Consider the following 53,620-nt stretch of genomic DNA (forward strand, 5'->3'; position numbering starts at 1 on the left):
GTCCTTCCTTTTTGTGTTTTTTTGGTTTTGCGATTAAAAAGTTCGCAAAAATAGGACTGAGTTTCTTTGATTCGCCTATCATTTTGAAAAGCTATTTAGAAGCACAAAAACGGATCTGGCGTACATTCCGGTACAGTTTGGCATTAGACCCCTTAGTACTACAGTCGTAGCCGGCATTGTGTCATGATAGCTATCTTCTTTCTTCCTCATCCTAAGGGAGGTGCCCTATGGCCTCACCTGTCAATTTCTGGGAACAGGCGCTTCTGCTGGCTCATTCCCGTCTAATCCCACTATTTTGCTCTGCAAGTTCTCAGCAACGTTGTCTGGCGTATCTTCGTGGGTTACTCAGCGATGTTGAACGTAAAAACGGCTGGCAACTGGCTGAATGGCTGGGTGAACGCTCACCGGATGGCATTCAATATTTTCTGGAACGGGCCCATTGGGATGCTGAAGCCGCCCGCGATATCTTACGTGATTATGTCACCGCACATTTGGGGGATGAGCAAGGTATCCTCATTATCGATGAAACCGGTTTTATCAAAAAAGGGACGCATTCTGCCGGCGTGCAGCGTCAGTATAGTGGAACGGCGGGACGGATTGAAAATAGTCAGATAGGGGTTTTCCTGTGTTACGTCGGCAACGGTGGTCATGCCTTCATTGACCGGGCTTTATATCTGCCTAAACAGTGGACAGAGGATCGCCTCCGCTGTGACGCCGCCGGCATGCCTGACTCGGTCAGTTTTGCCACGAACCCCCAGCTCGCCCAGAACATGCTGGCGCGGGCATTCAAGGCCAATATCCCCTGTCGCTGGGTCACCGCTGATGCGGTCTATGGACAGGATCGTCGCTTGCGATGCTGGCTGGAATCTCAGCACCAACCGTTTGTCTTAGCGATCCCCAAAAATGAGCGCCTCTGGTGGCAAACACCGCACTACACCCGAGCAGACACCATTGCAACCAGTCTGACCACTGATGACTGGGAAAAACAGTCAGCCGGGCTGGGAACAAAAGGCGAACGTTGGTATGACTGGGCACGGATCCCGCTCTGGCGCTTGCAATTGAGTGAAGAGGAACGGCGTTATGGCCATTATCTGCTGATCCGGCGTAACCGGGATGAGAAGCAAGAACAGGCCTACTATGTTGTCTATGCTCTTAAAGAACAGGCCGATCTCAAGACGTTGATTCAGGTGGCCGGCCATCGCTGGGAAATCGAAAGCGGTTTTGAGGAAACAAAAGGCGAGTGCGGTCTGGATCATTACGAAGTGCGGCAGTGGCACAGCTGGTATCGGCATATTACGTTGTCATTATTGGCGCATGCGGTTCTGGCGGTTTTGCGGATACAGGAGAAAAAAACGCCGGCAGGACTGATAGCCCTGAGTGTAGCGGAACTGCGTAAGCTGCTGTCAAAACTGATGGAAAAGGCAGGAGAAACGAGAGAACAGATTTTATTTTGGTCAGACTGGCGGCGACGACATCAGTATCGCGCTCAACAATGCCATTATCACCGCCGAGAGGAATATCTGATCATGGAACAGTTACGACTGTAGTATTAGAGAGCTTTCCACCTACACACGTATCAACATTTGGACGATACGATTACCTTCTAGATGACATACCTTATATGGTGCCGAAACTGTTCCGCATGGTATGGTGACTAGATCCACCACACCCTGTGACCATCAACATAATTCAATTAATGCGATACATGCCTGGTACGGCGCCATGGTGTTATACTCTCATTTTGATGTAATACCTCATCAAGCATAAAACACCATTTATGTTGCTTTATTCAACATTTGAATTTTACGGCAAAAAAAAGCTAAGCTATCAACGCCAGTATCCTTACTGGCGTTGATAGCTTTTATTACCAATTACTACCTTACGAGTGGCGTTGGCATGACCCCTTCGTTTTAAAAATAATCAATATGCTACCTCATTATCCCCCGCCTGCTATCAAGATCCTAGGCATGGTTATAGGTGCTAAGGATGCTGTTCTTGCTCACATGCGTCAACTGGAGATCAATCTAGGTAATCTTAAAGTCTTTCTCATGCAGGGTAGTACTCAACGTAGGATATAAATCGTGGCTGCTCATCGCCCAAGCCTAGCAAAATCAAACGGACTCACCTCCTTATCCCTGTTCGCATCCAGAAAATCAGCCCACCACTGCAACATCAGTCTACGTTCATCAAGATGCTCGGCCTTATGAATATAAGCCGCACTCACAGAGTTACGTTCCATATGGCTCATCTGCCGTTCCACTGCATCCCTAGACCAGAGCCCTGACTCAATCAGCGAACTACATGCCATAGTTCTGAAACCATGCCCACAGACTTCCGTTTTCGTGTCATAGCCCATTACTCGCAGAGCCTTGTTCACCGTGTTTTCACTCATCGGCTTACGCAGATCGTGATCGCCCACAAAAATCAGCTCACGATTCCCATTCATGCTTTTGAACTTTTCGAAGATAGAGAGAGCTTGTCGCGACAGGGGAACAAGATGCGGCGTCTTCATCTTTGAGCCACGCTGAGAATGTTTAACACCTTCCAGCGGTTCACGCTCACCTGGAATCGTCCACATGGCCGTTTCAAAATCAACTTCAGACCAGCGAGCAAAACGCAGTTCACTTGAACGAATGAAAACCAACAAAGTGAGTTCAACCGCCAATCGAGTTAACTGCCTGCCGGAGTAATGATCGATACGGTGAAGCAATTCAGGAATTCGCTTAAGTTCTAGAGCAGCACGATGCTGTCTTTTCGCAGTTGCAACCGCACCGGCAATCTCTTGCGCGGGGTTGTAGTCGATTAAACCGCTCTGCACAGCAAAACGCATAATCGCAGTAGTACGTTGCTGTAATCGAGCGGCGACTTCGAGTCGCCCGGATGATTCCACCGCTTTAATGGGTACAAGAAGATCCCGGGTCTTCAGTTCCGCAATGTTCCGCTTACCGATAGCAGCAAAGAGATTATCTTCGAGGCTTTTCAATACACGAGAACTATGTGATGCAGACCACTTCTGATTGCTGGCGTGCCAGTCTCTGGCAACCACTTCAAACGTTATCGCCTCTTGCTCCTGCTCTTCCTTAACGACTTTCTTGTTCTCACTGGGATCGACGCCATTAGCTAACAGCTTACGGGCCCCATCCCTGCGTGCCCTGGCATCCGCCAGCGAGACTTCGGGGTATTTCCCCAGCGCTAGCATCTTCTCTTTGCCACCATAGCGGTAACGTAGCCTCCAGTATTTTGAACCGTTAGGGTGAACCAGCAACACCATGCCTTCGCCGTCAGTCAGCTTATAGGCTTTTATTTTAGGCTTGGCAGCACGAACCTTCACATCACTCAGAGCCATGATGAGTATCCTTTCAAGTGTTCTGTGTGGGTACAAACATTATCGAACCGGGATATACCCGCAGTTGTACCCGCATCAGTAAGTTGATGTAGATTGAATCAGGTTGACTTAGGTTGAATGAAAAAGCGAGAAAAGCCTTGCGGATACTGGATTTCAGGCACAAAAAAAGACGTCCGTTGACGTCTATTGATGTTCCTATGGTGCGAAGGCCGGACTCGCAAATAGATATAATTAATTGAAATTAAATAAATTACTAAAAAGACGTTTTCAAAATGCCCCATTTTGTGCCCCATATTTATTTTACTCCTTTTACTTGTCCATGTATTTGATTTTAATATACTTTATGAACTGCTTGATATATTGGTATAAGAGTAAAGTTAAAAAGCCATGAGGTTTAAATTAGTTTGTCATCTCACTCTCAGGGCTTTGTATAAAAATTTATCATTTTCACAAAGTAGATCACACGTTGAAGGGGTTATTCCTGTGGTTTGTCTCGAACCTTACGTTCAATCAATCGACCCTGCTTATCAAAATAACGGCTAGGCCAGATTTCTGAAGGATGGATGCCAAGATAGTTAGCAATTATCCACTCTCCTTTAGGCCATTGCCTACTGAGTGCATTTGCTAATGTTGATGAACTAAGTCCTGCTTCACGAGAAACAGCCGCTAAGGTTGTACCACGTTTACGTAATGCAGCAATAATATCGGCCTGGTGCCAGTCAGTTCTAATGTTGTTATTCATTCCTGCTACCCCTTCCATTAATTAATATTGATGGTGGCGATTCAGACAGGGTTAGCAGACTGGCACTCATACCAGCGAGACTTACGTCTCCCCCGCCTGAACCACCATTGAAAAGGCGATAACAGGCACACTGGCAAAATTTCTGCCAGTGTCTATGAGTGACAAGGCTGCTAAACCTTGACCATTGGATTGAGCCAATGGCGGGAATACTTTAACTGATTGTATTATTCGACTCAATAACCGAACGACTAAGTTTAACGGCTATAAACTTGCTCCACATAAAGATCAGTTTTATGAACGCGGTAATTCTTTAATCAATCAGCTCATCGATTTCCTTATTTATACCTGACAACATACGATCTCTGGCGCGCGACAGTTCGGACAAAACAGAACATGCCTGCTTTGCCCTTGACGGATATCTGTGCGCCAGAGTGAACGCAAGTTGAGGTATTGCGGGGTATCGGTTGAGTACACAGTACTGCCGCCTGTATTAACAGGTCATCCCCACCGGCTAAAAGCCAGCCTCGATATCGTCAAGTTCTCCTTTTGATACTTTTTCAATCAATAAAATACAGTGTCAGATTCACTGTGTGGTTAATTAGGCCAAAGCCTGTCAGGGTTGTGTTGCTCTTTTGCTGCGGCGTCACTTTCAGCGGTAAACCTGCGAAAAGTGACGCCTTGAGTTCCGTAAACAGTCAGTAAAAGCTGTGCGAGCGTTGGAATGCTCGCGGGCACAGCAAAACACCGCAAGGTTAAGTGTCAAATGGTAGTAATGAGTTAAATGTTTAGGTGTAAAAAATTTATCTGATGAATAATTCAAACAGAGATAGTGAGAAGTATGAATCGGATGTACGAAATCCATCCTGTTATTTATTGAAGATAAAGGAAAATATGCTTTGTGTTGATATGAAAGATAAGTGCATGATCTAATGTTCACTACACTTGATTGGCAATATAAAAACACCTTTTGGGTGTATTTTTTCGTTTAAGAAACCTTCATCGCCAGACGGTGGTTTAGGTGTCTGACAATATCTGCTTCCAAAGGTGTGCAGATGTACCACAATTCTTGCTCTCCCTTTCAGGCTACGGGAGTTTTTGTTGCCATTACAGCTATATGGCCATCTATGATGGCGAGTAAACCAATTCAGACTAGACGTTTTTTTCAGTTATGGCAACAAGAAACGGGTAGTTTGAACAATAAAAACTATATCTATTCTTCACACCAAACCATGCGATAAATAAAGAGTCATCCCCCTAATATTGGGAACTATTAGTACTTTCTTAACTGATTCGCAAAAAACACCGCATTTAGTAGGCAAAGATCGGTAAGGGTGATGAAGCATACAACATTTAGATGCTAGCTGTTCAAACTAAAATCAAAAATACTAGCAAACTCAAAGGTGGTACAAAAATATTTAAATCTGGGCTAATAATGCATGGATTTATGTTTTTTCTAACTAATTACATCGTTATTGGTGTATCATTACCAAAAAATTGGTTTAATTTTATCATGAGGTGGTAGAGTGATTAACTTAACTAATGATATATTCATTGACGTCGTCAGTGATGCTCTGTCTGGCAAACGAGACAGTCTTGTCATGCGACTACGCATGGTGACAAAAAAGCTCAAAAAAGAGTCACCAGAATTAGCAACAAAATTAGAAAGCCTACTTATGCAAACTAGTGGAGCATATGCTGTAGAAAGAGCTCAACCGATTACCCCTAGAGCAACCCCCGTAGATGCAGATACAAGGCAAAAATTGTTAGTTGAAACATATCCTGTAATTCTAGATGTTGAACCTGTTTGGCCAACAAGCACATCGTTAGCTCTAAATCGTTTTGTAATCGAATGGGAAATGAAAGAGCTCTTGCACAAAGAGGGCCTACATCCGTCCCGCTCCCTTTTAATGGGCGGGCCTCCTGGAGTAGGTAAAACTTTGGCTGCAAAATGGTTAGCCAGCAAACTAAATATGCCCTTATTGACTCTTGATCTTGCTAGTGTGATGAGCAGCTATCTTGGTAAGACAGGAAATAACATAAGATCCGTACTTAACTACGCCTCATCTTTTCCATGTATATTACTACTTGACGAGTTCGATGCCATTGCCAAAAAAAGAGATGACGCTACAGATGTCGGTGAACTTAAAAGACTTGTTACCGTTCTTTTACAATCTATCGATGAATGGCCCAACACATCTATTCTCATAGCAGCAACTAATCATTCTGAACTTTTGGATACTGCTGCATGGAGAAGATTTGATAGAGTTATAAACTTTGAATATCCTACTAATGATTTAATTCAACGTTATCTTATATCGAAAGAAATTGCAGAAAGTTTAGCGCACTATATTTCATCAAGATTAGGTGAAATATCTTATGCTGTGATTGAAAAATCCATCAATCAAGCGAAGCGGAATTCTATTATAGAGCAGATACCTTTAAGCTCAGCTCTAATTGATGAATTACTGAACAACACAGCATTGGAAAATGTCATAAAAACGATGCTTGATGAGGGTGTTTCCCAAAGAAAAATATCGTCAGACTTAGGAATACCAAGATCGCAAATTAGAAAAATCATTAAAATAGAGGATGAAGGTAATGAATGATAAGAATATGCTTTTGGGTTACGGAGAAACACTGACGGGTAATGTAAAAATAAAAAAAGGTGGTGGAGGGAAAAATAAACCCTATAGCTATAATGAAAATAAGCTAGTAATAATGAATGAATTAGCATCACTAATCAGTGAAATTGAAAACGTACCAGCCTCCGCACTACCAGATGGTAAAGCAGTAGCAAAATTCGTGCTTCATCCAGCTTTTCTAGCTAAAAGTTATTTTCCGGTAGGATTATTTAACAAATTCTCTCTTACAAGTGTAGGTAGTAAATCTGTCAGAATTAAGCCTCGTAAAGACATAAAGAAAAAAGGTAGAAAAGATGAGTATACAACGGCTTGTATCTACGTTTCAGGGAAAACTGAAAATTTTCAATCGTTTTTGCGTGCATTAAACGATGATACTTTAAATAAAAGCCAAAAAGATGATTTCATCACACTTGAAAGTGTTTCAATGTTTAACCCCTCCGATAAAATTAAGTCTTTAAAAGGTGATGATGAAAGAAGTATTGAAGTAGCCTTACATACCCCAGATGAAAATTCAGCTATAGTTGACTCTTTTATTATATTTGCTTTACAACAAGGTGCCTCCGTTGATAAAGAAAGATGCATAAAAGTCAAAGGATTGACCTTTATGCCTATTAAAGCCAATAAAAAAACGGCTTATGAAATAGCAAAATTTTCTTTTTTAAGGACGCTTAGAGATCTTCCAGAGTTAAGAGTTAGTGAGCCAGTAATTAGACGTTCTGTGAATTCCCCTTCTAGTTTTAAATTACCATCAGAAGGAGCAATCAATCCAAATTTAAAGGTAGCAATATTTGACGGAGGAATAAGTATTGATGATTTTAGTCAGTGGGTAACTGAGTACACCTTTAACAAAGATGGAAAAACAAGTGCCCAACTTCTCTCACATGGACAAGATGTGACCTCTACGCTTCTCTTTGGCGTTATGGATTCAGGTGCTGTAAAACTAAATGTTCCTTACTGTAATATTGATCATTACAGAGTCTTAGATTCGAACATAAATAATGCCGACATTGACCTTTTTGATGTGCTAATCAGAATAAAGAGTGTGCTTGGCACACAACACTACGATTATATTAATTTAAGCTTGGGGCCGAGGCTACCTGTTGATGATGATGATGTTCATGTCTGGACTTCAACACTTGAGGAAGCCCTCTCAGCAGGGAATACTTTATGCACAGTTGCTGTTGGAAATGATGGCCATTTGCCAGCAGGTCTTAATAGGATTCAACCACCTGCCGATTTGGTCAATGGTTTATCTGTAGGTGCAGCAACATCTCTTTCAGAAAACTGGGAAAGGTGCCATTATAGCTGTATTGGCCCCGGTAGAAGTCCTGGATTCGTGAAACCAGATGGTGTTGCTTTTGGCGGAAATTCAGAAGAACCTTTCAAGGTATTCAGCCCCATGAATAATGGATTGGCAAGTACCGCAGGCACTAGCTTTGCTGCTCCACTAGCATTAAGACAAGCAATCGCTTTAAGTTCATCTTTACAATATAATATTACACCTCTAACTGCTAAAGCTCTTTTAATTCATCATGCTGAAAACAGCACTCATGAACGTTCAGAAGTTGGCTGGGGTAGATTTCCGCATAATATTTCAGATGTTATTTATTGTGACGATAATGAAGTAAAAGTCATTTATCAAGGTGTGCTCAAACCTTCTCAACATATGCGAGCATTCATTCCTTATCCAGATGAACCAACTACAGGTTGTGTCAATCTTCGAGCAACATTTTGCTTTTCTAGCCCAGTGGACGCAGAACACCCATTAAATTACACTCGAAGTGGTTTAGAAATTACTATGAGGAAGGGGATATCTGATACGACAAAAGGCTTAACATTCCCGCTTTTTAACTTAAAAAATATTTATGCAGACGAAAATGAACAAAGAAATGACGGTCATAAGTGGGAAACAACATTAAGAAGTGAGCACACATTCAAACAAGATGAACTTACTACACCATGCTTTGATATTATTTATCATGGTCGCGACTGTGGGATGCCAATCGATGTTTCTGAACTTGACGACTTACCTTATGTTTTAATTGTTACTTTATCTGCTGGGGAAATGCCAGATTTATATAATAATATACGACAAAAATATCAGACATTACAGCCTATACAGGTACAGCAGCAAGTCATTCTACATGCTTAATAAAAGATATATGGATAACTCTTTGGTTATCCATATATTCAGTAGAAATAAAAGCAATAATTATGATCAGTATTCCATCAATGAGTGAAATTAGGTTTATTATAATAATTTCATCGATATATTTTTATTAAAAATCACCATGCTCGCCATAAAAGAAAATACAAAAAATTAAAACCACACTGACGCGCTACGCTTGTCTTCTCCGAGTTACCGGGCTAATACATTAACCCGCTAACTCAGAGATCCGAAAAAAATACCTGCCAGAGAAAAAATTTTTGTCTACCCCCTTATTAAAGAATTAGTAATAAAACTGTTCACACTATTCACCTTTAAATATTTTTATTTAAATTCATACTATTAAGTGGTGATGACTTGAAATCAAACTCATCACCACTCTTCACCCAACCGTTCACCTTGAACCAGAAAATAAGGTGAACAGTGATGAATAGTTGTGAACAGTTTTAGAATAACTATTCACCCTGTAATATTTTGATATATATGGTTTAAATTATAGTGTGAATAGTGGTGAACACTTTTTTATATTCCTTTGAAAAATGATTGTACTCAGAAGAAATTATTCTTCTGGCAGGCTATCCCTTGTCAGTTTCGGCATCCATTCGATAGCCGTATCAAGATTCAAGCTCAGATTGCTGCGAATACCCTGTTTGCTTTTCTTGCGTAAATATTGCTGGCTGTACTCTGCCAGTGCGCCGGGCATATCCATGCCGAAACGAGTCACGGAAACAGGTTTATTCAGGTTATTGCCTTTCATATAAGCAAGGTAGGCGTGATAAAGATATTTACGGGGATTGAACGGCATAATTTCTGCATTGCCGATTAACAAACCGTCAGTTTCATGGGAAGCTATAAGATAACCGCAGAAATCAACCAGTGGATCGGTACCACGCTTAATATCCAATGCTTCCGCTGATTTCTGTTGTTCTGCTAGTAAACGCCTAGCTAATTGTGGATCAGCGAACTGATGCAGCAAATGCCGGATAATCACGGGCAATTCTGCCGCAATTTTATCCCGCAGGAGTGGATCACGCTCGTTTTCTGGCACGACTTCGGAAAAGTTGAAAATCACCCGGCGGCGCGATACTCCACCACTGCGATCACTGAAACTCATGGCATTATTGTTTACTGCCAGTACCACCGCTGGAATACGAATTGAATAGGGTTGTTTGTGCTTCGGATCGATAGCGACTTCATCGCCTCCAGTAATTGCCTTGATGCCGGAACCATCGCCCACATAGCGAGTTTGATCTGGCAGGATAATCAACGAATAGCCGACAATCAGCGCCCGTTCCCGTGGGTTTTCCAGTGCCGCCATACTTGCAGAAACAGTATTGCTTGGGCCTGACAACATTGAACAGATTTCAGCAAAGATGCTTTTACCACTGCCTCCGGCACCGGTGACTTCCAGAAAAAGCTGCCAGTCATAACGGTTCGCCAACACCATAAACAGCGCTGCCAGCACTCTGTCTGCTTTATTTTCACAGTTGGCAGTTGCTTGATTGAGCCAGCGCCAGAACTGTGGCGCGTGATTTTGCAGGGTTTCCCCCGAAACAGGGGAATTGAATTCAACGTCATTGGCAAGCAGCAACCAGTCATTTTTACTATGTGGTCGGAACTGGCTAGTTTTCAGGTCAAATACGCCGTTACTGAATCCGATTAAGTGGCGTTTTGGTGGTTGCATCATGGGAAGCTGTAATTTCAGGGCATCCACGGCAGAGCTGATACCATGTGGTGAGTACGGTAGTTCCTCTTCCATAAAAGCAGTGACCATTTCCCGTTTTAAATCGCGGTCACTGACTGGACGCCAGATAATACCATCATAGTGATAAACGGCTTCCGAAGCGCCATCCAGTGCCAAATCTCCATCATAGCGCGTCAGTAATACTTCTCCGCGTTGGCTGGCTCCCATCTGACATAATGTCAACTTTGAAGGTTCGGTATCATTATTAAGTTGAACGGCTGCTTTTTTCTTGATTAGTGTTGGTTGATAAAGCTCCTGAGTAAAGGCTTGCCGTGCTATTCCCACTCCGTGTTGCTGGCGGTAATCGTCCCAATCGGCTTTGTACTCAGTTGGTGGTAATGTGACCCATCCATTGATCGTTTTGGCGGTTTTTTCTGCCGCAATTTTTCCAATATTCTTTTTCGGCTTACCGTTCTTATCTAACTCATCGGGAAGGTACCAATCATTATCTGCGGCAATAATGATTTTCGTATCAGGCCAGTGTTCCCGGACTGATTGAGCGACAGAGAGCAAATTACCTGCATCTATTGCAGCCAGAACGGTGCCTTGATGTAATTGGCTAACGGTCAATGCCGTGGCGTAACCTTCGGTAATGATCACTGTGCCTGGATGTTCTCCCAACTTTGATAATGCAATAAAAGCACTTTTCTTTTGGCTACCAGACAGTAATTTCTTTGTTCCATCCAGTTTGATGATCTGCGCACCTGTAACTTTTTTATCCAGTGTTACCAATGGCAATAATAACGAACCATCTTTCAGTAATCGCTGGTTAGAACAATGCAATCCTTTTGCAGTCAAATAGGGCGATTCTCCGGCGACAGTTAGCGTCATTAGTGCCGCTACTTTTTCGGCAATTGGCTGTGTTGTTTGAATGGTTTCTTTGGCTGGTTTGGATTCTGGCAAAGGCAGCGCCAGCACATTAGCCACAACTTTAGCAGCTTCCGTAATCGAGATCCTGTTGGTTTTTGCCACTAAATCCAGTCCATCGCCATAGTTTGGAGCGTCACACTGGCGGCAATGCCAGTTGCCGTTATGGTGATCATCAATAAAGTGAAAACGGTCAGTTCCGCCGCAAATAGGACAGGTGCCATGTTTGCCTTTTGCGGGAATATCAACACCACAGGCAGGTAGAAGATTTTCCCAATGATACATAGCAGATTTTTTCACGGATTGGATTAGGTCGAGCGGTTTTTGTCCGCCTGTTTTATCTGAATGTGTAAATTTAGGGTGAGTTTGGGTATGCTGTATATCAGCCATCATCGTTACTCCTAATAACGGTCATTGGTTAGACGCCTCAGATGTGTATCAGCACACTGGGGCGTTGTTTTTTTATGTCATTCTTTTATGCAATATGTAATTGGTTATCCCATAAGTAAAATTTTTCGTTGGTCAAGCTACTGGTTTTTTCTATCACGAAGCGGTTTGGCAAAATCATAAGGAGTTACAAATTTCTCCTTGTTAGCATCCAGATAATCCGCCCACCATTGCACCATCAGCCGCCGTTCATCCAAATGTTTGGATGTGTGAATATACGCCGCCCGGACATTATTTCTTTCTATATGGCTTAGCTGGCGCTCGATTGCGTCATCACTCCACAGGCCAGACTCTCCCATTGCACCACGTGCCATTGTGCGGAATCCGTGTCCGCAAACTTCTGTTTTGGTGTCATAACCCATTGTACGTAACGCATTATTGACGGTGTTTTCACTCATTACTTTCTTTGGATCATGATCGCCGGGAAACATTACCCCACTTTCTCCGCTCAGGTTGTGCAAAGTTTCGATAAGCGAAATAGCCTGATGGCTCAACGGTACAATGTGTTCTGTTTTCATTTTCATACCACGTTGAGAATGCTTAACACCATCAATGGGTTTTCGTGTCGCTGGTATATGCCAGACAGCCCTTTTAAGATCGATTTCTTCCCAACGGGCGAATCTTATTTCACTGGAACGAACAAATGTTAATAAAGTCAGTTCTACTGCAATTTTGGTCAGTAAGCGCCCGCTATAACAGGAAAGACGAGTTAAAAATTCAGGTAGGCGTTCATGAGGCAGTGCAGGGTGATGTTTGGGTTTTACTATGGTGAGAGTGCCAGCCATATCATTGGCAGGGCTATATTCAAGGATGTCATTTTGAACCGCATAACGCATGATGGCAGCTACACGCTGTTGTAATCTCTGGGCTATATCGTGTTTGCCATCAGTATCAACGGCTTGGATCGGTGCTAACAGTTGGCTGGTTCGCAAAGTGCGAATATCGAGAGTACCAATGTAGGGGAAAATGTATTGCTCGAAACCTCGCATAATTCGGTCTCGATGGTCTTCACTCCACCGTTTATTGCTGGCGTGCCATTCACGGGCGATCCGTTCAAAGGTATATGCACCCTTTGATTCGGCTTGTACGTCTTTTTTCTCTGCTTTGGGATCAATCCCTTGAGCAAGCAATTTTTTAGCTTCATCCCGTTTAGCGCGAGCATCAGCTAATGAAACGGCAGGATAAACACCAAAGGCCAGCCGATCTTCTTTTTTGTCGGTGGGGCGGTGATACTTCATGCGCCAGTATTTAGAACCGCGCGGCGTGATTTCGAGATATAAGCCAGCGCCATCCGCTAATTTATAGGATTTCTCTTTAGGTTTCGCAGTCTCGATTTGTCGGGCGTTTAGTTTCATTTTTGGGGCACATTTAAAATCGAAGTGTAGGTGCCCCAGATTATGCCCCTTGCTGCATGTTGATTGCAACAGACTGGAGTAGACGTCAAAATAACGAAATATCTTGATTTAGCGGGGTTTTTAGGGAGTTTGTAGACTTGGGTAGACGTTAGAAAACTAACGAATGGTGCCGAAGGCCGGACTCGAACCGGCACACCCGAAGGCGGTTGATTTTGAATCAACTGCGTCTACCGATTTCGCCACTTCGGCACTGAAAGGGGTCGGAAAACGAGAGTCATTATACTTGCCCGAAGACCATTCGCAACACTTATCCTTCCAATTTTGTTCAAGTGCTGAAAAAAAAAGCAAACACAATAACTTTCACATAAATTTGCTTAAATTTAAGCCCACATTGTTCTATGTAACATAAATCGACCTTTTATAACTTCTTATCATCGATAGACAACCCATAATCTCCTTATATAATTCAAAATAAAATACTATAAAACACTGCTGTTGAGGTAAATCAGTATGACGCTTATCAATTGGATATTCGCAGGTATTCTGCTGGGTTTTGTTATCGGTGCCGTTATTGCGATATTTAAGAAGAATAAATAACGGTTGAGTTTCGCCATGCATTACGCTCCCTGATTGGTTAATCCGAAAATGAACAAACGGCTCTATAAATTTTGTGTTGTTTCAGCTCTCTCATTAGCGATTTCAGCCTGCTCTGCTTCTGGCAATTCGCACCAAAACAAAACGCCGCACTCAGGTAAACAGCCTACAAAATGGGAAGTGTTTGACGGCGATGTTTCAAACCGGAAAATGGCTTCAGCGCTGGTTGAAGAGTATGCACAGTCAATTTTTAATGAAGGTAATCCGCTAGGTATGGCAATGGTGGTGATTGATAATAATCAGGTCATACACCATAGTTTTGGAGAAACTTATCCAGGGAGCGGTATCAAACCCAGCCAGAATTCTCTAATCCGCATCGCTTCAATCACCAAACTGATGACCAGTGAAGTCATGATCAAGCTGGCAGAGCAAAAGCGTATTAAAATCACCGATCCATTACAAAAATATACTTATCATGGTGTGCATGTACCCGATTTTGGTATCGACCAGCCTATTCGGTTATATCATCTGGCAAGCCACACCAGTGGGTTACCACGGGAGCAACCCGGAGGAAAGTGGGGGCGTCCGGTATTTATCTGGCCGACTCAGTCTAATCGATGGAACTGGCTGAAAAATGCGGATCTAGAAACGGCCCCCGGCACAACGGCTTCTTATTCTAATCTAGCCTATGATTTATTAGCTGATGCCCTTTCCAAAGCAACCGGAGAACCTTATAGCCGCCTTCTACATGAAGAAATCACTCTTCCCTATAAAATGAAGGATACAACCCTGACACCAACTCCTGCTCAGTGTGCCCGGTTGATGGAGGGGATCAAATCCAGCCCTTGCCTCAATACTATCGCCGCAGCAGGCAGTGGCGGCATTTATTCTACTCCCGCCGATATGCAACGCTGGATGCAGCAGTTTTTATCCTCCCACAATCATTTGAGAAAACAGACTGCCAGCCGTGAACAGGGCATTTATTTTAAACGCGCTGAGCTGGCTTCAATCAGAGGAATGGATGTGGCCGGAAAAGCCGATGGTATCGGGCTTGGCTGGGTTTATATGAACGGTAAGAAAGATGTTCCGGGTATCTATCAGAAAACAGGCGGTGGTGGCGGGTTTAACACTTATATGGCGATGATCCCTGAGCAGAATATTGGTGTCTTTATTGTCATGACCCGAAAAGAGCACAGTAAGTTTCATCAGGTTACTAAGGGTGTGAATGAGCTGGTCACTGCACTGGCACAGAATCATAACCAGATTCCAGAGCAACCGGTAATGGAATTGGTAAAAAAATAAGCCTATAAAAAATAACAGCCTGAGTTTATATCATCAAAACTCAGGCTATATCAGTCTAATAGAAGCAGGATATCAATTTGTGGCTGCTATTTTCTTTTCAAAAGTAAGTAAACACTCACTGTAAAGAACAGCAGGCTCGGCAGCAATGCACCTAACATCGGTGGCATGCTATAAACCAAACTGAGTGGGCCGAATATCTCATTGAGGACATAGAAAACAAAGCCTGAGCTGATCCCAACCACAACCCTGAATCCCATAGGAACACTGCGCAACGGCCCGAAAATAAAGGAAAGTGCCATCAACATCATGACCGCCACGGATAACGGCGCAAAAACCTTTTTCCACATATTGAGTTCGTAGCGCCCGGCATCCTGCTGGCTCTGTTTCAGATAAGTGATGTATTGATGCAAACCACGAATAGAAAGCGCGGTAGGCTCAAGGGAAACAACTCCTAGTTTTTCTGGTGTCAGTCGGCTTTTCCAGTCAGCAGAGATATACTGTGAACCGGTGATCCGGCCAAAATGATTTAAATCAGACTCTTCTACCTGAGATAACTTCCATTGCGCATTTTCCGTATCATACACAGCGGATGCAGCATATTTCACTGACAATAGTTTTTTGTCGTTATCAACATGATAGATACTGACACCGTTCAGAGCACTATCCTTCCCTACACTCTGAATGTAGACGAAATCATTACCATCTTTTGCCCAAAGCCCTTTCGAGGTGGACATCAAAGAACCGCCATACATTTTATGTGAACGGAAATTACGGGCGATTTGCTCCCCTTGCGGAGCAACCCACTCACCTATCACCATGGTCAGTAAAACCAGCGGAATAGCTGTTTTCATTACCGCACCGGCAACCTGAAGACGGGTAAAACCAGAAGCCTGCATAACCACCAGCTCACTGCGGGTTGCCAGCGCTCCTAAACCCAAAAGCGCGCCCAACAAAGCCGCCATCGGGAAGAAAATCTGGATATCTTTGGGAACACTCAGCAAGGTATAAATACCGGCAGAAAGGGCGGTATACTCGCCCTGCCCGACTTTACGCAGCTGATCGACGAACTTAATAATGCCGGATAGCGACACCAGCGTGAACAGTGTCATCAGAATGGTTTGCAGGATTGTCCGCCCGATATATCTATCTAATACACCAAACATCAGGCCGCTCCTTGAGTCTTAAAGCGTGAACGCAGTTTACGCATCGGGGTGGTATCCCATACGTTGAGCGCCAGTGCCAGAGCAAAATACACACCGTTAACCAGCCACATCCAGATCATAGGATCAAGTTTCCCTTTACCACCAGCCGAACGCAGTGAACTTTGCAACAGGAAGAAAATCAGGTAGAGCAACATGGCTGGCAGCATACTGAGTACGCGCCCCTGCCGTGGGTTGACTGCACTGAGGGGAACAACCATCAATGCCATAATCAGGACAGAGGCAATCAAAGTCAGACGCCAGTGAAGTTCAGAACGGGCATCTTTATCATTGCTGCTATGCCATAGTTCAGTCATTGATTTTTGTTCAACTTTACCGCTGTCTACATCCGGGTTTTGATGTCCGATAACGGCGCGATAGTCGTTAAAATCGGTAATGCGGAAATCACGTAACAAGGCCGTTCCCTCGTAGCGCGTTCCTGTATGAAGTACCGCAACCTGATTGCCGTTGGGTAACGCTTCCATATGCCCGCCATCAGCAATGACGATTGAAGGCCGCTGATTATGCGTCGGGCGAAGCTGGGCAAGGAAAACATTCTCAAAATTATTCCCTTTGACGTTACCGATATACAGCACCATATTGCCATCATTAGAAGGCTTGAACTGCCCTTCCATTATTGCGGCAAGGCTTGGGTTTGCTTTCGCATCTGCCAGCACTTGTTCTTGATATTTAGATGACCACGGAGTGAACCAGATAACGTTGGCCGCAGCCAGCATCGCAGTGAGCAGAGCCAGAATGAGGGCGGATTTCACCAGCACGCTTTTACCTAAACCGCAGGCATGCATGACGGTAATTTCGCTTTCCGTATAGAGTTTACTGAATGTCATTAATACCCCGAGAAACAAGCTCAGGGGTAAAATTAGCTGCGCCATCTCCGGCACACCTAATCCTAACAAAGATAAAACTAAATTTGCGGGAATATTACCTTCCACCGCCGCGCCCAATACCTCAACTAATTTCTGACTGAAAAAGATCAGCAATAAGATGAAAAGTATTGCGATTTGACTTTTCAGGGTTTCCCGTACCAGATATCTAATGATGATCACGCTTATTACGCCTGTGAAAACTTGTCTTTTTGCAGGAAAGTCGCTAACTTCGTCGTATATCTACCATTTATATGAATCAGTTTGGCTTCCCCGTAGCTAAAATGATACCAAAGCATTCCATATATTTGTTCTCAATTAGAGCATACTTATCGTTAGCTAAGTATCTAAAATTAATATACTCAGCTTAACATAGCAGAGAACTTTATTTGGGATGATTTAATGCGGAACATGGTATTTTAGCGATTGTATCTGTCTTTGTCTTTAAGATTCAGGAGAACGCATGGAGTTTAGTGTAAAAAGCGGTAGCCCGGAGAAACAACGCAGTGCGTGTATTATTGTCGGCGTATTTGAACCGCGCCGTCTTTCCCCTATCGCAGAACAACTTGACAAAATAAGTAACGGTTATATCAGTGCCTTACTGCGCCGCGGTGAACTTGAAGGCAAAGTGGGGCAAACCCTGCTACTGCATCATGTTCCTAATGTGCTGTCTGAGCGCATTCTGCTGGTTGGTTGCGGAAAAGAGCGTGAACTGGATGAGCGCCAGTATAAGCAGATTATTCAGAAAACCATCAGCACCCTCAATGAAACCGGTTCAATGGAAGCTGTCTGTTTCCTGACTGAATTACACGTCAAGGGACGCAACAACTATTGGAAAGTACGTCAGGCGGTTGAAACAGCAAAAGAGTCACTGTATGTCTTCGACCAGCTTAAGAGCAGCAAAACCGAACTGCGTCGGCCTTTGCGCAAGATGGTCTTCAATGTGCCGACCCGCCGCGAGCTGACCAGTGGTGAGCGTGCCATTCAGCACGGTCTTGCCATTGCCGCCGGTATTAAGGCGACAAGAGATCTGGTTAACATGCCGCCTAATATCTGTAATGCTGCGTACCTTGCCTCACAGGCACGCCAGCTTGCTGACAGCGCTGAAAATCTGGTTACCAAAGTGATTGGTGAAGAGCAGATGAAAGAGCTGGGCATGAATGCCTATCTGGCAGTAGGTCAGGGTTCTCAGAACGAATCTCTGATGTCGGTAATCGAATATAAAGGCAGTAAAGACCCGAATGCGAAACCTATCGTACTGGTGGGTAAAGGCCTGACTTTCGATTCCGGTGGTATCTCCCTCAAGCCAGCCGATGGCATGGAAGATATGAAGTTCGATATGGGCGGTGCAGCTTCTGTTTATGGTGCGATGAGAATTGTGGCTGAGCTGCAATTACCCATCAATGTCATCGGTGTTCTGGCTGGATGCGAGAATATGCCCGGTGGTCGTGCCTATCGCCCCGGAGATATTTTAACCACAATGTCCGGCCAGACCGTTGAAGTGACGAATACTGATGCGGAAGGTCGTCTGGTGCTGTGTGATGCGCTGACTTATGTTGAGCGTTTCGAACCAGAGCTGGTTATTGATGTCGCCACGCTGACAGGTGCATGTATGGTTGCACTGGGTAGCCATTACACTGGTTTGATGTCCAACCATAATCCACTGGCCCATGAACTGCTGAATGCGTCAGAACAGGCCGGGGATCGGGCATGGCGTCTGCCATTGGGCGATGAGTTTTCCGAGCAGTTGGAATCCAATTTCGCGGATATGGTGAACTCCTGTGGGCGTCTTGGCGGCGCGATTACTGCTGGTGCTTTCCTGTCGCGTTATACAGCTAAATACAATTGGGCACATCTGGATATCGCCGGTACAGCATGGCGTGCAGGTAAGCAGAAAGGAGCAACAGGTCGTCCGGTTGCACTGTTGGCACAATTCCTGTTAAATCGTGCAGGTCTTAATGCTGATGATTAATACCCCTCCGCCATTTTTCGCATAAGAATATGGCGTATACCCAACAGATTTCGGGTTACAACCTGAAAAATGATGGCGATAAAAAGGTATTAAAGAAAAGGGTATTGCTGCTGCAATACCCTTTTTCCGTCACCTTACCTGTCGTTTAACCATTTTTCTGTAACCTATTTTCGATAATCATGAGACTATGAAAAACGCCACTTTCTATTTATTGGAAAAGATGTCACCGGAACAATCATCGTCTTTAGATGATTTACAGCCACATGAATGGCTGGCATGTCAGCTTGCCGCTGACCAATGGCGTGCAGGGAAGCGGGTTCTGATTGCTTGTGAAAGCCAGCAGCAGGCCGAAAAGCTGGATGAAGTCCTATGGCAGCGAGAGCCGGGCCAGTTTGTGCCACACAATCTTGCAGGAGAAGGCCCCCGTTATGGCGCACCTGTAGAATTATGCTGGCCGCAGAAAAGGGGCAATGCTCCCCGTGATATTCTGATTACACTGCTTCCTCATTTTGCAGACTTTGCCACAGCTTTCCATGAAGTGGTAGACTTCGTCCCTATTGATGAAAATCTGAAACAGTTAGCTCGCGAACGATATAAATCCTATCGTAGCGTCGGCTTTAATTTGACCATGGCAACCCCGCCAACCTATTAAATATCAAGATAAAATGGAAAAGACACCCGCTACTAAAACGCAATCTGAGCCATCTCTCGATAAAACGTATAACCCGACAGAGATAGAGCAACCTCTTTACGATCACTGGGAAAAGAGTGGTTATTTCAAGCCAAATGGCGACACCAGCCGTGAAAGCTTCTGCATCGTCATTCCACCGCCAAATGTGACTGGCAGCCTGCACATGGGGCACGCCTTCCAGCAGACTATCATGGATACAATGGTGCGTTACCAGCGTATGCAGGGCAAAAATACGCTGTGGCAGGTCGGTACTGACCACGCAGGTATCGCAACGCAAATGGTTGTTGAGCGCAAAATCGCAGCTGAAGAAAACAAAACTCGCTACGATTATGGCCGCGATGCTTTTATTGACAAGATTTGGCAGTGGAAAGCGGAATCCGGTGGCACAATCACTAACCAGATGCGCCGTCTGGGTAACTCTGTGGATTGGGAGCGTGAGCGCTTCACCATGGATGAAGGGTTGTCAAAAGCCGTTAAAGAAGCCTTCGTACGCATGTATCAGGACGACCTGATTTATCGTGGTAAGCGTCTGGTTAACTGGGATCCAAAACTGCGCACAGCAATTTCTGATATCGAAGTTGAAAACCGCGAAGTCAAAGGTTCAATGTGGCATCTGCGTTATCCATTAGCAGATGGTGCGAAAACAGCCGAAGGCAAAGATTACCTGGTTGTTGCGACAACCCGCCCGGAAACGGTGCTGGGAGATACCGGTGTTGCAGTTAACCCGGAAGATCCACGTTATAAAGATCTGATTGGCAAAGAGATCATTCTGCCACTGGTAAACCGTCGTATTCCTATCGTGGGCGATGAGCACGCTGATATGGAAAAAGGCACCGGTTGTGTGAAAATCACTCCGGCCCACGATTTCAATGACTATGAAGTGGGTAAACGTCACAGCCTGCCGATGATCAATATCCTGACGCTCGACGGTGATATCCGCGAAGCAGCAGAAGTGTTCAATAGCAATGGCGAAGCTTCTGACGCTTATTCAACCGAAATCCCGGCTGAATATCGTGGCATGGAGCGTTTTGCCGCCCGTAAAGCTATCGTTGCCGAATTCGAAAAGCAGGGGCTGCTGGTAGAAATCAAGCCTCACGATCTGACCATTCCTTATGGTGATCGTGGTGGTGTAGTCATCGAGCCAATGCTGACAGACCAGTGGTATGTCCGCACCGCACCGCTGGCAAAAGTGGCGATTGAAGCTGTTGAGAATGGCGACATCCAGTTCGTACCAAAACAGTACGAGAACATGTACTACTCTTGGATGCGTGATATTCAGGACTGGTGTATTTCCCGTCAGTTGTGGTGGGGCCACCGTATCCCGGCATGGTATGACGCAGAAGGCAACGTCTATGTGGGTCGCGATGAAGAAGAAGTTCGCCGCGAAAACAATCTGGGTGCAGATATTATTCTGACTCAGGACGATGATGTGCTGGATACCTGGTTCTCTTCCGGTCTGTGGACATTCTCTACTCTCGGCTGGCCTGAACAGACTGAAGCACTGAAAACGTTCCATCCGACCGATGTACTGGTCAGTGGCTTCGATATCATCTTCTTCTGGATTGCCCGCATGATCATGATGACCATGCACTTCATCAAAGACGAAAATGGTAAGCCTCAGGTGCCATTCAAGACAGTCTATATGACAGGTCTGATCCGCGATGAAGAAGGCCAGAAGATGTCTAAATCCAAAGGGAACGTTATCGACCCGCTGGATATGATTGACGGCATTCCGCTGGAAAATCTGCTGGAAAAACGCACCGGAAATATGATGCAGCCACAAATGGCAGAGAAAATCCGCAAGCGTACTGAAAAGCAGTTCCCGGAAGGCATTGAAGCCCACGGTACTGACGCCCTGCGTTTCACTCTGGCGGCACTGGCTTCCACGGGTCGTGATATCAACTGGGATATGAAGCGCCTGCAAGGTTATCGCAACTTCTGTAACAAACTGTGGAATGCCAGCCGTTTCGTGCTGATGAATACCGAAGGACAGGACTGTGGCCAGAATGGTGGCGAAATGTCACTGTCACTGGCAGACCGCTGGATCCTGGCAGAGTTCAACCAGACAGTGAAAGCTTATCGCGAAGCGCTGGATACTTACCGTTTCGATATCGCGGCTAATATTCTTTACGAATTCACATGGAACCAATTCTGTGACTGGTATCTGGAACTTTCCAAACCGGCTATCAATAAAGGTTCTGAAGCTGAAGTCCGCGCAGCGCGCCATACTCTGATCGAAGTGCTGGAAGGTCTGCTGCGTCTGGCTCATCCAATCATTCCATTCATCACTGAAACCATCTGGCAGCGTGTGAAAGCGGTTAAGGGCATTGATGCAGATACCATCATGCTGCAATCTTTCCCTGAATTCGATCAGGCGAAAGTTGATGAATTAGCGCTGAACGATCTGGAGTGGATTAAAGAGGCGATCATTGCAGTACGTAACATCCGTGCAGAAATGAACATTGCGCCAAGCAAGCCACTGGAAGTTCTGCTGCGTGATGCAAATGCCGATGCACAACGCCGCGTTGCTGAAAACCTGAACTTCCTTCAGGCAATGGGCCGTCTCTCCTCTGTTACCGTTCTGGCAGCAGGAGAAGAAGCACCTGTTTCTGTGACCAAGCTGATCAACGGTGCAGAAGTGCTGATCCCAATGGCTGGCTTAGTAGATAAAGATGCAGAACTGGCACGTCTGGATAAAGAAATCGAGAAGCTGGATAAAGAAATCAGTGGCATCGAAGGCAAACTGTCCAACGAAGGATTTGTCAGCCGCGCACCAGAAGCCGTTGTTGCCAAAGAGCGTGAGCGTCTGGCAACAAACAATGCAGCTAAAGAAAAATTACTGGCACAGAAAGTGACTATCGCTGCTCTGTAATATTTTCTGAATTAAATTAAGCCACTGTATATTTGCAGTGGCTTTTTTTTGATTGCTAGCTATTAGGATAGAATACATCAACATGAATATAATCTTCATTCAGTTGATAACTCTCTTTTAATAGCTCAGACATATCACTGATCATATTAGGAGAACCACACATATAAACTTCTATCTGATTATTCTGGCCAATCTCTTTTTTAAAGACATCCTGCACATACCCGTAATGGGCTTCAGGATGGTCTTCTTCATCTGACCGTGATAAAGCCATATGGAAATGGAAATTTCCTAATGTGTTTTTCCAGTTATCGACAATCTCAGAGAAATAGTGATCGACTTTTCGTCTTCCTCCCCAAAAAAGATGAATATTTCGTTCATTGAATACGCCAGATTCTATTATGGATTTTATCGGTGCAAATCCTGTTCCTGTCGCAACAAAAACAATATCTCTTACCTCATCATGATAATCTGAAATAAAATCACCATAAGGCCCGTATATCCACAATACATCATTAACTTTCAGCTTTTCACAAATCACATCTGAAAACACGCCATTTTTATTCTTAGCTACATGAATTTCAACATACCCATCATCCTTCGGGATATTAGCTACAGAATAATACCGGCATTTTCCATTAGGGACTTCTATACCAATATATTGTCCCGGAATAAAATCCATCTTAGATCTTTTCGATAGCTTAAATCTTATAACCGTGATTCCGGGTGTTCTTGTTATATCACATATAACAGCACCTTCTTTGGTATCTGAAAGCGTCTTATTATCACCATCTGTTTCACAAACAATATTGCTCTTGGCAATCGCGCAGCATGGTAAAAAGTAATTATCGTCCAGTTCTTTCTTTGTTAATCCAATTTTATTCCCGACCGTATACTCTATATCACCGGATAATAACTTTAACTTACAAACCCGACAGGCTCCCAACCGGCAACCATTTTTTAAAGAATGCCCGTTACTTTCGGCTTGTTCCAATATAGTTATGTTTTCATCAGAAAAAAATTCGATTTCAGTTTTATTAATACTAACAAAATGTTTCATTTTACAATTAGGATCATTCCATGCCATTCAAACATTCAACATACTTCTTCCCGGCGATAATAAATTCTTCCGGTGAAAAACCGCCGCCTGATTCTTCAATAATAAAATTACCCTGATAACCTTCACTCACCATATAGGATAATACTTTGTGATAGTCGAAGTTGCCTTCATCCAACGGTAAATGAACGTGTTCGCCATTCAGTACATCATTGAAATGCGCATTCCTAATATAAGGCAGAATTCTTTTTAATCCTTCCTTATATTCTCTGGTACTGTTTTTGTGCATAAATGATTCAAAATGCACAATGTCCAGAGTCAGGAAGACACCGTACTGATGGCATAAGATCTCATGCTGTTCATCACTTAGTACGATATACTTTTCTCTATCACTTCCGGTATTTTCCAGCAGGATAGTCATGCCATTTTCTTTTGCAACTTCTGATAATTTCTCGATAGATTTAGACAGTTGCTGAAAATCAAAATCAGAGATTCCATTATCATCAAATTCAAGATAGCCGGGATGAATAGTAATGTATTCAGCACCAATCTTCTTCGCTTCATAAATGAATGACTCAAGATAATCAACAGCAATAATTCTGTCCAATTCTTCACTATTAGCAATATCGGTTTTTATACCGATATAAGGCGCGTGGACAGAATAGTAAAGATCATTATCTTCTTTTAACTTATTCAATACAGCAACTTTCTCATTCCATTTCTCAGGATGATAATCAATTAAATCTCTTAGCTCTTTTTCAAATTCAATTTCAATGCGCTTAAAATCTTTACTTAACTGTTCAACCAAAACGTCTATATCTGCCGGGTTTTCAAAAATGTTTGTTGAGAAGCCAATTTTCTGAGAAAAATTCATAACCATTCCTATTAAATATCTTGCTGAGAAAGTTTACTGCTTGATAATCTGTTAAAATAAAACTTTCGTTCTAAACCCAATGTATCAGGGTTGATGAATTCGTAAGTTTCAGGGAATTTTTTAATTCCGTTTTGGTGAATACCTGCGCAAGTTGAAAACGCATATTTACCTAATAAAGGTTTATTAGGATGAGGCAATTTATTGATAATGTCATAATAAAAATTGCATAGGTTAATCAGATCCTTCATATCAATATCTGCTTTAAACCTATTTTTATATTCACTTCTATATGACAAAATTGCCATTATTTCTTCAAACGACGCATTACCACAACGCTCACCGACTCCACCCAGTGTCACCTGTACTTCATCTGCTCCGGCATCAATTGCACTGATTGAATTAGCAACCGCCAGTCCCAAATCATTGTGACAATGAACAGAGAACCGTATACCCGGAAACTTATTTTTAAAATAACTAATCAGATTACTGATATATAGCGGTGTAGCACAACCTGTTGTATCGGCAAAGCAGATATCATTAACATGGTAAGCTGTCAGTAACTCAATTTTCTCTTCTAAAAGATCAAAGCTCCCTCTTGATGAATCTTCTAAAATAGCTGAAACTTTACCTGTATAATCACTATTAGCTATATATTCCAAAGAATCTTTCAGCATCAATAATATGCTGTCTTTGGTAGAATCAAACTTTTTTCTGATATGTATTTCTGAGCCAACACACAGCAAGTTTAATTTGGGCTTTTTAAATCTGCTTAAAGCTAAAATTGTTCTTTCAATATCATCAGGTCTTAATCGGCATAAAGAGGCAATATAGGTGTCTTTAAAATCTATATTAGATGATGCGGCCTCATAAAAAAACTTTTCGCTATCTTCACCTGTTACCATACCAATCTCAATAGAATCAACCCCTAAATCAATTAAACGCGGTAACAATTTCAACTTTTTTTCATTCGAGAGTAAACACCCAATCCCCTGCTCACCATCTCTCAATGTTGTATCAAAAAAACATATTTTTTTCATTAACCCACCATGATATTAATGTAAATAAAACAGATGATATAATTAAGCTCTTTAATATAGAGCCAGTGCGCTTACTGATAAAATAAGCAGTTATAACCGTAATAATTGCAAGAGCATACTTAATTTCAAAATGATAAATTAATTCGCTGATTTTTATATTACCAAGAGAAATATTTACAATAATACTGCCAAGGATAAAACATACTGAATAATCTAAAGAGGTAATAAGAAAACCATCTTTCTTAATTTTCTTGTTACCCATTAAAAATGGTATAACCCGAAGAAGGTAACTGATTGCTCCCATCAATAAGACCATAATCATGTTCAGGCTCCCTTTTTAATTTTTAATTCATAAAATGCAATACACATTCCAACCATAATGGGTATTGCTATATCCATAAGCTGAATATTTAATTCATTGATGAATGGTGCACACAACCCACCTACCAGCGTAGCAAAAACAGACAAATCTTTTCCGGCACGCTTAGCGGTAAGAGATGAAAAATGAATCGGAATTAACATCACAAGAAAAAGAGAGATTGAATCGTAATTCAGATAATCTGAAGATACATATCCCAATAAGGTTGCAAGAACAGCGATAACAAAACTGGGGATAGATACACCCAGATAATAATTAAACTGTGCTTTTCCTTCAGGGATCTTCTCCGAAACTAAATGAGCATGAGTTACAGTGTATGTGCTGGCACTGAATGCCAACATTGACAATACAACCTTGCTTTTTGAGATGCCATGAAAATACTGTGACATAACCATCGACATCAGAAAGAAGCGAAAGTTAATGATCAGGGTTAGTATTATCACTGATAAAAATGCGCCATTAGCAAGATAATTAACAACCGCAACCTGCAATGGTGCAGCAAAAGTGAATACAGAACCCACCATTGTCTCTATTAATGAAAGCCCTTTATTTTGATACAAAGCACCAACGGATGCAAAAATGAGGAAAAAAGAAATGCAAACAGGTAATGAATCTAACATTCCTTTTCTAAATAATGAACTTTGCATTGAACACCAACTTTTAATATCAATAAATTCACACAAAAAATCATAATATGGAAAAACATTACATTAAAAAAAATGATGCTTCAATGTTTTTGACGCTATGTTATTGAGAACAATTATTATTAATGCAGCTTTCACATTTAATTACTTTTATTCCATATTAATAAAACCATTAAATAACAAAAATAAAACCAATTAAAATCAAATAGATAATAAAAACAAAAAAACAAATATGTTTTTTAAAAAATGTTTCTCTATTATTAAAAAATGGAAGTAATCAACATTGTTTACAAGAACAGGTATGAACTATTAGTTTTCTCACAATATTTTCATATGAGAATTAAAATACATTATATAATTTCCTATTATATATAAATCATTGGGACTAAAAAGCCAGTCATGTATTATATTTGATAATAACTCTCATTATCAGGAAGTTAAAATGAAAATTATCCATAAAATATTATTAGCAGGAATGATTCAACTGGGCTTTACACATTTAACTTATGCAGAATCCACTCTGAGTAAAATCCAGTCCTCTGGCATATTCAGGATCGGAACGGAGGGTGCGTATGCTCCATTCAGTTATCATGATGCCTCGGGAAAATTAACTGGGTTTGATGTAGAAATCGGCCGTGAAATTGCCAAACGAATGAAAGTAAAACCTGAATTTATTGAAGGGAAATGGGATGGGCTGATTGCTGGTCTGGATGCTAGGCGATCAGATGCAGTTATGAACCAGATTGCGATTACCCCCGAACGCCAGAAAAAATATATTTTCTCCTTGCCTTATGTCATTTCAGAAGCTGTTTTGATTACCAGAACCGATAACAATAAGATTAAAACGTTTAGTGATTTAAAAGACAAAAAGTCCGCTCATACCTTAACCAATAACTTCGCCCAGATTGCGCGTCAGCACGGAGCAGAAATTATCGCTACAAATGGCTTTAATCAGGAAGTTGAGCTTGTCAGTACGGGCCGTGCAGATGCCACCATCAACGATAAACTGTCCTACCTCGATTATAAAAAACATCGCCCAGAAGCACCGGTACAAATTGTGGCAACCGATACCCATGCAGCACAGACTGCTGTACTCCTGCGCAAAAACGATACCGAGTTAAAGGCCGCAGTCGATGAAGCCATTACTGAAATCAACGCTGACGGAACTTACCAACGCATCTGGGACAAGTATTTTAGTCACTGATCCGCCAGTTCTAAGCTATAACTTTATTTTATATAAGGATGCTCTCTTATTGCCATATCATCACTAAAACAATCTTATAAAAAATAAATACTTTTTGATGTTAATATAGGAACGATATATGACTCCATCCTGGCTCAGCTTAGCACTGGATTCTCTTTGGCCAATGATTTACGCAGGCCTGACATTCACTATTCCCCTCACCCTGATCACATTTGCCCTCGGGCTTACGCTGGGGTTTATCGTTGCCCTGATCAGGCTTTACGGGCCTAAGCCATTGGTTGTAGTTGTACGTTTTTATGTCTGGCTGATCCGCGGAACACCGTTATTAGTGCAACTGTTTCTGATATTTTATGCACTGCCCAGCATCGGCATTACACTGGAAGCATTCACCTCTGCCGTGATTGGCTTTACGCTGAACGTCGGTGCTTACACATCAGAAGTTATCCGGGCTGCGCTGAATTCAGTGCCTAAAGGCCAATGGGAGGCTTCCCACTCTATCGGCATGAGTTGGTGGCAATCCCTGCGTCGTATTGTTCTGCCACAAGCTGCAAGAGTTTCTATTCCGCCACTGTCAAATACCTTTATTTCTTTGGTAAAAGATACCTCACTGGCGTCTGTTATTACCGTGCCGGAAATGTTTCTGGCCGCACAGCGCATTGCCGCTGTGACATACCAGCCACTGATCCTGTACACCGAAGCAGCCATTCTTTATCTGCTCCTGAGTTCGCTGTTATCAGCACTGCAAACCCGTATGGAAAACAAGTTCTCTCAGCAATACGCTAAAAATAGCAATAATAAGGAAACCAATAATGATTCAGCTCTCTAACATTGAAAAAAGTTTCGACGGACAAAAGGTGCTGAAAAATATTAACCTGACGATTAAGGAAGGCAGCCTGACCGCCCTTATTGGCCCTTCTGGCAGTGGGAAAAGCACCCTGTTACGCTGCATTAATCTGCTGGAAATTCCACAGGCCGGTCAACTTATGCTGGGGAAAGAAAAAATCACGTTTACCGGCAAAGAGCGGCTTTCCCACAAGGAAATCCAGCGCTTTAGTCTGCAAACCGGCATGGTATTCCAGAATTTCCAACTTTTTCCACACCTCACTGTGATTGAAAACATCATGGAGGGGCTGATTTGGGTACAGAAATGGCCTCGTGAACGTGCCAGAGAACGGGCGATGGAGCTACTGGAAAAAGTTGAAATGTCGCATAAAGCGGATGTGTGGCCAACCACATTATCCGGTGGTCAGCAGCAGCGTGTTGCAATCGCCAGAGCGATGGCACCATCGCCAAAGGTATTATTATGTGATGAACCAACTTCAGCCCTTGACCCTGAACTATCAAAAGAAGTCGTTTCTGTACTGAAACAGTTAGCAGATGAAGGGACAACAATGTTAATGGCAACGCACGATCTGCGTCTGGCTGCTAACCTTGCTCATGATGTTATCTTTCTGGAATTTGGGGAAATTATCGAATCGGGAAGCGCCAAACACATGTTTACCCGCCCGGATCACCAGCGCACCATCGAGTTTGTTTCAACTCTGACTGAAACTTTACCGGACTGGCAAATATAGAGAGCCACTACATTTTTATAAAAATTCATTTGGAGAACATCATGAAAGTATTCTTAAAATTGCTGCTTGCAGGTGCCGTTACTCTTGCTATCGCTGCTCCCAGCTATGCCGGTAAAGATTTAGATGCCATAAAAGCCTCTGGCGTATTTAAAATTGGTACAGAAGGGACTTACCCTCCATTTACCTACCACGATGCCAGCAATAAATTAACCGGCTTTGATGTCGATATTGCCAGAGAGATTGCACGTCGTATGGATGTTAAACCTGAGTTTACGGAAGTAAAGTGGGATGGTTTAATTGCAGGGCTGGATGCTAAACGCTTTGATGCGGTTGTTAATCAGGTTGGTGTGACTCCTGCACGGGAAGCCAAATTCAGCTTTTCAATCCCTTACACAACATCTCAGGTTGTTCTGATCACCCGTGATAACAATAACAGCATCAAATCCTTTGATGACCTCAAAGGAAAACGATCCGCGCAATCTTTAACCAGCAACTACGGGCAATTAGCAACATCTTATGGTGCCACACTGGTCAGCACGGATGGTTTTAACCAGTCCGTTGATTTAGTTGCCACCGGTCGGGCTGATGCCACTCTGAATGATCGTTTGTCATTTCTTGACTTCAAAAACCAACGCCCGAATGCACCGGTTAAAATTGTCGCTCAGCAGACTGATGCCAGTAAATCGGCCGTTTTAATGCGCAAAGGTGATCCTGAATTAGTCGAAGCGATTAATAAAGCACTGCAAGGCATGAAAGATGACGGAACTTACGCCCGTATTTCCGAGAAATACTTTGGCACTGATATTTCTAAGTAATTAGTTAACCAACTGATCAGATTATATTCTTCAATTGCATTATCTTCTGCAAAGCGTCGGATATAATCTGATCAAGCTACTCTAAATCTACATTAATGCGACAGAGCCGTAATAATTGGTACTATCCTTTTTGCCAGAGGATAAACGGTACTATGATTACAATACTTACTTTTTGTAAGCGAAAGTGAACGAGAAGATATGTCGAAATTCTCCCGATGTGGACGACAATCAAAAGAAAGCTGACTTAATATCACATTTATTTCCTGTTCAGATACAGCAATATTATCCAGCGTTAAATCTTGTCCAAGTCTTTGCCGTAGAGTGAGTAAAAAATCGGTTAAATGTTGAAGCATTATTGGAGTATCATGGCTATCGGGCAACCAATATACATCGTACGAATTCGTTCTATAAATGCGTGGGTGTATATCTGTAACGAAACTTGGCCCATTAACAATCTCATCAGGGTGAGCTAATCCTAGAGCGTGTCCCATCTCATGAAGTATCAGTGCATATGTATTATGCTCTGCATACTCTCTAAAAGATCTACCTCTCCCCATAGCGTCTTCCCAGTTGGTGAAAACATCATCTGTTATAGGAATACTTGGCCGGAAAAATATCCCTGCTGATGTGATGCCGTAGTCTGTCACATCCTCTTCATATTCTCTCGAATGAGGGAAGACAGTGTATGCATCCAAATTCCCAAGATAAAGGCCTGCATTACTACTATCTAGCATAACAGGTAGCATCGTTTGCAAAATGAAATTTGCAGATTCTCCTTCTCTCCTTTCCCTAACAGTGAAATGTGGTGCTGTCACACGACTCCAATATACTGCAGCGCGTTGCATAAGTGGTGCAATCGGAATATTTTCAACATCATCATGGTGTGTATACTGTATTGATAAATTTGGATCAGACAGTGTATATCGTAGTACACTGCCATACCCTACTAGAGGATTGTAGGTATCACCATTTTCATCAAAAAATAAACCGACAACAAAGTTTTTGGGATCACTATCAGATAGCGTTTTATTATCTGCTATGGCAGAAAATGGCGGAAACGACGATACCATGAATATTAAAATAAATATTTTCTTTATTAGATTCATTATAGTTTCTCCTACATTACCAAATATCCCATCCAGCCCATAATAGTACTATCAGTTCATTCTCCTGATCATCCGAGTTTGGAATACATTCCACATAAACTTTCAGCTTTGGAGAAAATTTAAATAACCATCATTAAACCATCAATTTTATTGTGCAAAATGACTCCCGCCATGCGGAAAAAAATTAAAAATATATAAAAACAATAAATAAAATTAAATTTTCCATGTTAATTAATCATTCCGAAAAATTTGATATGATATTAAAATGAATTGCGTCTCATTATTTTTAAAGTAATTGCATCACATGAAAGATGCACACAGGGAACAAAAATAAATTTTATGACAATTAAATAAAAATAATAATTAAGCTAAAATAAAAACCAGAAAGAACCAGTAAAGTTCTATATTTTTGTGACCATAATACTTTATTATAGTGTCTAATTTTTAATTCTGCTATTTTGCCATAAAAAATTTTAAATAGGTTGAGAAAATAAAATTAAATACTTTTATATACAGTTGATTTCAGGATATATTCAATTCATGCTATTACCCAAAGCGCTTAGTCAAGCGCTGTCATCCAGTACCAAAAAAATCAAAATACATAACGAGGGAACAATGGTCAAAAATACAACACCCGACTACATCATCCGCCCTATTACCCAACAAGATAACCCAGATATTGCCGCCATTATTCGTGAAGTATCCGCCGAGCACGGTTTAACAGCTGATAAAGGCTTCGCCGTCGCTGACCCAATTCTGGATACTCTGTACGAAGTTTACAGCCAGCCACGTAGTGCATACTGGGTGGTTGAAATGGCGGGGAAAGTCGTTGGAGGTGGCGGGGTTGCTCCACTGTCAGGAGGCGATAGTAATACCTGTGAACTGCAAAAAATGTATCTTTCTTCAGCATTACGGGGCAAGGGTGTTGCCAGACAAATCGTAAAACAATCGCTGGAGTTCGGTGTGGAACAGGGCTTTACGCGCTGTTATTTAGAAACGACAGAAAACCTGAAAGCAGCCATCGCTCTGTATGAAAAACTGGGCTTCAGTTACCTTGATGCGCCCCTAGGCAATACTGGGCACAGTGATTGTGAGGTTAGAATGGTTAAGATGCTGTAAAAACATAATAATATGCCCCGCGCGAACCGTGGGGCAAATGCGATAGAAAACTCAGTGTAATCTGGGTTCATCTTCTTCCGGGAAAAGATCACCTACATCATCGTCATCATCTGAAGCATTAGGGTCTTCAAAATAAGTTCCCCAGCCATCGTAATTCACACCCATTTTTTCAGCCAGATCCATCAATTGCTCAACCTGTGCGATGATCAGATCAGCCTCCAGACGGCTCTCACTGATTACATCACAACACATCAAAATAACGCGATCTTCTGTTTCCAGCTCTTCCGCATCTGTAACTTCATAACCAAGTTTAAATGCTTCAACTGCTGCTTTCTCCAGACGGTCAAAATCGTCTGCTGAAAAGTGGTGTTCAATGATATAAAGCGCTTCAGGATCACTGCCATCTTCCAATAACTCTTCGATGATCAAGCGAGTTTCTTCGCGCTGTTCTTCCAGTGCATGTGGGTCTGCCATGCCAATCCCCTCTGTCAGTTGGCTATCCTGTTCCGCATTCTCCCATCTTTTCTTTGCAAAGGATATAGCTATCCCGTGCTGTTAAACCAAAAGTACAGGCCTTAAGCGCCGGGCCACTATTCTCTTGGCTATCCTTAAATCTTCAATACACACTATACACTTCGTCTTTCCAGTTGCCTCTTTGTTGGCTGCGCTCGTTCACCCCAGTCACATAGTTTCTATGCTCTTGGGGGTTCTCTCTCTTGCCGCCGCGACGCATCTTGAAATCCATTGTGTATATAGCGCTTGTAATAAGATTTTTTATTGATATATAGTGCATATTAATTCAATTTTTCCCTATGGAGAAAATGCCACATGAATCCATTTTTTCACCGTCATCTCCTGAGATTACTTGATTACAAGCCTAAAGAAATTGAGCTTTTTTTATCTCTGTCAATGAAATTGAAATCGAATAAAAAATCAGGTAAAGAAATTCCCTTGCTGGCAGGAAAGAATATCGCCCTGATTTTTGAGAAAGACTCCACCCGCACACGCTGTGCATTTGAAGTTGCAGCACATGACCAAGGAGCTAATGTCACCTATTTAGGTCCCAGCGGCAGCCAGATTGGGCATAAGGAGTCGATCAGGGATACAGCAAGGGTACTTGGGCGTTGGTATGATGGCATTCAGTACCGTGGCTATGGGCAGACAATAGTCGATACGCTGGCAGAATATGCTGGTGTTCCCGTCTGGAATGGACTAACGGATGAGTTCCACCCGACTCAGCTACTGGCAGATTTGCTGACGATGCAGGAACACAGTAGAAAACCCTTAACTGAAATAAAACTGGCCTATCTGGGCGATGCCCGTAATAACATGGGTAACAGCTTGCTGGAAGCGGCTGCACTAACGGGATTAGATTTGCATCTGGTTGCACCAAAAACCTGCTGGCCGGATGCTCAATTAGTGAGTGAATGCCAAAAACAGGCAACGAAAACAGGTGGAAAAATCACACTGACGGAAGATATCGTGGCTGGCGTACAGGCTGCTGATTTCCTTTATACCGATGTCTGGGTCTCAATGGGTGAGCCTAAAAATGTCTGGCAGGAGCGCATTGAATTATTAGCGCCTTATCAGGTTAATATGGATCTCGTGAAACTAACGGGAAATCCAGATGTGAAATTCCTGCATTGCCTGCCGGCTTTTCATAATGAAGAAACCATTCTTGGTAAACAGCTTGCGGAAGAATTCAACTTGTCTGGTGGTCTGGAAGTGACTAATGATGTGTTTGAATCAGAATACAGCATTGTTTTTGATCAGGCAGAAAACCGTATGCATACGATTAAGGCTGTCATGGTGGCTACATTGGTTAAAGAATTAGACTTTGATATTTAACACGCTATTTGAGAACTAACTCTATATACAATGGATTTCAAAATGCGTCGCGGCGGCAAGGGAGAAACAAATTCGTCAGGTACGAATTTGCCCGGCCAAAGGCTGAGCTCCGGTGAAAGACTGGAGCCTCTTAGTAATCTCCAGAAGCATAGATAATCGTATGTTTATAAATACGGTAACTAGGGTAAGTGAGTGCAGCCAATATAAAGATAGAAACAACTTGAAAGACGAAATGTCTATAAGTGGAAATTAAAATAGACGCCAGTATCTTAGCAACCGGCGTCTCAATAGATATCGGCTTAGTCAACAAAATGTAATGAACTAAAGTCATTGGTTGTTTCCACTAGAAAAGTATGGCGGCATCCAAAATTATCCACTATCTCGGCCATACAGCCCGCATTTATTTTTCTTTCGTGATGAACGCGATTATCACAAAATCCAAGAGTTGCTCTGAACTCATTATTTTTAATGGGAAAATGTAAAATAGTATCTCCACCCGGTACATTTTCCGTTCTTATTAAACTCTTAACTGGAATATCTAAAATATCCCTTTTTAACATGACACTCATTCGTGCAGGATCTTCACCAGGCAAATTACGACCTATAATTCCACCTTCAGGAATAGCCTCGTATTTAAAACAAAGAACTTTATATTCTTTAATGTATAATGAATCTGGTAATCCCCAAGAGTAAAAACTAATACTTATATAATTTTTGGTTTCAAATTCATTTAAATAAGCTATTTTTTGTTCTAACTTAAGTTCACGATGATCTACTTTATACGGTGCACGGGGTAATATTGTTACTACTTTATCATCTTGTGTGCTGGAAGAGTATATTTTTCCATTAATGGTCACTGTCGCTACAAGCTCCATTTTATCACTTGCTTCCGCCCGAAAATAGCGATAAATAGTCTCTGGATTTATATCTCCCTGCTTATTTTTATTCTCATTGATTGTATTACTATTTATTACTTCCCCCCTAATTCCTTCATCATACTGATTCTTTACTTTATCACAGAACCAGGGAGATCTGAGAGGAGTTTCGGGATGCTTTTTACTCGCTAGCGTCACACTCTCCTTTTCGTCTTCAGTTAATGGCGTATCAACACCATCCACTTGTTTTATAATATTAATAACCAATGTGACTTGCTGTCTACCATTATAATAAAATTTATCCGTCCTTCTGGGATCTCCAGAAGATATTTTAATATCAAATGTGCGAAAAGTAACATTCATTTAATTATCTCCTCATTTATTATATTTATACCATTCCTATAACTGTGATAATGAGAAATATAATAATCAATTAATTTAAATATAGAATAACCCCATCAAATGGTCAGAAAAACACAAGGTTTGTTTAAAATGGAAAGTCACTTTAATAAGCTACGTCCATTGTCTTTCAGATTGTAAACTGAAAAGACAATGGATAATATGTCGAACATAAATATATTGTAGAATACAAATATCAACCTAAGCTCAACGAAGTTTCAACGCCGGCTAAATGCTAATTTAAACGCAAAAAACAGAAATAATCCTCCTGTCGCCCGATTCATCCATTTGATGACATTACCACGCTTTAACACATGGGAAAGCGGACGTGTGGCAAAAATCAGAATCAGTGACCATATCGTACCCAGTGCGGCATGAATAGCAACTAAGCCAAATGTCCAGATCATGGGTGAATGCCCTTGAGGAATAAACTGAGGCAAGAAAGAGACATAAAACACACCTACTTTTGGGTTCAGTACATTTCCCAGCATGCCCCTGATAAACCAGTTCGACGCTTTAACCGAAGAAGTATTCACACCACCAAGATCGGTATTAGGGCGAAAGATCATCTGAAGACCTAACCAGCATAAATACAGCGCTCCACACCATTTCAGAATATTGAATGCCAGTTCAGATACAGCGATCAATGCACCCAAGCCAAATGCCACCATCGCTCCCCATATAAAACATCCGGCATCAATTCCAAGAGCGGCCTGAAAGGCTTTTTTCCCACCTTCCGCCGCAGCGGTTCTTAAAACCAAAGCTGTATCCAGACCGGGGGTTAATGTCAATAACGTAGCAGCAATCATGAATGCCAATAGAGAATCCAAAACTGTCATTTTTATCTCCAGAGTTAGGTGTGCATAAACATGTTTAATTATGATGTTACTTCATACTGATATATTCGACAGGAACCGCCTTTGTCAACCAGACACCGTTCTCGGCCTGATGGAATTTAATTCCCTGTTCATACATTAACTGGACATCAATTTTTAGAATAGCAACTTTACCATGTCGTTGACCCACCTTAATCGCGGTCATTTCATCTGCCGATAAGTGCACATAATGACGATTTCCCGCCACCAGCCCTTGTTTAAATATTGAATCCAGAAAACGGGTTGCTGTACCGTGATACAAAACGGCCGGAGGTATCTTTTCCTGATAACAGATATTTACCCGTTTGGCTGAGTGCCCCTGTACTGCCCTGATACGTTTCCGATCCTCCGAAATCGCAAAGCGTTTTTTATCATTAGTCGCGACAATTTTCTCAATCATAGGGTAATTCAGCCGCTTTCCTTGCTTCACTGCACATTTAATCAACGTACTGATATCCGCCCAGCCTTCACTATCCAGTGTTAGACCAATGGATTCAGGCTGATGACGCAATACGTAACTTAAAAATTTGCTGATTTTAGTATCGATATGATCCATGTTTTCCCTCAGTAATCGGCGTTTTTATCTATTTTTCATTACCCAACGCTTCAGATAACTATCAAGTAAATCCTGATTGCGTTCACGATTATCCTTCAGCTCACAACGCACTACTGTCTCATTCAGTTCTGATTCAATAAATGCATGGACTCCCGGCTTGCGCAAACCATATTCTGCTTCATTGGCAGCTCGTTTAATTCGCAGTAAATCTGCAATTTCTGCTTTCAATTGAGGATCATAAACTGTACCCGCCACCAGCGTTTCAAAATCTATGGGAGGAGTACCTTTACCCATCTCAATCCAACGCACAGCCAGTAACGGACGTAATACGTAAAAGTATTTTTTTAGCCGAACCTGCTCGCCCTGCAAATAACCCCTGAAGTTTTTCTTCGCCATTGAAAGATAGTGATAACGCGCTTTAATATCCGAAAAAAAATGCGGCACCATCGCTTTCAGCCCATTAGTTGCAGCCGCATCTGCATGATAGATGACGGGAGAATCCAGCCATTCCACCAAAGTCGGGTTAGCCTGCTTCAATAGTTTTAAAGCCTTGCGCAACTCCCAGCCACTGATATCCAGCTCATCATTTATCGGCTGTTCAATCACATCCCGCCCAGGTTCCACTTTGAGATACCAGTCCACGGGGTGAACATAAATGAATCGCACATCATAATCACTGTCCGGTGATGCAAAGCCCCACCCTCGACTGCCAGACTCACAGGCGTACAGTATCCTCACGCCATATTTTTTCTCTATTTTATACAGTTCTCTTTTAATACGAGCCCGCATTGCCGGGCTGACTGTTTCTGCTTCCCTTTCCATTTTCTTTTTCCTGCTGCGATCTTTCTAACCTTTTACACAAACTACCTGACGTAAAGTATGCACGATTTCCACCAATGAAGACTGAGCAGCCATTACTGCATCAATATCTTTATATGCCATCGGGATCTCGTCGATGACATCACTATCTTTTCGGCATTCCACATGCGCAGTGGCTTGTTTCTGATCGTTCACTGTAAAACGTTTTTTCGCTTCAGTACGGCTCATTACACGCCCAGAGCCGTGGCTACATGAGCAAAAACTTTCTTCATTTCCAAGCCCTCGGACAATATAACTTTTTGCCCCCATGGAACCCGGAATGATCCCCATCTGGCCTTTACGGGCTGATACCGCTCCTTTACGGGTTACCAAAATCTCTTCACCGTAGTGTTGCTCACGCTGTACATAGTTATGGTGACAATTCACCGCTTCTTGTTGTGTTGTGAACGGTTTTGGTATCTCGCGTGATAACGCCTCAAGTACCCGATGCATCATCACTTCCCTATTCTGGCGCGCATAGTCCTGTGCCCAGTCCACCGCTTCCATATAATCATCGAAATAGCGATTTCCTTCCTCAAAATACGCCAAATCACGATCAGGCAGGTTAGCGATATGTTGCTGCATATCTTTCTGCGCCAGTGTAATAAACAGATTACCAATGGCATTTCCTACTCCACGGGAACCGCTATGCAGCATTATCCAAACGCGATCTGCCTCATCAAGGCACAGCTCAATAAAATGGTTCCCTGTTCCCAGCGTTCCCAAATGCTGACGGTTATTGGTGTTCAGCAGTTTCGGGTATTTATCGGTGATATGTTTGAAGCGACCTGCTAACGTTGCCCAATGTTGATCCACCACTTCCGGCACCTTATTCCAGGAACCTTTATCCCGCCCGCCGCGGTTCACAGTACGACCATGCGGTACAGCAGCTTCAATAGCATGGCGGATATTCAGCAAATTATCCGGTAAATCTGACGCCACCAATGAAGTGCGCACAGCAATCATTCCGCAGCCAATATCCACCCCAACTGCTGCCGGAATAATAGCGCCGCGAGTCGGGATCACACTCCCGATGGTAGAACCTTTACCGACATGCACATCCGGCATCACTGCCAGATGCTTAAATACAAAAGGCATCTTGGCTGTATTTTGTAATTGAGTAATCGCTTTTGGATCAACCGGCACCCCATTCGTCCACATTTTTACCGGAGCACCGCTCTCCTGAGTCAATAAGTTATAAGCGTTGGTTTTCATTTCAGCTATCGTCATTTTTGTTCTCCTTTAATTCTTTGATATTTATTATTGCTAATCCAGTGCCAACTTTGAAAATAGGCAAAAATATTTCTTATCATAATGAAAATTAAAGTTTTTTATTTTTCCCTATTTTCAGCGATTGTTTTTGCCATTTGATTTTCTTATCTTTTTATATCGTTTTTTATAAATTTAGATAATCAATAACAGAGGCAAGGATGAAACGCAGAGTTGCTATTGGGGTTTTAGGAACAACATTAGATAGACGTGGGAAAAAAGCGAATCGCTGGACAAAATGGCGTCCTACTATTGGGCTATGCCAGCAGCCTGAGCTGCCAATTGACAGGCTGGAATTACTCTATCAGGCAGATAGCTACAGTCTGGCGCAAAGAGTTAAAGAAGATATTGAAGAAACCTCCCCACAGACCCGGGTTGTTCTGCAAGAAGTTCAGATTGATGATCCGTGGGATTTTGAGGAAGTTTATACTGCCCTGCTTGATTTTGCGGTGCGCTATCCTTTCGATATTGAGAATGAAGAGTATCTGGTACATATCACTACAGGCACGCACGTTGCCCAGATTTGCTGGTTTTTGCTGACTGAAGCGCGTTATCTGCCAGCCCAGCTGATCCAGACATCACCCAGAAATGGCGATCGCGATAGCCATCCTGAAGGAGTCTACACTGTTATCGATTTGGATCTCAGCCGTTATACCACGCTAACCAGCCGCTTTCTGCGTGAACAGCAGGAGCAAGTGGCGTTCCTGAAATCCGGCATCGCTACGCGCAATGCCAGTTTCAACCACCTGATAGACCAGATTGAGCGTGTTGCGCTGCGCTCATCAGCACCGATCCTGCTGACCGGGCCAACCGGGGCAGGTAAATCCTTTCTGGCTCGCCGGATCTATCAACTCCGCCAATCACGCCATCTGCTTAAAGGGCGTTTTGTCGAAGTAAACTGTGCAACATTGCGCGGTGATAATGCCATGTCTACACTGTTTGGACACGTCAAAGGGGCATTTACAGGGGCAATCCAGCCGCGAACCGGCCTATTACGCGAGGCCGATGGTGGTATTTTATTTCTGGATGAAGTGGCCGAGTTAGGCCTTGATGAACAAGCAATGTTATTGAAGGCGATTGAAGAAAAAAACTTCCTGCCGTACGGCTCTGATCGGGAAGTTTACAGTGACTTTCAGTTAATTGCCGGCACTCACCGGGATCTGCGGGATAGAGTTGTTCAGGGAAAATTCCGGGAAGATTTATATGCCCGTATCAATATGTGGACTTATCAGTTACCCGGACTGGCTCAGCGCCGTGAAGATATTGAACCAAACATCGACTATGAACTAGCCCGCTATGCACAAATGCAGCAGACGCAGGTTCGTTTTGATAAAGAAGCCCGACAGATTTACCTGCGTTTTGCCTGCTCAGAACAGGCCAAGTGGCGGGGAAATTTCCGTGAATTAAGTGCATCAGTCGCCCGTATGGCAACGTTTGCTGAAAATGGCCGCATCAATCAGCACTTGGCAGAAGAAGAAATCATCCGCCTCAGACAACACTGGCGAGGAGAAAATAGTTCCTCCCTACTGCCGGATCATTTAGCAGAAATTGATCTGTTTGATCGCCAGCAATTAGAAACCGTTATCAGCGTTTGCCGGGGATCTGCCAGTTTATCCGAGGCCGGTCGCAAGCTCTTCGCTGTTTCCCGCCAACAAAAGAAACAACCCAATGATGCCGATAGATTACGTAAGTATCTCGCCCGATTCGGCTTAGACTGGGAAAGTATTCAGCAAGATTAGGAGAAGACGATATGGAATTAAAATTTCTGGGTACCAGCGCAGGTATCCCGACTAAAGAACGCAATGTCACCAGCCTTATTCTCGATTTACAGGAGATCCGCAGTTCACTGTGGATGTTTGACTGCGGTGAAGGAACACAGCATCAAATCCTTCACTCTCCGATTAAAATCTCCAAACTGGAGAAGATCTTTATCACTCATTTGCATGGAGATCATATCTTTGGTCTGCCCGGCTTACTATGCAGCCGATCAATGGGCGGCTCTACTGATCCATTAACGCTATACGGGCCAAAAGGGATCCGCCAGTTTGTGGAAACTTCATTGCAATTAAGCAGCTCCTTTCTGACCTATCCACTGGAAATTATTGAAGTACAGCCCGGATTACTGTTTGATGATGGCACAATGAAAGTCACCGCTTATGCCCTGAATCACCGTGTGGAATGTTATGGCTACCGAATTGAAGAGCATGATAAACCCGGTACGCTGGATGCCAAAAAGTTGGCTCAGGATGGAATTCCCCGTGGCCCGTGGATGCAAACCCTAAAACAAGGGGATACGGTCACATTGGAAGATGGCCGGACAATTTCCGGTAAAGATTATCTTGGAGCGCCAATTCGTGGCAAATCATTAGCGATTTTCGGGGATACCGAGCCCACACCAGAAGCCCTGAAGCTGGCGGCTGATGTTGATGTCATGGTACATGAAATCACTCTGGAACATGCGTTTGCCGAAAAAGCCAATGAACGTGGTCATTCCACCACCAAACAAGCGGCAACGCTGGCTCGTGATGCCAAGGTAAAACATTTTATCGCCACACATATCAGCGGACGTTATGGTAAAGAAGATTGCCCACGTTTACTGGCTGAATGTCGGGAAATATTTTCGAATACTGATTTAGCCGAGGATTTTTCGGTATTTATAGTTAAATAGTTTCATGATAAGAATAGATTAACTGAAAAACTCACCTGAATAATTTTTCGATTATATTTCACATTAAAAAGCAGAGTTAAAAAATGAACAATCCCGCCGTAAGCGGCGGGAAATTATCCCTGACGGATTAAACTAACTGATATTAAATAATTTAGAAAATTCTTCAGATATATCACGATTAAGTATGTTCCGCTGATGATACTCTCCCCATAGAGCTTCATTTGAAATCCAAGGAGGAAAAACAGGCTTTTTATCCACCCAGAATTGAATCTTACTCGCGACTTTTTTATTATTTCTGTTCCTATAAACCCATCTTAATTCTTTTGCAGTTATAGATTTTCTTGTGTTATTTAAACCTTCTGATTTATTTACAACTTTTGCCATATTTATCTCATCGAGTATAAAATGTATATGCATATCCTCAGTCAGCTGACAATCACTCATAGTGACCCATGATATTCCTCCTTTGCATTTTCTTCCTATAGTGACATGGTCATTAGTTATACCTTCTTCAAGAACAGTATGATACTTATCATGTTTTTCAAGATAAGAATATAAACTTTCTTTATACTCTTCATATTCATGAAAACCAACAACATTAAGATAGCCTTTGTATTTATTAGCTTTCTCACTTAACCATGCATTAGGTGCTCTTCGATTATTTCTTAGTGAATTCTGAAAGCTATCTAAAAAACTCTTCATTTCTCTTTCTTCAACTGGAATCAAATAATAATTCATCATCGTCGGTTTAAAAAACTCTTGTCCAGAAGTTGATTTAGGGAGTCTATTTTTAACAATTTTAAAATTATCTAAATTACTGATATAACGCTCTCTTTCATTAGTTAAACCATATATAAGATCACCCTCAAAAAACTCATTTCTAAAAGGTGGTGAAAACGGCATATATTACCCTCTTTATTTAATGAAAAAATAAAAGACAACGTATTATAGCCTGTATTATTAAACAGAAAGTTATTTTTTAAACGGTTATAAAAGCGACTGAAAAAAAATAGTTTTATCTCATTATGAAGAGGATAATAGTCTGCAACACCTTCGTTTACGAGTCACTGCTTGAAACAAAAAATTCTCTCAACAAATCTTGCAGTGAATACAATCGCGAGTATAATGCGCGACGATTTGCCGGGAGAAAACATGAAATACAGCCTTACAAAACGCCAATCTAACGAAGCACTGCCAACTGGCAGCTTGGGCGTATTGTTTTCCCCATTGCTAACCGAACATTTAAAAAGCCCCTCAATTGAGGGGCTTTTTTTCGTCTGCCCAGTCCAAAGCTAAAAGTCATAAAAGAGGAATGTAAACATGGCTAACCCGTTATATCGCAAGCATATCATTTCAATTAATGATTTGAGCCGCACAGATCTTGAATTGGTATTGCAGACGGCAGCAGCCCTGAAAGCCAATCCACAGACTGATTTACTGAAACACAAAGTTATCGCCAGCTGCTTTTTCGAAGCCTCTACGCGCACCCGTCTCTCTTTTGAAACAGCTATCCAGCGGCTTGGTGCCTCTGTGGTTGGCTTTGCTGACAGCAGCAACACCTCATTGGGCAAAAAAGGTGAAACACTGGCCGATACTATTTCTATTATCAGCCAGTATGCTGACGCGATTGTCATGCGTCACCCACAGGAAGGCGCTGCCCGCCTTGCTTCTGAGTTTTCCGGTCATATCCCGATCATTAACGCCGGTGATGGTGCAAACCAACATCCCACCCAGACGCTGCTAGACCTGTTTACCATTCAGGAAACTCAGTGCAAGCTGGATAACCTGAAAATCGCGATGGTTGGTGACTTGAAATATGGTCGTACTGTCCATTCATTGACGCAGGCACTGGCGAAATTTGAGGGCAACCATTTCTGCTTTATCGCGCCAGACGCACTTTCTATGCCCAACTATATTCTGCACATGCTGGATGAAAAACAGGTGAGCTACAGCATTCACAACAATTTTGAAGATGTGCTGCCTGAGCTGGATATTCTGTATATGACCCGCGTTCAGAAAGAACGTCTTGACCCTTCTGAATACGCCAATATCAAAGCCCAGTTTGTGCTGCGTGCGGCAGATTTGGTGAGTGTCAAAGAGAATCTGAAAGTACTCCATCCTCTGCCACGTATTGATGAAATTACTGTTGATGTGGATAAAACGCCTTACGCGTATTATTTCCAGCAGGCAGGTAATGGAATTTATGCTCGTCAGGCGTTGTTATCACTGGTATTGAATGAAAATGTTGTTATCAAGTAATAATCATCTAACATAAATAAGCAGTGACAAATCTTATGGCTAAGGGAATTAGACCTTAGTCATAAGATGATTATCCCAAAAAAATTCTTTAACATCATTTCATCAAGAAATCCCATTTACAAAAAATAAACTTACTTATAATTGATTTAATATTACTTATCACTAATTAATTACCATCCTAAAAGTATAACAATACGTTATAATTAAATTTGTTAAATTAAAATAAGCACTAATTTAAAATCATTTTTCTTGTTTTAGCCTTCCATAGAATTAAGCTATTATCGTCCATTTAAACAAATTAATTTTGTAACGTTATTTTCTAAATAATTTATCCTAAATAAAAAGTTGACGATATTACATCATGCACAGGCAAGAGAATGACTACCAACGATATGAAAATATCTGGGTTGCAGAGTTTTCATATGGCTATCATGGTTCAGAACAACAGAAACAACGACGCTATCGCGCTCAGGCATTAATTTATGCCAACAGCCAACATCAGGCTTTGATTCAATTATCAAACCATATGTTGAATTCATTAAAAGCAACAGAGGGCGAGTATGAGAAAATATTGCCTTTTCTCCAATATCTGAACAACAGTGCTCAGCTTGAAAAACGCCTGATCCTGAATCTAGATAAAATAAATATAGAACAATCAATTCTGGTATTGGAATCACTGGATATTAGTGAACGATTGCCGATTGATACCGGAGAGCTGTCAATCACCCAATATCGCTGTGTTCCTTTTATCGGTGATAACTCTTTTAATCGGCACTGGATCAGTGACGACCTATATACGCTGCTTTACCGACAGCAACAGAACAAAATCCAATATTCCCATAGTTAAAACAGCTGAACTATTCTGGCATTATATTCCATTTGAAGATGCCGCTGTTCCATTACGTTATTTAGCACATAAAACAGAAAAATCAGATATCAGTAAAAAACCTATTTTAGGATTTAAAGGTATGGAGTTCCGATAAATGAACGATTCAAAAAAAATATCTACGACCCTTCATGATGCCACACCTACCCTACTCATTGACCAGCAAGAAATCTTGCTGAAAATACCAATGGAGAAAAAAAGCTACGAAGCATTACAAAGTTATCCTCCTCTTAACAGCATTGATGATAAACAATGCACTCTGCGGAATACACAGCGATTTGCGAGAACAATCATATTTTTCCCCATTCTTATTGGCGTATTATTAACTTTTTATTATTGCATTGAAAGCCTTATAGAATTAAAAAAAAGAAGTGAAATTAATATATTACGTACTGTCAATAGTGTTCGCGAAGAATATGGTGAAGATTTTTATCTTCGAAAAGATCTTCCTGAAAATTTAGAAAATGCCCGTTTTATCGGCAATGATAAAACTATTTCTTTCTGGAAGTATCTTTATTACCGCTATAACTATTTTCACGCTAGCACCAAGTTTTTAATTACAGATTTTTTACGTTTCAGTTTATTACTTGTTTTTTCCTTCTACCTAATACACAGATGCTTTTTCTGGAAACTGCAAGCACCCATATTTATTGATCGAGAACGGCAATTGTTTTTCAGTTGGTATAAAGGCAAAGTCTATGCTGCCCGCTATTCTCAGGTAGGTGTATCCAATCAAACCGATCCCATGAAAATTATCCATCTGATGGGGTTAGCCATGTATACACTGGATGAAAACAATACACTAGCTCGTCGTGCTTTCCAGATGTGTCTCTCTTATGATTCTATATTAGGATTCAATACAAAACTACGGCAAGATGAAGCACACGCCTTTATTATTAAATACCTTATACAAGGCAAAGATGCTGTTGCAGCTACTGATTATAAACGTTTTCCTGCTTTGTTCTTATTCAAGGATAAAAAGCCCGCAGATTTTAATGAACAGCTTGAGCATATTTTGGCGGAACTAGACAAACAAGATATCAGAGATAACAGTCAGGAAAATACATAAATAGTCAGATAAATTATGTTACTGCATGTATGACACCTCTACTTTATATCAACCAGAATGTATCCATCTGGTTGATATTAATTAATTAAAAATTAGAAAATAAAAACAGTTAAAAATGGATCGGAAAATCATGAATGATGTAAAGTGGTACAACATACCAGCCAAAGCTCTGAGTAAAATAACGCCAACACCCTTTATTGAGCACCAAAAAGAGTTACTTGCTACTCCATTACTAAGTAACAAACTAGGAAAAATTCCCCTATCTATATGTGTCGAAAGCATTGATGGCGATTTATGTGCGATGAAAACGACGGATAGAGATTTCCATTCCTCATTATCATTATTTGGGCCAATATTATTATTCCTATTTTGGACTATTGCTGTAGTATTATTTACAGAGCAAAGAAAAGAACATCTCCCTGAAATATGGGAGCAAGTTAATTTAGCTCGCCAAAAATATGGAGAAAAAGATTTTTATCTCCAACCACACTATTCCAAAAAAATGGAAATTGTCAGATATGTTAATTATTCGAAAGAAATAACCTTCGATAGATATATATATTATCGTTATAACGGTTCAGATAATAACATTTCCCTTATCCTGTTGGATTTTCTCATATTTGGAACATTAATATCATTGACTATCTTTTTACCCATTTATATTCGTCGTTTTTATAAAAATCCCCCACCATTATTTATTGATAGGAAACGCCAATTATTTTTTAGTTGGCGTAAAGGAAAAGTTTATGCTGCCCATTATTCACAGGTTGGATTTTCTCAATTACGAGTACAGTTACACTCATCAGAAACTGGGGGGTTGATACTATACACTTTGGATAGAAATAACTCACTCACCAATCGTATATTTTCAATCCATATGTATCGTGAAAGAAATTCCTCTTCAGAACAACAAAAGAGGTTTATATTACCTTATGTTTTTATTGTCAATTATCTTCTATATGGTAAATCCCCTGTTTTTGAAGGCGATATCCTACGTACTCCAGCTCCCCGCAAATGCCATGAAGATGAAAAACCTGCCGACTTTGATGAGCAGATAACTCGTATTCTAGCCGCATTAGAAACTCTTTCAGCGACAAGAAAAAATATTCATGCTCCAGAAGCATGGCGTCCAGCCCCCTCCTTACTCATTGAACAAGAAGAGGACTTACTAAAATTACCAGCAAAACCAAAGAGTAAACGAGAATCAAAAGCTTTTTCCATGCTCAAAAGTATTAATGATAAGCAATGTGTTTTAATAGGTAGGTCACTGGCCTTACCTCGTATTTTTTTATTTTTACTTTATTTAGCTATTGAAATTCCCATCAGTGGTTGGTACATCAGTACCTTCATTTCACACAAAGAGTGGGAAGAATCTATCATTTTGGAAGAGGTCGAAAAACTTCGTCAAGAATACGGAAAAAATTTTCATCTTAGAAATGATCTGCCAGCTTCATTTTCTCCGGAAAAATATATAGCCGGGCTTGATATAGAAGATAACAACTCCATTCCAATTTGGAATTTTATTTATCATCGATTGCATTATGATGATCATATTCGTGATAAAGAGTATGACTATGGAATATTTAATTTATATTATTTTGAGTTTTCTGATTATATTATCTATTTTGGACAATTCCTGATTTTTATATTATTAATTCTCCACATTTTATTTTTAATCCCTCAGGACCTCATTATAATAGATCGTGAAAGACAGATCATATTTTCTCCATCCTTAAAACTTAACGTTGCTCGTTATCAGCAAGTTGGTATTTCCTATCAACTCACCCCATTGCCTCAGAGCAAACCGGATGGATTAATACTCTATTTTATAAGCAATAAAAATACATTATGCTCTACTAATTTTCGGTTCCATATCACTAAATGTCTTTGGGGAAAGAAAAGACATTCCATACATACTGACATTCAGGCTTTTATTATTAACTACATGATAAAAGGTAAAAAGTCAGTCAGTGAAATTGATTTTAAACGTGGTAGTTCGTTGTTTTGGCGGACAGGAAGACTGCCATTTTATTTTGATGACAAAATAGAGCATATCTTAGCAGAATTAGATAAGAGAAATCACGAAATTCAGGAGAAGAAAATGAGCCATAAGGGAAATGCACTCTCATAAATTAGCTACAGAAATTGAAAACTCACAAAAATGCGATTCCAGTTGTTCCGTTTATAGAACGTAAGATAGAGTTATTAAAAATTCGGTCATGTATTCAAGGCGTTGATCTTGCGATGAACAATACCGGCACCCGTGATACGGCCAGAGTCCTGCATATCAGCATTAATGCTGTCGTACGCGTTTTGAAAAACTCCAACCCCTGTGTGTAACAACCTTACTGCTGGGTGAAGTTGACGAAATAGGGTCATTCGTCGGGAATAAAAAGTGCCAGCGTTAGTTATGGTATGCTTGGGAACCTCACCTAAAACGTATCATTGCGCATGCTTTTGGTAGACGAAACAAGAAAACGCAGAAAAAGTTATTGAAAAAACTATCTAAATGCAAGGTGGCCTTTTGGTGTACTGATGATTATCGAGCCTATAATTGACTGCCTTCAGCCAACCATCTGGTTGAAAAATATTTTACTCAACGTATCGAATGTGAAAATTTAACGTTACGTAACCGAATTAAGCACCTGAACCGTAAAACACTTGGTTATTCAAAGTCATCTGAAATGCATGACAAAGTTATCGGCACTTTCATTGAACGTGAATATTATGTTTGAGATTGGTCAACTCTTTGAATAAAGAATAAAAAAATTGAATACCTCTCCAAATACTATTCCAGTAATTCAATTCATCAAATGAAAGGTTGAATATCTAAAAATCCCACTATTGTTTTTATAGCCAGATATCCCTGTAATGCATTGATAAATTTTACATGCTGAAAGGATAGAATGAAATTACGCACATGTGATCCTGATGGAATATCGTAGTTGCTACGCTCACAATTTACATTTGTGGGATAGTTGATCAAAGCCAATTAGGACACACTAATATAAAAAATAACTCCAAACTTGGACATTATTGAGATGCTTTACCATACTTAAGTATGGGTTCTTTTTCCTTTGATGGAATTGGCCGGTTACAAATTTTCCACAATGTATCCCATTAAATTTTTTTATAAATTATATTAATAAAAAACCTCCATAGATTTAACTTATCATCATGGTGATATGTTTTTTATTTAAGGTTTTTATATGAAAATAAATAAATTAAACTTATATATAACAACACTATCCATATTACTCCCTTGTCTTAGTAGAGGCTATGCAAATAGCTTAACAAACCATTCCTTCATTCCAAATTATGAGAGTGAAAATTCAGTAAAAAATATAAACATTCTTTCATCAAAATATAATTTAACCTTTAAAAACAGTAATAAATATGGCATGTTAAAAATTCATGTGACTAATGATAAATGCATGAAAGATCATGGGGCTGAATATATAAATTTGCAAAATGGACAAAGTTATAGTGAGAACATCGTAGATTACAATACAATATTCAGCTGCCATAGTGAAAATAAATTCGTGGAATGGACTGCAACTACCTATCATAAATTTAAACCATATAAAACATGTAATTTACAATTATTAATATATTCAGAATCAATTTTTGATCCATGGCTTAGTTCGGTTAATAAAATAGGCTATTGTAATCTTGAAATCAGCGCTACTTGCAAAAGAGACTATGACTGTTTAAATCATGGGATTTTAGTTCAGGATGGCTATAGTATCAGCATAGATATCAAGGATGATTATGTTTTTACACCACCAAAAATTACTTCCTCTGATCCGCAAGAGCAAGCCCAAAATAATTATATCACTATTATGGGACAGGGTTTTATGGAAGATGAATCGTTACCTTATCTTGTCACTAATTTTGATCAAAATAAATATAAAGTTAAGCTTATAGAAGAAAAAAGTACTCAATGGCAGGCAAAAGTTTGGATAAACTGCGAACTAACTCCCAGAAAAATTAGTATTGAGGGTATTGAAAATTCAGGAATTACTATTAAAGGACCACCATGTGGTGCAACCATAACGTCAATGAAAGATGCTCAAATTATACCTGATGGAAAATATGACATATCCGGTTTAGTTAATTTTAAAGTTCCAAATGATGCTAAAAAAATTAAAGTGTCAATTTCTAGTTTTGATGATCCTGATTACACTCATACTTCTGAGCCAACAAAAGAATATACACCTGATGTTGATATTAATTCCGGCACATGGAGCATTAAAGGTTTAACCGCAAAATGTTTTAATTACTATAAAGCATCTGTAATTTTCCAGCAGAATAAGAAAGAGAAAAATAATCTCTCCGAAAAAAAAGAAATTAAATATGGTGTAGCACGTTGTCCGGTAAAAATCACAAAACCTGTTATGAATGAATTTATTACTTCAACAGACGATAATCCTAAACAGATTGTAATTGGTGGGAAAGTAACGGAAAAAACACCTCTCGATATAATCGTAAACTACTATTCAAATGGTGAACATGCTCTCCCACTTCTTTCTCGTATTGGAAATAACTGGCAAACTAAAATCAGTGATGCTCCTGCCGGTTTTATACAAATTAAAGCTAAAAACACAGGAACACCTGATGTTCCCATTAAAAATAGCAATGACGAAGTCACTATACTGAAATCAAAAGATTTCTCTGTAAAATATGAAATCATCGATAGTGGATTTATCCACATTTATGGAACTTCCTTGCCTAATAATGATAAAAAAACTAGTGCATTCAAAGAAACTCTCCACCCTAAAATAATAATATTTTCTGATGGTGTAAAATCAGAAGAAATAATTCCTGATGAAAAAGGAAATTGGAGTTCAGACAATGAATATTATGCTAAACGAGGAGTATATTTTTTTACTATCCATGAAACATCTGATAATAAAAATTATCCAGCAAGGAAAGATAAAACACTGGAATGTACTGGAGGTAATAACCATATGACTTGTATTGAAAAAAATAATTAATCACCCCATTCAGGAGGCTGTTATGGTTATATTTAAAGTTTCTTTTATACTCTCGTTATTATCTTACAGTATAAATGTATTTTCAGATACTGTATTGCATCCCCACAAAATAGAAACAATTGCTGGAGGAGAAGAAAGCTGTATTGATAGTAAAGATAGTAAATGCAAACCTTGGGTCGTAAATATTCGTGCTCAAGATAAATCAGGAAAAAATATTTTTTCATGTAGTGGTTCGCTGATCTCTCCAAGCTATGTTTTAACAGCAGCACATTGCAAGGGTGACAATAACGTCATTGAAAAATATTCAATTTCAAATTATGAAAATAAAGTAATTGGCACTGCATTATATAACAATTTTACCGAATATTCTGGGAATGCAGATTTTGGAGTAATGAAATTAGATAAGCCTATTAATTTAGCTAATTATGGTCATGTTCGTCGTTTTTTTGACTATGATGAAGCTTATGAAAAAATAGACAAAAATTATTATAACGCTTCTATCTATGGCTATGGTGATTTGGGAGTTGATCCAACAACAGGAAATCAGATAAGAAATGCCGAAGTAAAACAGCATAGAGCTGATGTTAATATTGTCACTAATGCTGTAGATTTTAAAAAAAATCATGGTCTTCTTATAAAAGAAAATGAAGATTTAAAGCCAGGAATTATACAATCTGGAGACTCTGGTGGTCCAGTTATTTGGCATGATACAATCATCGGTGTTGCATCCACAACAAAAGATACTCTTAAAGTTAAAGATAGCAATAAAGTTCGTCCATTCTTTTTTGCTTCAGATGTTACAGGAAAATATCTTGATACCGCTTTTAAGGAAAAAAGAAATTTAGAAAATTGGTTTTCTAACGCCATGAAACAAATATGGATCTATAATCTGGATTGGGGTCAAAATTTAAGTAAAAGGAAAACAAGCATATCTGTAGAGGGAATGGGACATGAATATTCAGAGATCTATCTTCATTACTCTATTGATCACAAAAAGGAAAAAAGCACTAAATGTAAGACAGGCGTAAAAAGAATATGGAAATGTGATATCCCATATGATTCCTATTTTACTAGAGACATTAGAGAAAAAAATGAATATGAAGTTACTATTACAGCTGAAGAGTTAAATAAAAATGATAAGTCATGGGGAAGTGATACCATAAAAGTAAAAATACCAAGTTTAAAACAAGAGGTTGGTATTATTTACCCATCAGATAAATCAACAGTTCTAACCAAAAACTTTACCATACGTGGATACGCCGCCCCTGATGCTGATATAGAGTTGACATTAAAATCTAACCGTAAATACGACAAAGAAAGTTATACACAGGACGTGTTATGCTCTGGGTTAGATAATAAAAGTTTGATAAAAACAGGTGAGAATGGACTATGGTCATGCAGTATAAAGTCTGATATTCATCTTAAAAATTTAGGAAAAGATGACAACTATAATATAACTATATCTCAAAAAGCCCAAAAGAAAAAAATCAGCGATCAAGTCAGCATTAGTTTAAAACCAGAAGATTATTCCACTTTAAATGTTGAGCCAAACAAAAATAGAAAAGGAAGCATATATAGAAAAATATTAGAATATAATGTAAATTATGCTAACAATGCAAAACTAGTCTGTATTTTTAACGGTTATTATGCAAGTTGTAAAAATAACCATCAAGATAAAAATAATTTTCATTTAAGAAATTCTTTTTTATCAAACGAAGATTTTGATTCAATCCCAATACAGATTGTCGATATCAATGCAATACAAAAACTGGATAACGTTGACCCGAGTGATCCAAAGTTATGGTATCATGACTCTTTCGAATCTGAAGGCGGATATTTTATGCCTTCTTTTAATAAAGAATATACAATTGAATCACCAACAAAAATCTTATCCACTGATATAAAAAATAAAAAATTCGCTGGTTTTGGTGGTGATGATCAACGTTATACTCTCTCAAATGATGATATATTTTTACCTTCAGAATATTCTATCTGCATGAAAAAAAGCAGTCATTCACCTTCAAATTCCCCTCAATGCAATAGAGATGATAAGGATATCTACGTAAAAATCCCATTGAAAGAGGGTAAATATTTTTCCGAACTACCAATACAATATAGTGATTTTGTAAAAAGGCATGATTTTCCAAATTGGAGTTTATCGCTTCCTCCTGAATTGAAAGACGGGCTCTATTATATTGAGGTAATGGACAGGTTTATTCCTCTAGGACTCAATATTGAGCCTCATATTTTGTCAGATTTCTTACAAAAATCATATTTTGAAATCGAAACCCCTGACGTTGGCTTTACAAGCCCGGAAAACATCTCAGATACCGTTGCGACAGTATCAGGAACTGCCAATATTCCCGGTGAAACAGTTAACGTCAGAAAACGTAAACTCACCCTTTCTCGGGGGGCATCAAGGGTAGATGCG

General features: G+C 40.8%; 40 protein-coding genes, 1 tRNA gene and 2 pseudogenes. 22 read left to right on the top strand and 21 right to left on the bottom strand.

Annotated elements, in window-relative coordinates:
* Window positions 1-227: 227 nt before the first annotated feature.
* Window positions 228-1,364, top strand: a pseudogene (locus tag Xsto_RS15170) (IS701 family transposase); the annotation flags it as partial.
* A 725-nt stretch (window positions 1,365-2,089) separates the two neighbouring features.
* On the opposite strand, the gene Xsto_RS15175 reads toward Xsto_RS15170, so the two are convergent.
* From Xsto_RS15175 to Xsto_RS21585, 3 genes are all read right to left on the bottom strand, one after another.
* Window positions 2,090-3,346: a tyrosine-type recombinase/integrase gene (locus Xsto_RS15175; RefSeq protein ID WP_099125583.1), complete on the bottom strand. Its 1,257-nt coding sequence runs from the start codon at window positions 3,344-3,346 to the stop codon at window positions 2,090-2,092.
* Window positions 3,347-3,821: 475 nt separating this feature from the next.
* A complete protein-coding gene (locus Xsto_RS15180) occupies window positions 3,822-4,088 on the bottom strand; it encodes a helix-turn-helix domain-containing protein (RefSeq protein WP_099125584.1) in 267 nt (88 codons plus the stop codon).
* A gap of 594 nt (window positions 4,089-4,682) precedes the next feature.
* Window positions 4,683-4,823 (bottom strand): hypothetical protein, encoded by a 141-nt coding sequence (locus Xsto_RS21585; protein WP_166304753.1) that lies wholly within the window; start codon window positions 4,821-4,823, stop codon window positions 4,683-4,685.
* A gap of 788 nt (window positions 4,824-5,611) precedes the next feature.
* On the opposite strand from Xsto_RS21585, the gene Xsto_RS15185 reads away from it, so the two are divergent.
* Window positions 5,612-6,694, top strand: coding sequence for an AAA family ATPase (locus Xsto_RS15185; RefSeq protein WP_092516991.1), 1,083 nt, complete (start codon window positions 5,612-5,614; stop codon window positions 6,692-6,694).
* Window positions 6,687-8,882, top strand: a complete 2,196-nt coding sequence (locus Xsto_RS15190) for a S8 family peptidase (protein WP_099125585.1) — start codon at window positions 6,687-6,689, stop codon at window positions 8,880-8,882. The genes Xsto_RS15185 and Xsto_RS15190 overlap by 8 nt, the downstream gene beginning before the upstream one ends.
* Before the next feature lie 574 nt (window positions 8,883-9,456).
* On the opposite strand, the gene Xsto_RS15195 is transcribed toward Xsto_RS15190, so the two are convergent.
* From Xsto_RS15195 to Xsto_RS15205, 3 genes are all read right to left on the bottom strand, one after another.
* Entirely contained in the window at window positions 9,457-11,898 is a 2,442-nt protein-coding gene (locus Xsto_RS15195; protein WP_099125608.1) for a toprim domain-containing protein, read from the bottom strand.
* 137 nt (window positions 11,899-12,035) lie between these two features.
* On the bottom strand, window positions 12,036-13,310 hold the full coding sequence (locus Xsto_RS15200; RefSeq protein ID WP_099125586.1) for a tyrosine-type recombinase/integrase: 1,275 nt from the start codon (window positions 13,308-13,310) through the stop codon (window positions 12,036-12,038).
* Window positions 13,311-13,474: 164 nt separating this feature from the next.
* Window positions 13,475-13,559 (bottom strand) — tRNA-Leu (locus Xsto_RS15205).
* 396 nt (window positions 13,560-13,955) lie between these two features.
* On the opposite strand from Xsto_RS15205, the gene ampH reads away from it, so the two are divergent.
* A complete protein-coding gene (gene ampH / locus Xsto_RS15210) occupies window positions 13,956-15,206 on the top strand; it encodes a D-alanyl-D-alanine-carboxypeptidase/endopeptidase AmpH (RefSeq protein WP_099109025.1) in 1,251 nt (416 codons plus the stop codon).
* An 86-nt stretch (window positions 15,207-15,292) separates the two neighbouring features.
* Here ampH and lptG read toward each other — a convergent pair whose 3' ends face one another.
* Together lptG and lptF are read right to left on the bottom strand one after the other, a co-directional pair.
* Complete coding sequence (gene lptG / locus Xsto_RS15215; protein ID WP_099125587.1) at window positions 15,293-16,369, bottom strand: LPS export ABC transporter permease LptG; 1,077 nt, start codon at window positions 16,367-16,369, stop codon at window positions 15,293-15,295.
* The gene (gene lptF, locus Xsto_RS15220) at window positions 16,369-17,472 is read right to left on the bottom strand and encodes an LPS export ABC transporter permease LptF (RefSeq protein WP_099109027.1); all 1,104 of its coding nucleotides are present in this window, start codon (window positions 17,470-17,472) and stop codon (window positions 16,369-16,371) included. The genes lptG and lptF overlap by 1 nt, the downstream gene beginning before the upstream one ends.
* Window positions 17,473-17,752: 280 nt before the next feature.
* On the opposite strand from lptF, the gene pepA reads away from it, so the two are divergent.
* From pepA to Xsto_RS15235, 3 genes are all read left to right on the top strand, one after another.
* Window positions 17,753-19,261, top strand: a complete 1,509-nt coding sequence (gene pepA / locus Xsto_RS15225) for a leucyl aminopeptidase (protein ID WP_099109028.1) — start codon at window positions 17,753-17,755, stop codon at window positions 19,259-19,261.
* Window positions 19,262-19,448: 187 nt separating this feature from the next.
* A complete protein-coding gene (locus tag Xsto_RS15230; RefSeq protein ID WP_099120067.1) occupies window positions 19,449-19,913 on the top strand; it encodes a DNA polymerase III subunit chi in 465 nt (154 codons plus the stop codon).
* A gap of 13 nt (window positions 19,914-19,926) precedes the next feature.
* Window positions 19,927-22,824, top strand: a complete 2,898-nt coding sequence (locus Xsto_RS15235) for a valine--tRNA ligase (RefSeq protein ID WP_099125588.1) — start codon at window positions 19,927-19,929, stop codon at window positions 22,822-22,824.
* Between the two features lie 55 nt (window positions 22,825-22,879).
* Here the strand turns inward: Xsto_RS15235 and Xsto_RS15240 are convergent, their stop codons facing one another.
* The 5 genes from Xsto_RS15240 to Xsto_RS15260 are packed head-to-tail and all read right to left on the bottom strand — an operon-like array spanning window position 22,880 to window position 26,851.
* A complete protein-coding gene (locus Xsto_RS15240; RefSeq protein ID WP_099125589.1) occupies window positions 22,880-23,908 on the bottom strand; it encodes an FAD-binding oxidoreductase in 1,029 nt (342 codons plus the stop codon).
* Window positions 23,895-24,752, bottom strand: coding sequence for a sugar phosphate isomerase/epimerase family protein (locus Xsto_RS15245; protein WP_169926657.1), 858 nt, complete (start codon window positions 24,750-24,752; stop codon window positions 23,895-23,897). Before Xsto_RS15245 ends, Xsto_RS15240 begins: the two co-directional genes overlap by 14 nt.
* Before the next feature lie 11 nt (window positions 24,753-24,763).
* A complete protein-coding gene (locus tag Xsto_RS15250) occupies window positions 24,764-25,789 on the bottom strand; it encodes a LeuA family protein (RefSeq protein WP_099125591.1) in 1,026 nt (341 codons plus the stop codon).
* The gene (locus tag Xsto_RS15255) at window positions 25,767-26,111 is read right to left on the bottom strand and encodes an AzlD domain-containing protein (protein WP_099109034.1); all 345 of its coding nucleotides are present in this window, start codon (window positions 26,109-26,111) and stop codon (window positions 25,767-25,769) included. Before Xsto_RS15255 ends, Xsto_RS15250 begins: the two co-directional genes overlap by 23 nt.
* 2 nt (window positions 26,112-26,113) lie before the next feature.
* Window positions 26,114-26,851 carry an AzlC family ABC transporter permease gene (locus Xsto_RS15260; protein ID WP_141554521.1) on the bottom strand — a complete coding sequence of 246 codons (738 nt, stop codon included), beginning with the start codon at window positions 26,849-26,851 and terminating at the stop codon, window positions 26,114-26,116.
* A gap of 403 nt (window positions 26,852-27,254) precedes the next feature.
* Here Xsto_RS15260 and Xsto_RS15265 point away from each other — a divergent pair, with 403 nt between their 5' ends.
* From Xsto_RS15265 to Xsto_RS15280, 4 genes are all read left to right on the top strand, one after another.
* A complete protein-coding gene (locus tag Xsto_RS15265) occupies window positions 27,255-28,016 on the top strand; it encodes an amino acid ABC transporter substrate-binding protein (RefSeq protein ID WP_099109036.1) in 762 nt (253 codons plus the stop codon).
* A 118-nt stretch (window positions 28,017-28,134) separates the two neighbouring features.
* Window positions 28,135-28,842: an amino acid ABC transporter permease gene (locus tag Xsto_RS15270; protein WP_099125592.1), complete on the top strand. Its 708-nt coding sequence runs from the start codon at window positions 28,135-28,137 to the stop codon at window positions 28,840-28,842.
* Complete coding sequence (locus Xsto_RS15275) at window positions 28,826-29,590, top strand: amino acid ABC transporter ATP-binding protein (protein WP_099120060.1); 765 nt, start codon at window positions 28,826-28,828, stop codon at window positions 29,588-29,590. Before Xsto_RS15270 ends, Xsto_RS15275 begins: the two co-directional genes overlap by 17 nt.
* A 41-nt stretch (window positions 29,591-29,631) precedes the next feature.
* A complete protein-coding gene (locus Xsto_RS15280) occupies window positions 29,632-30,405 on the top strand; it encodes an amino acid ABC transporter substrate-binding protein (RefSeq protein WP_099125593.1) in 774 nt (257 codons plus the stop codon).
* 92 nt (window positions 30,406-30,497) lie between these two features.
* On the opposite strand, the gene Xsto_RS15285 is transcribed toward Xsto_RS15280, so the two are convergent.
* Complete coding sequence (locus tag Xsto_RS15285; RefSeq protein WP_099125594.1) at window positions 30,498-31,511, bottom strand: zinc metalloprotease; 1,014 nt, start codon at window positions 31,509-31,511, stop codon at window positions 30,498-30,500.
* A gap of 615 nt (window positions 31,512-32,126) precedes the next feature.
* Here Xsto_RS15285 and Xsto_RS15290 point away from each other — a divergent pair.
* Complete coding sequence (locus Xsto_RS15290; RefSeq protein ID WP_099125609.1) at window positions 32,127-32,630, top strand: GNAT family N-acetyltransferase; 504 nt, start codon at window positions 32,127-32,129, stop codon at window positions 32,628-32,630.
* A 51-nt stretch (window positions 32,631-32,681) separates the two neighbouring features.
* Here the strand turns inward: Xsto_RS15290 and rraB are convergent, their stop codons facing one another.
* A complete protein-coding gene (rraB, locus tag Xsto_RS15295; protein WP_099109041.1) occupies window positions 32,682-33,104 on the bottom strand; it encodes a ribonuclease E inhibitor RraB in 423 nt (140 codons plus the stop codon).
* A gap of 354 nt (window positions 33,105-33,458) precedes the next feature.
* On the opposite strand from rraB, the gene argF reads away from it, so the two are divergent.
* On the top strand, window positions 33,459-34,478 hold the full coding sequence (gene argF / locus Xsto_RS15300; protein WP_099125595.1) for an ornithine carbamoyltransferase: 1,020 nt from the start codon (window positions 33,459-33,461) through the stop codon (window positions 34,476-34,478).
* A gap of 299 nt (window positions 34,479-34,777) precedes the next feature.
* Here the strand turns inward: argF and Xsto_RS15305 are convergent, their stop codons facing one another.
* The 5 genes from Xsto_RS15305 to Xsto_RS15325 all read right to left on the bottom strand — a co-directional run bounded on the left by Xsto_RS15305 (window position 34,778) and on the right by Xsto_RS15325 (window position 39,256).
* Complete coding sequence (locus Xsto_RS15305; protein ID WP_099125596.1) at window positions 34,778-35,716, bottom strand: hypothetical protein; 939 nt, start codon at window positions 35,714-35,716, stop codon at window positions 34,778-34,780.
* A gap of 254 nt (window positions 35,717-35,970) precedes the next feature.
* Window positions 35,971-36,591, bottom strand: a complete 621-nt coding sequence (locus Xsto_RS15310; RefSeq protein WP_099125597.1) for a LysE family translocator — start codon at window positions 36,589-36,591, stop codon at window positions 35,971-35,973.
* Window positions 36,592-36,637: 46 nt separating this feature from the next.
* On the bottom strand, window positions 36,638-37,183 hold the full coding sequence (locus Xsto_RS15315; RefSeq protein ID WP_099125598.1) for an RNA 2'-phosphotransferase: 546 nt from the start codon (window positions 37,181-37,183) through the stop codon (window positions 36,638-36,640).
* A gap of 24 nt (window positions 37,184-37,207) precedes the next feature.
* Complete coding sequence (locus Xsto_RS15320) at window positions 37,208-38,005, bottom strand: nucleotidyltransferase domain-containing protein (protein ID WP_099125599.1); 798 nt, start codon at window positions 38,003-38,005, stop codon at window positions 37,208-37,210.
* Between the two features lie 24 nt (window positions 38,006-38,029).
* The gene (locus Xsto_RS15325; RefSeq protein WP_099125610.1) at window positions 38,030-39,256 is read right to left on the bottom strand and encodes an RtcB family protein; all 1,227 of its coding nucleotides are present in this window, start codon (window positions 39,254-39,256) and stop codon (window positions 38,030-38,032) included.
* Window positions 39,257-39,471: 215 nt separating this feature from the next.
* Here Xsto_RS15325 and rtcR point away from each other — a divergent pair, with 215 nt between their 5' ends.
* On the top strand, window positions 39,472-41,049 hold the full coding sequence (gene rtcR / locus Xsto_RS15330; protein WP_099125600.1) for an RNA repair transcriptional activator RtcR: 1,578 nt from the start codon (window positions 39,472-39,474) through the stop codon (window positions 41,047-41,049).
* 11 nt (window positions 41,050-41,060) lie between these two features.
* Window positions 41,061-41,978 (top strand): ribonuclease Z, encoded by a 918-nt coding sequence (gene rnz / locus Xsto_RS15335; RefSeq protein ID WP_099125601.1) that lies wholly within the window; start codon window positions 41,061-41,063, stop codon window positions 41,976-41,978.
* Window positions 41,979-42,110: 132 nt separating this feature from the next.
* On the opposite strand, the gene Xsto_RS15340 is transcribed toward rnz, so the two are convergent.
* Window positions 42,111-42,881 (bottom strand): hypothetical protein, encoded by a 771-nt coding sequence (locus Xsto_RS15340; protein ID WP_099125602.1) that lies wholly within the window; start codon window positions 42,879-42,881, stop codon window positions 42,111-42,113.
* Between the two features lie 417 nt (window positions 42,882-43,298).
* Between Xsto_RS15340 and pyrB the strand changes: the two genes are divergently transcribed.
* The 7 genes and pseudogenes from pyrB to Xsto_RS15375 all read left to right on the top strand — a co-directional run.
* Complete coding sequence (gene pyrB / locus Xsto_RS15345) at window positions 43,299-44,237, top strand: aspartate carbamoyltransferase (protein ID WP_099125603.1); 939 nt, start codon at window positions 43,299-43,301, stop codon at window positions 44,235-44,237.
* A 361-nt stretch (window positions 44,238-44,598) separates the two neighbouring features.
* The gene (locus Xsto_RS15350) at window positions 44,599-45,084 is read left to right on the top strand and encodes a hypothetical protein (protein ID WP_099125604.1); all 486 of its coding nucleotides are present in this window, start codon (window positions 44,599-44,601) and stop codon (window positions 45,082-45,084) included.
* Window positions 45,085-45,220: 136 nt separating this feature from the next.
* Window positions 45,221-46,192 carry a hypothetical protein gene (locus Xsto_RS15355; RefSeq protein ID WP_099125605.1) on the top strand — a complete coding sequence of 324 codons (972 nt, stop codon included), beginning with the start codon at window positions 45,221-45,223 and terminating at the stop codon, window positions 46,190-46,192.
* Window positions 46,193-46,322: 130 nt separating this feature from the next.
* Window positions 46,323-48,323, top strand: a complete 2,001-nt coding sequence (locus Xsto_RS15360; RefSeq protein ID WP_099125606.1) for a hypothetical protein — start codon at window positions 46,323-46,325, stop codon at window positions 48,321-48,323.
* 95 nt (window positions 48,324-48,418) lie between these two features.
* Window positions 48,419-48,927, top strand: a pseudogene (locus Xsto_RS15365) (IS1 family transposase); the annotation flags it as partial.
* A gap of 474 nt (window positions 48,928-49,401) precedes the next feature.
* Window positions 49,402-51,189 carry a hypothetical protein gene (locus tag Xsto_RS15370; protein ID WP_141554522.1) on the top strand — a complete coding sequence of 596 codons (1,788 nt, stop codon included), beginning with the start codon at window positions 49,402-49,404 and terminating at the stop codon, window positions 51,187-51,189.
* Window positions 51,190-51,211: 22 nt separating this feature from the next.
* Window positions 51,212-53,620: trypsin-like serine protease (locus Xsto_RS15375; RefSeq protein ID WP_141554523.1), on the top strand; the 2,409-nt coding region annotated here is incomplete at its 3' end.

Origin of the sequence: Xenorhabdus stockiae, from assembly GCF_002632825.1 — a bacterium.
GTDB lineage: Bacteria > Pseudomonadota > Gammaproteobacteria > Enterobacterales > Enterobacteriaceae > Xenorhabdus > Xenorhabdus stockiae.

Bases quoted from the DNA above. Each gene is read 5' to 3' on its own strand.
- Xsto_RS15230 (WP_099120067.1), top strand. From the start codon at position 19,449: ATGAAAAACGCCACTTTCTATTTATTGGAAAAGATGTCACCGGAACAA.
- Xsto_RS15190 (WP_099125585.1), top strand. From the start codon at position 6,687: ATGAATGATAAGAATATGCTTTTGGGTTACGGAGAAACACTGACGGGT.
- Xsto_RS15175 (WP_099125583.1), bottom strand. From the start codon at position 3,346: ATGGCTCTGAGTGATGTGAAGGTTCGTGCTGCCAAGCCTAAAATAAAA.
- ampH (WP_099109025.1), top strand. From the start codon at position 13,956: ATGAACAAACGGCTCTATAAATTTTGTGTTGTTTCAGCTCTCTCATTA.
- rraB (WP_099109041.1), bottom strand. From the start codon at position 33,104: ATGGCAGACCCACATGCACTGGAAGAACAGCGCGAAGAAACTCGCTTG.
- Xsto_RS15290 (WP_099125609.1), top strand. From the start codon at position 32,127: ATGGTCAAAAATACAACACCCGACTACATCATCCGCCCTATTACCCAA.
- Xsto_RS15360 (WP_099125606.1), top strand. From the start codon at position 46,323: ATGAATGATGTAAAGTGGTACAACATACCAGCCAAAGCTCTGAGTAAA.
- Xsto_RS15240 (WP_099125589.1), bottom strand. From the start codon at position 23,908: ATGGCATGGAATGATCCTAATTGTAAAATGAAACATTTTGTTAGTATT.
- Xsto_RS15180 (WP_099125584.1), bottom strand. From the start codon at position 4,088: ATGAATAACAACATTAGAACTGACTGGCACCAGGCCGATATTATTGCT.
- Xsto_RS15350 (WP_099125604.1), top strand. From the start codon at position 44,599: ATGCACAGGCAAGAGAATGACTACCAACGATATGAAAATATCTGGGTT.
- Xsto_RS15195 (WP_099125608.1), bottom strand. From the start codon at position 11,898: ATGGCTGATATACAGCATACCCAAACTCACCCTAAATTTACACATTCA.
- pepA (WP_099109028.1), top strand. From the start codon at position 17,753: ATGGAGTTTAGTGTAAAAAGCGGTAGCCCGGAGAAACAACGCAGTGCG.
- Xsto_RS15250 (WP_099125591.1), bottom strand. From the start codon at position 25,789: ATGAAAAAAATATGTTTTTTTGATACAACATTGAGAGATGGTGAGCAG.
- Xsto_RS15285 (WP_099125594.1), bottom strand. From the start codon at position 31,511: ATGAATCTAATAAAGAAAATATTTATTTTAATATTCATGGTATCGTCG.
- Xsto_RS15280 (WP_099125593.1), top strand. From the start codon at position 29,632: ATGAAAGTATTCTTAAAATTGCTGCTTGCAGGTGCCGTTACTCTTGCT.
- rtcR (WP_099125600.1), top strand. From the start codon at position 39,472: ATGAAACGCAGAGTTGCTATTGGGGTTTTAGGAACAACATTAGATAGA.
- rnz (WP_099125601.1), top strand. From the start codon at position 41,061: ATGGAATTAAAATTTCTGGGTACCAGCGCAGGTATCCCGACTAAAGAA.
- argF (WP_099125595.1), top strand. From the start codon at position 33,459: ATGAATCCATTTTTTCACCGTCATCTCCTGAGATTACTTGATTACAAG.
- Xsto_RS15270 (WP_099125592.1), top strand. From the start codon at position 28,135: ATGACTCCATCCTGGCTCAGCTTAGCACTGGATTCTCTTTGGCCAATG.
- Xsto_RS15235 (WP_099125588.1), top strand. From the start codon at position 19,927: ATGGAAAAGACACCCGCTACTAAAACGCAATCTGAGCCATCTCTCGAT.
- Xsto_RS15265 (WP_099109036.1), top strand. From the start codon at position 27,255: ATGAAAATTATCCATAAAATATTATTAGCAGGAATGATTCAACTGGGC.
- Xsto_RS15245 (WP_169926657.1), bottom strand. From the start codon at position 24,752: ATGAATTTTTCTCAGAAAATTGGCTTCTCAACAAACATTTTTGAAAAC.
- Xsto_RS15355 (WP_099125605.1), top strand. From the start codon at position 45,221: ATGAACGATTCAAAAAAAATATCTACGACCCTTCATGATGCCACACCT.
- Xsto_RS15370 (WP_141554522.1), top strand. From the start codon at position 49,402: ATGAAAATAAATAAATTAAACTTATATATAACAACACTATCCATATTA.
- Xsto_RS15340 (WP_099125602.1), bottom strand. From the start codon at position 42,881: ATGCCGTTTTCACCACCTTTTAGAAATGAGTTTTTTGAGGGTGATCTT.
- Xsto_RS15305 (WP_099125596.1), bottom strand. From the start codon at position 35,716: ATGAATGTTACTTTTCGCACATTTGATATTAAAATATCTTCTGGAGAT.
- lptG (WP_099125587.1), bottom strand. From the start codon at position 16,369: ATGTTTGGTGTATTAGATAGATATATCGGGCGGACAATCCTGCAAACC.
- Xsto_RS15325 (WP_099125610.1), bottom strand. From the start codon at position 39,256: ATGAAAACCAACGCTTATAACTTATTGACTCAGGAGAGCGGTGCTCCG.
- Xsto_RS15255 (WP_099109034.1), bottom strand. From the start codon at position 26,111: ATGATTATGGTCTTATTGATGGGAGCAATCAGTTACCTTCTTCGGGTT.
- pyrB (WP_099125603.1), top strand. From the start codon at position 43,299: ATGGCTAACCCGTTATATCGCAAGCATATCATTTCAATTAATGATTTG.
- Xsto_RS15275 (WP_099120060.1), top strand. From the start codon at position 28,826: ATGATTCAGCTCTCTAACATTGAAAAAAGTTTCGACGGACAAAAGGTG.
- Xsto_RS15320 (WP_099125599.1), bottom strand. From the start codon at position 38,005: ATGGAAAGGGAAGCAGAAACAGTCAGCCCGGCAATGCGGGCTCGTATT.
- Xsto_RS15200 (WP_099125586.1), bottom strand. From the start codon at position 13,310: ATGAAACTAAACGCCCGACAAATCGAGACTGCGAAACCTAAAGAGAAA.
- Xsto_RS15310 (WP_099125597.1), bottom strand. From the start codon at position 36,591: ATGACAGTTTTGGATTCTCTATTGGCATTCATGATTGCTGCTACGTTA.
- Xsto_RS15315 (WP_099125598.1), bottom strand. From the start codon at position 37,183: ATGGATCATATCGATACTAAAATCAGCAAATTTTTAAGTTACGTATTG.